Raw genomic sequence first — 56,189 nt, 5'->3', positions numbered from 1 at the left:
TTTTTTTGTTTTTCGTCCACCTCAGCGCACAGTTGCGCGCCGGAAGGTTGGACAGACGACAATACCATGTCGCAACATGCACAATATTGGCCGCAAAAGGGAAGTGAACACTTTGAACAAAGGCGGAATTTTTCGCCTTGTATTAAGCCGCAAGTCCCCACTCGCTGCGTTGTACTGATCGCGCGCGTTTTTGCTTAACACAAATATCTGGCGCAGGTCTTTGATTGACGAGTCAATCACAAACCCGAATCCCCTGTTTTGTCGAGTATTTCTTTTCCCGATGTTCGATTTTTCTGCGTTTTTTGATTTCAGACGCACCAAATGTCCAAAAACTCACTCTCTTTGAGACCTTGCAACGAAGCGATCAACAAGCAACTTTATCGGTGGAGGACATGATTTATGCATCATTTCGATGAAATTTTTGTAATGGCTGCCAATCGCCATGGTGGCCCGGATGCGTTGAATGAAAAGTTGAGCAAACCCAAAAGCCTGGTCGAGCTTTCTGAGATGCCGGAAGATCGCTGGCTGTCGATTATCACCAAGACCATCTTTCAGGCGGGGTTCAACTGGAAGGTCATCGAAAACAAGTGGGACGGGTTTGAAATCGCATTTGACGGTTTCGATGTCGGACGCTGCGCCTTCATGGACGATGAGAAATTCGACGCCTTGCTGCAGGATACTCGCATTGTGCGCAACGGGACCAAGATCGCGACCGTTCGTGACAATGCCGCATTTTTGCTGGAGCTTCGTGATGAAGGCGGTGCGGGTCAGGTTCTTGGGGGTTGGCCATCTGACGACTTTGCCGGGCTGCTGGCGATGCTGGGCAAGAGAGGGTCGCGTCTGGGCGGGGCTTCGGCCCAATACGCCATGCGATTTGCTGGGCGCGACAGCTTTATCCTCTCACAAGATGTGACCGCGCGGCTGATTGCCGAAGGCGTGATCGACAAATCCCCCACCTCGAAAAAGGCAATGGCTGCGGTGCAAGCGGCCTTCAACACATGGATGGATCAATCAGGCCGGTCGCTGACGGAAATCAGCAGGGTTTTGGCGATGAGCCTGTGAAAACGGGTTGCAGCGCGGGCGCTTCGCATTAGGCTTTGATTATGGCCTTTCGTATTTTGATGACGCTACTAATTTTGCTTGCTGCCTGTGGTCGCCCTTTGACGGATCAGGAACGCGCATTTGCAAGTGCCGTTCAAGGCGACACGCTGGATCTGGATCGCGTGCGCCTTGTTGAAGGTGCGCCGGTAACGCCGATCACGTTTTACCGCAAGGACCGGCCGCGCCTGGCCTGTCGGGAACGTATCCTGCCACCAACCGAAGAAGGTGTCGTCACCGCAAAACCCGCCGCTGTTGCGTTGTTCAATAAGGTCTATTTTAACAAGGACTGGTACCTTGAGGACTATATGTCCGACTTCCCGGAACAAATGGACCTGATTGCCGGGATGTTGCTTGCACACGAGCTGACACACGTCTGGCAATGGCAGAACCGCCAGTCCACTGGTTACCACCCCCTGCGAGCCGCCGCCGAACATGGCGGAAGCAAGGACCCCTACTTGTTCGACCTGCAGACATCGCCTGATTTTCTATCCTATGGATTCGAACAACAGGGGGCGATCGTCGAGGAGTACGTCTGCTGCCGGGCGTTGGACCCTACCGCGCCGCGGACCCAGCGCCTGCATGACATGTTGGGGACGCATTTCGACTTGTCCCCGCTGCCCGGCGCACAACGCGAGCGTGCCGTTGTCATTCCGTGGAGCGGAGCGAAGGTCGAAGGGATTTGCCGCGAGGGTTAAGCCTTATTGCAGCGTCTCCAGATAAGCCACCAGATCCACAATCGGCTGACTGGTCAGGATCGGCTGACCGTCTGGGGTTTTCATCGTGGTATCCTGCCCGTCGAAATAGGGACCGTAAACCGGCATCGGGCTGCCATGACTGACCAAGGGATCACGCCCGTCGATACGCGCCACAACACGGGCTGTTGGGAATACTCCATCCCCGGATGCCAGCTGGGTCAGATCAGTCGGCTGTATCACCAACACACCAGCCATTGGCCCATGCCCGGTCGCATCGATCCCATGACAAGTCGCACAATAATGCTGATAGAGTTCGGCACCGGTTTCAACGTTCTGCGCCATGGTCTGAGACGCCAACGCAGCTACACTCGCACAAACGGCCCCGAACATCGGTTTGATCATCGCATCCTCCTGTCACGATTGACATTTGCAGGCTTGCCCGCCGGGCGGCTTGGCGCAATGATCCAGATCAACGAAGCGGGAGGATACGGGCAATGACACAATACGCAGCCATTATGCTGGCGGCCGGGATCGGCGTTCCGATTCTGGCGGCTTTGAATGCCGCACTGGGCAAGCTGATCGGGTCCCCGACAACCGCCGGCGTAGTCCTGTTTGCCATCGCGTTCGTGGCGTCAGCCCTGGTCATGCTGCTGTTTCCAGGAATAGAAGCGCTATCCAAGGTGGCCCAAGCCCCGAAACACTTGTTGCTGGCCGGTGTTTTGATTGCGTTTTATGTTCTGTCGATCACGCATGTCGCCCCCCATTTCGGAGTCGGCAACGCCGTGTTCTTTGTTCTGCTGGGACAGCTAATCAGCACGGCGGCCATCGATCATTTTGGCCTGTTTGGTGCTCAGGTCACGCCGCTGACATGGATACGGGCCGGGGGCATAGCCGTGATGGCGGCCGGTGTCGCCATCACTCAACTGGCTTAAGAACACCCGCCTCCAGTCGCAGTTTACGGTCCATTCGCGCGGCCAGATCCATGTTATGCGTGGCAATCAACGCTGAAAGCCCTTCATCCCGGACCAGCGACATCAAAGCACCAAATACCTGATCCGAGGTTTCGGGATCCAAGTTTCCAGTCGGCTCATCCGCCAGCAAAACGCGCGGCTTGTTTGCCAAGGCCCGACAAAACGCAACACGTTGCTGCTCGCCCCCCGATAAGGCGGCGGGGCGGTGATCGGCCCGTGCCGCCACTCCAACGCGGTCCAGCAAGGCCATCGCCCTGTCCTGTGCAGCCTTTTCGGATACACCGTTAGCCAGTTGCGGCAGGGTGATGTTTTCCAGCGCGGTAAACTCGGGCAACAAATGATGGAACTGGTACACGAAACCAACGTCCTTTCGTCTAAGCGCTGTACGGGTTCGATCCCCCCTGCCAGCTACATTCTGGCCCGCGATCTCGACCGATCCTTCATCTGGTTTGTCCAGTAGTCCGGCAATGTGCAACAGTGTCGATTTGCCTGCCCCGGATGGCGCGACCATCGCCACGGCTTCGCCAGCACGCAGTTCCAGATCGACACCGCGCAACACCTGAACCTCGCCCGGAGTGCCCTTGAGGTAGGTTTTGGTCAGACCGTTCAGCCGCATTGTCAGGTCATTCATAGCGCAGCGCCTCAACCGGGTTCAGCCGCGCCGCGCGGCGGGCCGGGAAATAGGTGACGATGAATGACAGCCCCAACGACAGCCCAATCGCCTTGAGCACATCGGAAAGGTGCAACTCGGCGGGTAAGGAGTAGATGCCGCGAATGGACGGATCCCAGACGCCGCCGCCCATGACGTAGTTCACGAATGAGAATATCGGGTCGATATAGATGGCAAACAGGCAGCCGAGGATCACGCCCATAACGGTGCCGATGATGCCTGTGAACGCACCGCAGATGAAAAAGACCCTCAGGATCGACCCTTCGCTCAGGCCAATGGTGCGCAGGATACCGATATCGCGCCCCTTGTTTTTCACCAGCATGATCAGGCCCGACACGATATTCATTGCCGCAATCAAGACGAGGATCGACAGGATGATAAACATCACGTTGTCCTCGACCTCAAGCGCACGCAGAAATCCGCCCGAAGCATCCTGCCACGTCCAGATCTGGCTGCGCCCGCCTGCGGCCTCGAGGATGGGGATCAAAACCGGGGTCATTTCCTCGGGCCGTTCGACCATCACTTCGATCTCGTCGGCCACGCCGTCGCGGTTGAAAAAGCTCTGAGCTTGCGTGAACGGCATATAAACGCGGGTGCGGTCGATGTCATACCGCCCGGCCGAGAACACATAGACCACCTGATAAGCGTTCACGCGTGGAGACGTCCCGAAGGCGGTTTTCACCCCATTGGGTGAGGTCAGTTTGACCGTGTCACCAACCGTCGCTCCGATGCTGCGCGCCACACCGGACCCAATGGCAATCACATCCTCACCGACTTGAAACTGGGTCAGATCACCGACGGCCTGTTCGCTTTGCGCGACGCCGGGCAGATCGCGCAGATCGTCGGGGCGGATACCAAAGACCTCGACCCCGCTGCTGCGATCGCGATTGGTAATCAGGACCTGCCCTTTGACCAGCGGGGCCGCGCGTTCCACGCCCGGAACCTGCGCGATCCGGCTGGTCATCTCTTCATATTCCGCGATTGTGCGGTCAACGCGCCCCTGCGCATCAAACTCTCCGGCGGAGTACACAGTCACATGGGCGTTTGCGCCCAGAATAGTGCCGACGAATTCGGACCGAAATCCAGAACGGACGGCCAGGGTGGCAATCAGGGCAAAGACGGCCAGCGTGATCCCGATCAGGGAAATCCACGTCATGACGCTCACGCCACCTTCGGCGCGGCGCGCCCGCAGGTAACGCCACGCGATTTTCCACTCAAATGGGGCAAAGGGCGGGGGTGTTCTGGCCATGCCTGCTCCGGTTATTTTGTTGTCGCGACCCTTTCGGCATTTCACCGGATGGTCAAGCCGGTTGTCAGCCGGTCAGCGTTGCCGCGCGGTTTAGCACCTCTTCGGCGCGCGGTCGGGTACAAATACCCCTGTCTTCCAACTCGGAAAACACACGATCCCGCAGATCGCCGGGCAACAGCGACAAGGCGCGGTTATGCAGACCCAACGTCAATGCAGCGGGATCATCCAGCATCGCCAACTGCGATGCCATTTCCTCGGGCGAATAGGTCGGCCAGAGCCCGATATTGCATTGCGCGTGGTCCTCGAACCACTGTGCATAGCCATCCGGCGATTTGAGGCAGAACGCATTCAGCAACATGAACTCGGACGGTCGCCTGCGCGATCCGAACAGCGCCTGAACCGAACCGTAGCGATCATTGATCTCGTCCAACAGCGCCAAGGCCAAGGATCGGCGCATCGCGAAAGGGGTCGCAAATGTCGTGGTCCTTAACCCTTTAAGGTCGGTACCTGACGCGCCCAGCGCATCAAGACTCTCGACCAGCCAATTGCGGTGGTAATCGCTTTGGACGTCGATGAAAGCGATACGCGCCGCACCATTGTCAGCAAAGAACTCAGTCGGGTCAAAGCTGCGCAGAAAGACGTTCTTGGTGTCAAGGATAACCATGTTCTCGGACGCCGCAACGCGCGCGGCACCCAGCTTCAGAACTTGCTGACTGCGATACCCGTTGGACCCGCGCCACCCCTGCCTGCGAATGCCTGGAATACGAAACCGGTTTTCGATCAGGATCCGATCCGACAAGGATCGCCGCGCGTACTGGCCGGACTGCAACAACAGGTCATCGCCGCCCAGGACCTGAACCTTGGATCGCAGTGGGCCGTATGAAGCCAATAGGGGTTCAATTTTTGCCCTGAGCGTATCTTCATCGCAGTCATTCATGATCACGTGAATCGACGAAACTATGTCCGGATCGACAAAACGGGCAAAAGACAGCGCCTGAAGTTCCAGCAGGGGGAAGTCCTTGGAATACACGACGGTCGCGAAACTCAGCACAGCGCGGGCCCTTTCATCGTTTTGCCCGGTTTATCAGCAATTTCGGCGCGGTCAAATTCGCTCTCAAAGCCCCGAAATTGCGAATCAGCAACCCCACCGGTCAAACGGACACTCGAACTTAAGGAGATCATCCGCCATTAAAATATACCGCCGGTTGTGACGCTCTTCACAGACAGCCCGGTATTGTTTCAGGTATGAAGTTAATGTGAGCATGGCGAGGCAAACTGACCTCAAAATGCAACATTTTTAGCGCAATTTTATTTCGCGTTTTGCTTATTTTTGGAAACTTTGTCACCCTGACTATGGGGGAATTCATTTTACAGAGCGGGGGTCGCTCATGAGTATTCGAATTGAAACTGAACAACCGGACGCATTTTCGGTCCGACAAACATCAACAGAACTGGATTGTGAATCCGCAGTTCTTCTGCGCGCAACCATCCTTCCGGTCTTTGCCAGCGCGGCAAGCTGGGCTGGTCTGACCGACATCCTGAACGACAAGGGATATTGTCTGGCGTTCCGGGATGGACGGATGTGCATCACCGATCAAACCACCGGAGACCGGGTTTGCGGTCTGCGTTTCCTGGGCCTTGAATTCAGGGATCTGGTGCGACAGCTGGGCCGTCCGATCGTCGTGGCACGGGGCCATGAGGCCAACGGAGATGTTCTGACTGCCCGACCGACGGTCTGACGCGCCTAAAAGCTGCGCCAGAACTGAACGGATCGGCGTGTGGTCTTCCACAGACTGTGGCGCGCGGCGGCTTTGATGGCATCCGACGTGCCGGGCTTTAACATTCGCTCAAGGATCAGTGCCGCGGGCATGTGACCACGTTGGTAATACCGAACGAAATCGGATTGTGTCAGACTATCGGTCGACCTGTAACCGCCGTAGTAATTCATCCAGACACGGGCGTAGTCTTCCGCTGTTGCGACATCGTCGCTCGTAGCACCCCTGCCCCAGAACATAGATATCGGGTCGTCAATGCGCTCGCCCTGATACCCTTCGGTCAAAAGGCGCAGCATCAGATCGTAATCGGCCGCGACACTAAATTGAGTGTCATGCCCGCCCAGCGCCAAAAACACATCCCGCTTCAGCAACACCGAGTTATGGCAGAACGGCATCCGCTGCAGAATCGCTGTCAGCGACATCCGTTTCTCTCGGCTTTCTGATCCATCCTCGAACCGGCGCAGGGTCGAGCCGAACAGAAAATCCGGCTGTGTCGCCTCAAGCCGATCAGCGACGACGTCCAAAATATCGTCGGACGCCAGCGAGTCATCCGAGTTCAGGAACAACAGATATTTTCCACGCGCTGCCTGCGCGCCCTTGTTCATCGCGTCATACAAACCGGTATCCGGTTCGCTGAACAGCCGGGTGCGCGGTGCGTCCGCAGTCAGGTCCTGTAGAAACTCGACTGTGCCATCACTCGATGCCCCATCCTGAATGACGTGCTCAGCCCTGTCGCAATTCTGACGGGCCATGCACTCGATCACCTCGCGAAAACTGTCCTTCCGCCCTTGCGACAGCAGGTCATAAGTCGCGGTGATGACCGAGATCAGCGGCGCGTCAGAGGTATCAGGCGATGCGCTCATAGATCTCGGCGATCTTGGTAACGGCGGCCTCGGGCGGCAACTCCTCGCTTTCGCCTGTGCGGCGGCAGGTCAGTTCAACCACACCGTTTTTTAGACCGCGCGGGCCAACGGTGATACGCCACGGCAGACCGATCAGGTCCATGGTGGCGAACTTGCCCCCTGCCCGTTCCTTACGGTCATCATACAATGGGTCGAGGCCCAGCGCAGTCAGCGCGCCGTAAATCTTGTTACAGGCGGCGTCGGCCTCGTCATCACCCTGTTTCAGGTTGACGATACCGCAATGGAACGGCGTCACGCCTTCGGGCCAGATGATGCCCTTGTCGTCATGGCTGGCTTCGATGATCGCGCCGATCAGGCGGCTGACGCCGATACCGTGGCTGCCCATGTGAACCGGAACCGGCTTTCCGTCGGGGCCTTGAACAGTTGCACCCATGGCTTCGGAATACTTGGTGCCGAAGTAGAAGATCTGGCCAACCTCGATCCCACGCGCCACGCGGCGACGCTCCTCGGGGACCTGATTGAACAGCGCCTCGTCATGGGTCTCATCGGTGCGGGCGTATTTCGAGGTGAACTCCTCAAGAATGGCCTGGCACTGCTCGGGGCTGTCGTAGTCGATCTGACGGTCACCAAAGGTCAGGTCGGTGACTGCGCTGTCATAGAACACCTCAGATTCACCGGTATCAGCCAGAACGAGGAACTCGTGCGTGTTGTCGCCACCGATGGGGCCGGAATCGGCGCGCATCGGGATGGCTTGCAGGCCCATGCGCTCATAGGTGCGCAGATAGGTGACCAGATGGCGATTGTAGGAGTGCAGCGAATCCTCTTTGGTCAGGTCGAAATTGTAGCCGTCCTTCATGTAGAATTCGCGTCCGCGCATCACACCAAAACGGGGGCGGATCTCATCGCGGAACTTCCATTGGATTTGGTACAAAGTCAGCGGCAGGTCTTTGTAGCTGCTCACATGACCGCGGAAGATGTCGGTGACCAGTTCCTCGGCTGTTGGGGTGAACAGCATATCTCGGTCATGCCGGTCCTTCATGCGCAGCATTTCCTGACCGTAGTCATCATACCGCCCGGATTCGCGCCACAGGTCAGCCGATTGGATGATGGGCATCTGGATCGCGATATGGCCAGCGCGCGCCTGCTCTTCGTGGATGATATTTTCCAGCTTGCGCAGCACTTTGAAACCCAGCGGCAGCCAGGAGTAAATTCCGGCTGAAGCTTGCTTGATCATCCCGGCGCGCAGCATCAGCCGGTGGCTGACGATCTGGGCCTCGGAGGGGTTTTCCTTGAGAACGGGCAGAAAGTAACGGCTGAGGCGCATTGGTGAACCTTTGAAGGTGAATTTGGACTTCAAAGTTGCTTATGCCAAAGCCCCGCCGGGGGCAATCATGCATTGGTTATTTTGCGACCTCGGGTCAGTCGGTTTTTTGATTGACCCGCCAGTCAGAGACTTCGATTGTGACGGAAATGTAATTCCAAGGGGCACCCATGCAGACCATTCAGGAACCCGCTCGTAAGATTCCCGTGGTACACCAAACGGACGTTCTTATTGTTGGATCAGGCCCAGCCGGACTGGCCGCCGCGCTGGCTGCGGCGCGCGCCGGTGTTGAGGTTTCGTTGGTCGACCGCTTTGGCTGTATGGGTGGCAATATCACCGCCGTGGGTGTTGAGGGCTTTGCCTGGTACCGCCACGAACAGACGGTCGAGGCTGGTGGCATCGGCATGGAGTTCGAGACCCGTGCTAAGGACATGGGCGCCGCGGTGCCCGAAAGCCAGTCGCTGAGCTATGAATTGGACAGCGAGGGTTTTAAGCTAGTGGCCGACAAGCTGGTTGAAGAGGCAGGCGTTCATCCAATGCTGCACCGGCAATTCGTCGCTCCGATCATGGAAGGTGACCGGATCACCGGCATCATCACTGAATCCAAAGCTGGGCGCGAAGCGATTCTGGCCAAGGTTGTGATCGACGCCACCGGCGACGCCGATGTAGCCCACCGCGCAGGCGCGCCAACCCACAAAACCGCCCGCGAAGACATGATGGCCGCCTCGGTCATGTTCCATCTGGCCGGTGTCGACAAGCGCGCGTTCATGGAAGGTGTCAAAGCCGATCCGCAGACCTACAAGGATTGGGGCGGCGGCGGCGAGTGGAACATCGAAACTTCGGGCAAAGAAGACGACATGTTCTCTCCCTTCGTGCACAAGCCGTTCCAGCAGGCCATCGATCAGGGCCTGATCCCGCCGCATCTGAACACCATCGCGGGCACATGGGGCGCAATGCACGACACGGGCGAGCTCACTTACATGAACCTCATCCATCTGGGCGAAATCGACGGGACCGACCCCGACAGTCTGACGAAGGGCGAGATTGAAGGCCGCCGCCAATCCATGCTGGCCATCGAAGCGCTGCGCCGGTTCATGCCAGGTTGTGAGAATGCTCGGTTGCGAAATTTCGGTATGACCATCGGCATCCGTGACACACGCAAGATCGACGCAGCCTATAACATGACCGAAGATGATGCCCGCCATCAGGGCCGGTTCGAAGATACGATCGGCATCTACCCCGAATTCATCGATGGCTATGGCATACTGATCCTGCCGACCACGGGGCGGTATATGCAGGTGCCCTATCGCTCGATGCTACCAAAGGGCATCAAAGGCTTGCTGGTCGCGGGCCGTTCGCACGGTGCGGACAAGGTGGCCCACGCCGCAACGCGCAACATGGCCTGTTGCGCGGTCATGGGACAGGGTGCAGGAATTGCCGCGGCCCTGTCGCTGAAAGGCAACCAGGACCTACACGCGATGAACCTTGCCCCTGTTCACGCGGAACTGGACCGGCAAGGCGTGAGGATTCACTGATGCAATCAATCCCGACGATCGACATCTCTCCACTGAAAGACACGGCCCATCCGGACCATGACGCAACCGTTCAGCGGATATTGGACGCCTGCACCGACATCGGCTTTCTCTCCATCACAGGCACTGGGGTTTCACCTGACACCGTTAATCAGGTCCGCGCCAAGACGCGCGCGATCTTTGACATCGATGAACAGAGCAAGTGGGATCAGGCGATCACCCGCGACAACTATCGCGGATATATCCCCATGGGTTTCTTCACGCCCAATGATGGCTCGGGCAAAGCGGACAAATACGAAGGTTACAAGCTGCATTTCGAAGTTTCCGAGGACGACCCGGTTCGCGATGACTGTGCACTTTATGGCCCGAACCTCTGGCCAACTGAAGTACAGGGCGCGCGCGAAGTGATATTGGAGTATTGGTCGCAACTGGACCACGTGGCCGAACTGCTGCTGGGCGCGCTTGAAATTGGGCTGAGTCTGAAGCCCAACGTCCTGAAAGCGGCCTTTGCCACCCCCATGACAAACATGACGCTGTTGCACTATCCGCCGCAGGCAGCGGATGAGGAAGGCTTTGGCATTCATCCCCACAAGGACACGGATGCCCTGACGATTATCGCCCCCGACCCCGTTGGCGGGCTAGAAGTGCAGACCCGCGGTGGCGGATGGATCACCCCGGATTGCCCACCCGGCGGGTTTATCGTGAATATCGGCGACATGCTTGAGCTTTGGTCCGGCGGACAGCTTAAATCCACTCCGCATCGGGTGGTCAATAAATCTGGCAAAGAACGCTATTCCTTCCCATATTTCGCAGTTCCGCGTCATGACGTGATCGTTGAACCGCTACTGCCGCCCCTGCCCGGCTTTGATCGACCATCTGTTCATTGCGGACATTGGTCCGCCGAAATCTGGCGCACCAACTGGCCCGATGAAAATGCCACCGTCGATACACCCGAGCTTGGGACGCTCAGCTCATAATCCTTGGAAATTTCCATGGCATGAACCGCTTGCATCACGTGGCCGCTTACGCCAAGAACACCAGTAAGAGCCAAGAACAAGGGGACGAGCATGGCCTTGCCGGTAAAGGATCAACTCAGATACTGGGGCGTCGCGGCTGTCATTTTTGTGCTTTGCCTATGGGCACTTGGCGACGTTTTACTACCGTTTGTAATTGGCGGTGCGATCGCCTATTTCCTTGATCCGCTCGCAGATCGTTTGGAAAATCTGGGCCTGTCGCGCATGGCGGCCACGGCGATCATCACAGTTGTCGGCATTCTGGGCTTTGCTCTGGCGATCCTGATGGTTGTTCCCGCGCTGATTACCCAGTTGATCGAACTGGTCGAAGTTATGCCAAGCCTGTTCCAACAACTGCGCAGCTTTATCGAACAACAGTTCCCGTCGCTTCTTGACCGCGAATCCAATTCGCACCAATTCCTCGTCTCACTGGGTGAAACGCTGAAATCCAAAACAGGCGATGTCTTGCAATCCGTCGCTGCCTCATTGGGTTCGGCGATAAACGTCGTGGTTCTGTTGGTTATTGTTCCGGTTGTGGCTGTCTACATGCTGCTGGACTGGGATCGCATGATCGCCCGGATCGGGGATCTGCTGCCTCGCGATCACGCCCCCACGATCAAACGCCTGGCCGGTGAAATTGACGCGGTTCTGGCCTCATTCGTTCGCGGCATGGGCACGGTCTGCCTGATCCTTGGCACATATTACGCCGTGGCGCTGATGGCGGTCGGCCTGCAGTTCGGGCTGATCGTCGGTTTCATTGCGGGTCTGGTCACGTTTATTCCCTACCTCGGCGCCCTGATCGGCGGCACGCTGGCAATTGGTTTGGCGCTGTTCCAGTTCTGGGGGGATTGGGCGCAGATCGGTCTGGTTGCCGGGATCTTTGCGCTGGGTCAGGTAACCGAAGGCAATTTCCTGACGCCAAAGCTGGTAGGTAGCTCAGTGGGTTTGCACCCAGTATGGTTGCTGCTGGCGCTGTCAGTATTCGGCGCCTTGTTCGGCTTTGTCGGAATGCTGATCGCTGTGCCTGTTGCTGCCGCACTGGGCGTGCTGGCGCGGTACGCAACATCGGTCTATCTGGGCAGCCGTCTATATACCGGCCTCGAAAGCGCGGATCAGGAAGACCTCTAAGATGGCCCTTCAGCTAAGCTTTGATCTTCCGGCCAAAACCGCGCTGGGGCGTGAGGATTTTTTCGTCTCTCCCGCGAATGCACTTGCGGTTGCAATGATCTCGGCCACGTCCTGGCCGGGCAACAAACTGGTCCTGAGCGGCCCTGCGGGTGCAGGCAAAACCCATCTGGCACATGTCTGGGCGGCGGAAACCGGTGGTCGGATCATTCAGGCCGCGGATGTGCGTCACGAGGATGTGCCGGATCTGGCACGCGCAGCTGTCGCGGTCGAAGACGCCCCGACGATCGCGGACGACTTAGAACAACAAAAAACGCTGTTTCACCTGCACAATCTTGTGTTGGCCGAAGGCAACGCCCTTCTCATGACTGGACGGCTGGCCCCTAATTTCTGGCAACTTCCGCTGCCCGATCTCCAAAGCCGAATCGAGGGCGCGCATCACGTAGCGCTTGACCCGCCGGATGACGCATTGCTGGGCGCGGTACTGGCCAAGCTGTTCGTGGATCGGCAGTTGAACCCCAGCCCCGAAGTCATCGCCTATCTGGTCAAACATATGGACCGGCGCTTTGAAACTGCCGCCAGTGTGGTGGCGCAACTGGACCAGCTTGCCCTATCGGAAAAGCGCGACATTACCCGCGCCTTGGCGGTGCGTGTTTTGAGCGCAGATTTGGATGATATCCAATCTGGGAATTGACCCACGCCGGGTCATCTCGCATTCTGCACGCGGAATATCTGGAAGAGACATGGATCAGACTGTCGTTACCGAAATCCCTGACTGGGGTCCGTTCGGAAAGCCCCTCTTTGATGGCCCCCAAGCCCGAGCTCTGTCACGCGTGGGCGTGGTTGACGTCGGATCGAACTCTGTCCGGATGGTGATCTTTGACGGTGCCGCGCGCTCACCGGCCTATTTCTACAATGAAAAAGTGATGTGCGAGCTGGGCGCGGGCCTGTCAGACACAGGGCGGCTTAATCCAACGGGTCGCCAGCGCGCTCTGGCCGCTTTAGGCCGGTTTGCCCAACTCTCCGATGACCTTGGCCTGCCTGGCCTGCATGTCGTCGCCACCGCAGCCGTGCGCGAGGCCGAGGATGGCCCCGAGTTTTGCGCCGAGGTCAAAGCCGAAACCGGCCTGACCGTATCGGTCATCAACGGCGATGAGGAAGCTCGCCTTTCCGCGCAGGGTGTCCTGCTTGGGTGGCCCGGCGCATATGGCCTGATCTGTGACATCGGCGGGTCCTCAATGGAATTGGCCGAGATTGGAGACGGCGGTGTCGGTCGGCGTCTGACCTCGGCGCTGGGGCCGCTGAAACTGCGGGACATCAAAGGTGGGCGGCGTGCGCGCAAGGCGCACATCAAGGTCACGATGGAGGATCTGCGCGACCAGATGGGGCCGCAACGCGATCGCCTGTTCCTTGTGGGTGGCAGCTGGCGGGCCTTTGCACGTCTGGACATGCTGCGCCGTGGTTACCCCCTGAACGTGCTACATGAGTATCGCATGACCACCAAGCAGGTACGCGAAACTATTAAATTCATCGAAAAAGGTGACCCGGAAAAGCTGCGCAGCAAGGCCGGTGTGTCGGGATCGCGGATGGCGCTGATCCCCTATGCAATGGATGTGCTGGCACGCTTGATCCGCACGTTCAAACCCAAGGATATCGCCATTTCCAGCTATGGCATCCGCGAGGGTCTGCTTTACGAACAGATGCCGCAGAACCTGCGGGACCGCGATCCGTTGATCGAAGCCTGCCGCTTTTCCGAAGCCAAAGACGCCCGCCTGCCCGGTTTTGGAAAGCACCTTCTCGATTTCGTCATGCCGCTGTTCAAGTCAGCCCCCGCAGCACGCATTCGCCTGGTCAAGGCGGCCTGTCTTTTGCACGATGTCAGCTGGCGCGCGCATCCCGACTATCGGGCAGAGGTCTGCTTTGACAACGTCACACGTGCCAATCTGGGCGGCTTGAAGCACTCGGAGCGAGTTTATATCGGGCTGGCTCTGCAACACCGGTATCGCAACAAACGCGAGGGCAACCGGTTCACCGCACTGTACGAACTCCTAGACGAGAAAGACCAGAAACAGGCCGAGATTTTGGGAAAGGCCATGCGGTTTGGTGCTATGCTGTGGATGCAGAACGATGCGCCGATGGCGACTTTGAAATTTTACCCCAAGAAGCAACAACTGGACCTGTTCTTGCCAACTGCAGCACGCCCCCTGTTCAACGAAGTGGCCGAGGCACGGCTAAAGTCACTCGGCAACGCTTTGAAATCCGAGACTCGCGTCATCATCCGGGGCTAGATATCAAATCTCGGTTTCGCCCTCGGGCGGGCCTTCAGGGATCTCTGGCTGTATCTCTGGGTCCTGCGGCGGCTTTTTGCGGATAATTATATCGCCGTTAGGCAGGATCTCGGGTGCTTCATAGGCGCTCCAATCCTCAATCTCATCTGCCATCTCGGCCAAGGCGGGCCCCATTTCCGCAATAAATGACTGCATTGCAGGGCCAAACTGTTCGGCCAGGCCCAGCAGTTCATCCAATGCAGGCTCCATCTCCTGGCGCAAGCCTTCAAAGAACAGCTCTGCCCCCTGCTCTATCAGGGATTTGTTCCCCTCTTCCTCGGCAAAAGCCGGAAGGGCCATAGTGACGGTCAACGCGCAGATTGGAATGAAACGTTTCATATCGAAAATATAGGGCAACTGAAACGCGGTTGAAAGATCACAGCTCGATATCCAGAGTGACAGGGAAATGGTCAGACGCGGTTAGCAACGCTGCATGTAGATCCTGCGCATCACGGCAAGCCGGATCGCGAAACGGATGCCATATGCGCCAGTCCGGGCGACGATCCTTTAACCCATCGCTGATCATAATATAGTCCAGCAACGCCTCAAGATACCCGCGATCTTGGGGCCGATAAAAGCGCGCGGTCGACGGGCGTTCACCCGGTTCTGACCCAAAGGCCGTATCCGCGTGGGGGTCGAACAACCCCGATTGCAGCAGGATTTCAACCGATGAGCGACCAAACAAGTTTTCGAATTCGTCCAGCCCCGGACCATCGTTCAGATCGCCCATTAAGATCAACTGTTCATCAGCCGCCAGATGCGCCTTGATCCGCCTGCTCAGCCAGATCGCCTGAGCCAGCTGTTTCCGACGATTGGCGATCGAGATGCGGATCGCCGCATCGCGGGTTTCCGCCCCATGAGGCGCCTTTGACTTCAGATGCGCGCCAATAAGACGGAACCGTTCGCCTGCCTTGGTTTCAACTGCCAATTCCATAGGCGGCTTGGAAAACTGCACCTGATCCTCGGTTGCGTCGATATCGAGGTCGATGTGAAACACCTGATCGAAACGCGGAGCCCGTTGCCCTCCGTCTTTTGGATCATGTCGCACCGTCAGAACGCGCGGGTCGTACAACAAGGCCAGTTCTTGGTGCGTATCGTTGGCAAATCCCATCACGGCTTCGCTGGCGCGCAGATCGAATGTCTCGGCAAAGTTTTGTAGCGCGCGGACCGTGTTCTGAGATTTCCCTGTGTTTGGTGCTTCGACAACCAGCACAGCATCCGCATCGATCGCCGTCAGAACCTTGGCGATAGCCTCGATCTGCTGCGCTTTCGTGACATCATGGCGACCTGACCAACTGTCATCAGCGACCAGTTCGTCATGACGATCAAACAGATTGGCGAACCACTCGATGTTATAAGTCGCGAGGCGCATGCCTCAGGCCTGCGCGCCGTTGATTTCGTCCCAGGCGCGGTTTATGTCGATCATCTTCTTTTCAGCCAAACGTACGGCCTCTTCTGGGACACCACGTGCCAACATCGCATCGGGATGTGTTTCGCGCACAAGTTGCCGCCAGACCTTACGAATATCGGGTAACGGCATGTCCCGTGGCACCCCAAGAACCGTGTAGGGATCATTGGGCGCATCAGGCACAAAACGGGCACGCAAGGCCATGAACTGCGCATCGGTCTGGCCGAAAATATGACTGACCTCTTCCAGAAACTCGTTTTCGTTGGGGTGATAGAACCCGTCCGCCATGGCGATGTGGAACAACCCCTCCATCAAATCGCACAGCGTGTTGCTGTCTTCGGAAAACATGCGCGCGATCTTACGGGCGTAATCCTGATAACCCGCAACATCCGTGCGGGCCATGTTGAACACGCGCGCCGCGCCTTCCTCGTCATCGCGGGCAATCTGGAACACGTCGCGAAACGCCGTAACTTCATCTCGCGTCACTTGCCCGTCAGCCTTGGCCATTTTCGCGCCCAATGCGATCACGGCGATGGTGAAGGCCACCGACCGTTCAGGCGGCGAGCGCAGCTTTTCAAAGACTGCGGTAAGGCTTTCACCCTGGGCAAGCGCGCTTAGCGCATCGGATATACGGATCCAGATCGACATGAGCGCACCCTAGCGTCCCAAATCGGGACTGTCAGGTGCAACCAAACCGTCTGTGGCAAGAATTTTCTGCATCAGCACAAGGTCCAGACGTTTCCCCCACTTGAACCCAACCTCGGGCATGCGTCCGACTTCGACAAAGCCCACAGCCGCGTGAAAAGAAACTGCCCCCGGATTTGCCGAAGAAATCCCCGCCACCAGCGCATAAGTTCCCTCTGCCCGGGCGGCGGCCTCAAGCGCCCGCATCAAAGCGCCCCCCGTACCTTGTCCGCGCGCGTCAATGGCCAGTTGGATGGTCAGCTCGCGGCACTGCGCGTATCCCGGACCGGATCGAAACGGACCATAGGTGGCAAACCCAAGAATCTGATCGTCCTGTTCCGCCACAAGATAGGCCGGACCACGCGCTTCGATGTCACGTGCAATGCTGTCCACGCTGCGTTCGTCGGTTGTGAAGGTTACCAACGTGTCGCGGATGATTGTATTGGTGATCGCAGCTATCTCTTTGGCATCCGCAGCTTTGGCTTGTCTGATTTTCATTCCAAAACGCGTTTCCCATGCGGTGTTTCGAACTCTGCCTGCAATGCGGCCGGGCCTGTGTCGAATACCACAGCGTCCATTTTGCCTAGCAGCTTGGCTAGCTCCAGCGCGTCCGGGTGAAAAACCACCAATCGACGCAAACGGCAGCCGCTATCCTGCAGCATATTTGCCGGATGCAAATCTCCGTGCCACTGAATAAGCGCCGGGAACAGATTGTCGAAGGGCAGACGCCCGTTTGGCGGAACCGCCATTTGCCAGCGTAACGCCCCGCGGGCCAGGTCGATCGGGTGGCCCACCCCATCCGGAAACACGGTCAACGAGGCTGAAATGTCCGGGACCCGGCATATCCAGTTGGTAAGGCGCGGCGCGCCCTTGAACCGGTCCAGATCGAACCATCTGGTTCTTTGCGGATTCGGTGCCTGTGGGTCAATCGCGATGGCCTCAAGATACAAGCCGTCTCGCAACCCCAACAAGCGGTTATATGTGCCGAATCTTTCATGCTTGCCGCCGTCCTGCAGCGGTACTCCCAATGCCTGTTCGACATGGGCAGACGCTTCTTCGAGCGTTTCACCCGCAACGGCCAGATGATCCAGTAACACGCGGTGCCTCCTATGAAAAACGACCAGACCCTTTCGGATCTGGTCGCATGTTTTCCCTAAAGGCGGTGGATCACAAGATTTTTCGACGAAAATCTTTGAAAGCCTCAGCCTTTCGCTTCACCGATCAGGCGCAGGATGTCCTGAGCGGCTTCTGGGATATTGGTGCCCGGGCCAAAGATCGCTTTGACGCCGTGATCATAGAGGAATTGATAATCCTGCTGCGGGATCACCCCGCCGCAGATAACAAGAATATCCTCGGCACCGGCTTTCTTCAGCTCTTCGACCAGTTGCGGTGCCAATGTTTTATGACCCGCTGCCTGCGACGAGATACCGATGACATGCACGTCGTTGTCCACTGCATCCTGGGCAGCCTCGGCGGGCGTCTGGAACAGCGGGCCAACGTCCACATCAAAGCCGATATCTGCAAAGGCCGTTGCGATCACCTTGGCACCGCGGTCATGCCCGTCCTGCCCCATCTTGACCACAAGCAGGCGTGGACGGCGGCCTTCGGCCTCGGCAAATTCTTCGATGGATTTCTGGATCGCTGCAAAGCCTTCATCGCCTTCGTAGGCCGCGCCATAGACACCGGCCAGCGTTTTCACTTCGGCGCGGTGGCGACCGAATTCTTTCTCCATTGCCATGCTGATCTCTCCTACGGATGCACGGGCGCGGGCGGCCTCAACGGCAGCAGCCAGCAGGTTTCCACCCTCGCGGGCGGTCTTGGTCAGAGCATCCAGTGCCGTTTGACAGGCGGCTTCGTCACGGGTTGCACGGATACGTTCCAATCGCGCGACCTGAGCTTCGCGCACGGCCACATTGTCGACGTCCAGAATGTCGATCGGGTCTTCCTGTTCCTTGCGGTACTTGTTGACGCCGACGATCACCTCGTCACCCCGGTCAATCATGGCCTGACGGCGGGCGGCGCTTTCCTCGATCCGCAGCTTGGGCATACCGCTGGCAACGGCCTTGGTCATGCCGCCCATTTCCTCGACCTCTTCCATCAAGGCCCAGGCTTTTTCGATCAACTCGTTGGTCAGGCTTTCGATGTAATACGAACCGGCCAGCGGATCGACCACATCGGTCACACCGGTTTCCTCTTGCAGAACCAGCTGCGTGTTCCGCGCGATACGGGCCGAGAAATCAGTGGGCAGCGCAATCGCCTCGTCCAGCGCGTTTGTGTGCAGAGACTGGGTACCGCCTAGAACCGCGCTCATCGCCTCATAGGCGGTGCGGATCACGTTGTTATACGGGTCCTGTTCCTGCAGCGACACGCCCGAAGTCTGGCAATGAGTTCGTAGCATTTTGGAGCGTTCGGATTTCGCGCCAAAATCCGTCATCACCCGGTGCCACAGCGTACGCGCGGCGCGCAGTTTGGCGATCTCCATGAAGAAGTTCATGCCGATGGCAAAGAAGAACGACAGACGCCCAGCAAACTTGTCCACGTCCATTCCGGCCTGAGTTGCAGCCCGCACATACTCACGACCATCAGCCAGCGTATAGGCCAGCTCTTGCACAAGGTTCGCCCCGGCCTCTTGCATGTGGTAGCCAGAGATCGAGATCGAATTGAATTTCGGCATCTCATTCGATGTGAATTCAATGATGTCCGAGATGATCTTCATGGAGGGTTCTGGCGGGTAGATATAGGTGTTGCGCACCATGAACTCTTTCAGAATGTCGTTCTGAATGGTGCCGGACAGAACAGATTTGTCGTGCCCCTGCTCTTCACCCGCAACGATGAAGCTTGCCAGAATAGGGATCACAGCGCCGTTCATCGTCATCGAGACCGAGACCTTGTCCAACGGAATGCCGTCAAACAGGATCTTCATGTCCTCAACACTGTCGATGGCCACACCGGCCTTGCCCACGTCACCAACCACGCGCGGGTGGTCACTGTCATAGCCGCGGTGTGTCGCCAAATCGAAGGCAACCGACACACCCTGCTGACCGGCGGCCAGATTGCGGCGATAGAACGCGTTCGATTCTTCGGCGGTCGAGAAACCCGCATATTGGCGGATCGTCCAAGGGCGGCCCGCATACATGGTCGCCTTCACACCGCGCGTGAACGGCCCGAACCCCGGCAACGATCCCATATGCGGCAGCTCAGCGGTGTCTTCCTGCGTGTAAAGAGGTTTGACGTCAATACCTTCCAAAGTCTCTTTGGTCAGGTCGTCCAACGGGCGTCCGCGCAGCTCTTTCTCGGCCAGCGCCTGCCAGTCTTTCGTATCAGTCATTGCGTATTCCTTTTCTCAATTCGGGTCGCGAACAGGCATTGCCTGCGCGTTTTAACGTTCGGTGCCGCGCGTCGCGGCAGGTGTAAACGCGTTATTTTGAAGCCTGCGTGCATTTCGCCAGTCGCATTCACCGGCGCAGAGGCTATATTCAAACGAACAGGAGGCCCTATGACACGAACGCTTGCCCTTGTTTTCTCGGCACTATTCCCGCTGGTCGCCATGGCGGCAGATGGGTCTGCGCCCGCCGATGAAGATTTTGTCCGCCCCGCTGGTGATAGCGAGCTGAGCGAATACTTATGGGTCAACCGGCCCATCGTCGTCTTTGCTGATACGCCTGCCGATCCGCGTTTCCGGCAGCAAATCGACATGCTTTTGGAAGGCGAAGAGGCCATGCGCGACCGGGATGTAGTCGTGCTGACCGATACCGATCCGTCCGCCCGATCTCCGATCCGGTCACAATTGCGCCCGCGCGGCTTCCAGATGGTGTTCGTCGACAAGGACGGCGTGGTCAAACTGCGCAAACCTTCGCCGTGGAGCACACGTGAAATCGGCCGTTCCATCGATAAAACGCCCCTGCGCGAACGCGAAATCCGCGAACGACGCGAGGGCGGCTGAGCGCTTTCGCCACGCCCAAAGCTCCCGGCGCGAACCGCCGGGAAACCACGGAGATATGGTGAAAACGCGATCATGATCACTCGAACTCGATGATCACGTCGTCCACGGCCAGGTTGTCGCCGGGGCCTGCGTTGACTTTGGACACGACACCTTTCTTCTCGGCGCGCAGGATGTTTTCCATCTTCATCGCCTCAACAGTGCACAGCGCCTGACCTTCCTGCACTTCCTGCCCTACTTCGACATCGATCTTCACGATCAGGCCGGGCATCGGGCACAGCAGCATTTTCGAAGTATCCGGCGGCAGCTTTTCGGGCATCATACGCGCCAGCTCGGCCTGACGCGTCGTGCGGACATGGACCTTGAGGTCTGCGCCCCGGTTGCGAATACGGAACCCGCCCGAGATTTTTCCGACTTTCAGAACCAGCGGGCTGCCATCGACGTCCAGCACCGCCAAGTGATCGCCCGGCGTCCAGTCCGAAGTGACCCGCACGGTGGTACCGTCTGAAAACGTCACGGATGACCCATCGCGATCCGCATCAATCTCAACTGCATATTCCTGCCCTTGCAGTGTGACGACCCAATCAGAGCCGACCTTGCGTTCGTGATTGTCCATCCGGCCAGAAACGCGGGTGCGGCGAATCTCGGCCACGCGGTGCATGGCTGCGCAGGAAGCCGCGATGCGGCGCAAGTCGGCCTCGGACAGTTCAACGCCTTCGAAACCGTCGGGATATTCCTCGGCGATAAAGGCCGTGGTCATGTCCCCGCTGACGAATTTCGGATGGTCCATCACAGCCGACAGGAATGGCAGGTTGTGGCCGATGCCTTCGACCTCAAAGCTGTCCAGCGCTACGCGCATCGCCTCAATCGCCGCCTCGCGGGTCGGGGCCCAGGTGCACAGTTTGGCGATCATCGGGTCATAGTACATGCTGATCTCGCCGCCTTCATAGACGCCGGTGTCGTTGCGCACGGCGGCTTCACCTTCGGGCGCTTCACCTTGCCATTTATCGTTCACCAACAGCGGACCAGAGGCAATCTCTTGCGGCGGACGATAGCGGGTCAGACGACCAATCGACGGTAGGAAGCCGCGATACGGATCTTCGGCATACAGGCGGTTTTCGATGGCCCAGCCGGTCAGGGTCACGTCGTCCTGTGTGATCGACAGCTTTTCACCCGCCGCCACTCGGATCATCTGCTCAACCAGATCGACACCGGTGATCAGTTCGGTGACCGGGTGTTCCACCTGAAGACGCGTGTTCATTTCCAGGAAATAGAAGTTCTTTTCGCCATCGACGATGAATTCAACCGTACCGGCGCTGGCATAGTCCACGGCCTTGGCCAGTGCCACGGCCTGTTCGCCCATCGCCTTACGGGTCGCCTCGTCCAGGAACGGCGACGGTGCCTCTTCGACCACTTTCTGGTTCCGACGCTGGATCGAGCATTCACGTTCGCCCAGATAAATGCCGTTGCCATGGCTGTCGCAAAGGACCTGAATTTCGATGTGACGCGGCTGGGTCACGAATTTTTCAATAAAGATACGGTCATCACCGAACGAGTTTGCCGCCTCGTTCTTAGACGACTGGAAGCCTTCGCGCGCCTCTTCATCATTCCAAGCGATCCGCATACCTTTGCCGCCGCCGCCGGCGCTGGCCTTGATCATGACAGGATAGCCGATTTCGTTGGAAATCTTGACGGCCTCATCGGCGTCCTCGATCAGACCCATGTAACCGGGAACGGTAGAAACACCCGCTTCTTGTGCGATCTTCTTCGAGGTGATCTTGTCGCCCATGCTTTCGATTGCCCGAACCGGCGGGCCAACAAAAGCGACGCCTTCGGCCTCAAGCGCCTCGGCGAATTTCGAGTTTTCCGACAGGAAGCCATAACCAGGATGCACCGCCTGCGCCCCGCTTTGACGGATGGCATCCATGACCTTGTCGATCACGATATAGGACTGGTTCGCAGGTGGCGGGCCGATATGCACCGATTCATCCGCCATCGACACATGCAAGGCGTTCTTGTCTGCGTCCGAATAAATGGCAACGGTGCCGATACCCATCTTGCGTGCTGTCTTGATGACCCGGCAGGCGATCTCGCCCCGGTTGGCGATCAGGATCTTGTTAAACATGGAACGTCCTTTGTCTTGATGTTCTGAGAACGCAAAACGCCGCCGTAGGGAACGTTCCCCACGACGGCGTGATGCGCGATGACGGTCGGGGCGACACGCGCCCCGGAAAACCCGGTATTACCTACAGTTGTTTTGTGTCTTGCAGTACAGGACATTGCCTGCCGCGCCGACAACCGCGCCGAACAGCGGATCGGCGCTGACAACAGCTGCACCGACCGCACCTGCACCGCCGCCAAGCAGCGCCTGTTCGCCCGTCGTGTCGCCACAGGCGGCAAGACCTGTACAGGTCGCCATTGCAAGAACGAGTTTCGAGATTCGCATGATATCTGCCCCTTTTGGATTCTTGATGCGTTCCAGGGCAGATGTCCGGTTTCGGCCTTGTTATTCAATAACAGGCAGTCCTGAACGGAGATTTGCGCAAATTTGTGCCGCTTTACGCCTGGATATTGCGCAAAGAAAAACGCGGGCAGGGCTTTGTGCACATCACAAGCCTGCCCGCGGAAGGAAGGGGTACGGAATAGTAGGTGCTTGTGCGACGCAGGCAAAGTAGAGCCGCACGGCTTAATCAGGTTGCTTGGCACAATCAAATGCGTAAACAACGTATTGTTTCCGGTCAGGATTCCGGCTGGAAATCGCCCATTGGGCGAATATGCGCGCAGATTCGTGCCGAGATCAGGTGCGGTTTTAAGTGAGAAACGCGAGGCCAATGCCGTCACGTTGCTGTTACTTTTCCTCAGCAATTGGTCTGTTTCTGCGCCTGCAACATCACGGGTTGCGGAAAAGGGCCTCAGAAATTCTCTTCTCAAACGCAAAGGGTTAACCGATCTGTTCACCATAGGGTGAAAACGGCTCGGAAATTTTGCACGTTTCCTTGAGAAACTAGGCGCTTTCCATCCCGTTCTCGTGATTTCCTTCAAGTTCCCTTGCGTGGAACGGTACCCGTGCACACTCGCACACAAGGAAACATCCACATGATTGCAAAGAGAAAAACGGCGTTGCTGCTTGCCGTATCCGCGCTTGGCATATCCGGCGCGGCTGCTTTCGCCCAAGACGCCCAGACGCAAACGGAACTTGATGCCCTGCGTGCCCGCGTCGAGGCCCTCGAGGCCGCAAAACCCGGCGCTGGCACTGGCGATCTTCGAATCGGAAACACCACGCTTGATGTTTATGGGTACGTTAAGGCTGATTTCTTCTACGACACCGACTTTGAACTGGGCGACCTTGCCGATGCGACCCGAATTGGCGAGCCAGCAAACGCCACCAGCGGCACCTTTGGGGCCACCGTGCGCCAATCGCGCATCGGGCTTCGGACCAATACGCCGTCTGCCATCGGCGATATTGCGGGCCAGCTGGAACTGGACCTGTTTTCCGGCGGGACGGATGGGCCTGCTGAACTGCGCCTGCGCCACGCCAATATCCGCATTGGCGACAACTGGTTGATCGGTCAATACTGGACCAACTTCCAGCCGCTCGACACCTACCCGACAACCGTCGAATTCAACGGCCCCGTTGGCATTCCTTTCGCTCGCGTTCCTCAAGTGCGCTATACGAACACGCTGGGCTCTGACACAACCTTTGCGGTGGCGATCGAGGAGAACGTTGGCGGCTCGGATTCGAATGATCCCGTCCTGACCGGCTCCATCGAATACAACAACGGCACCTACCTGGCCCGCGCCTCGGCTTTGTACGGTAAGGCACAATCCGGCGCGGTCGAAGTGGATCAGACCGGCTATACCCTCTCGGCTGGCATCCGGCCCTGGCAAGGCGGTCTGTTTCAGGTCAACTATGTCGACGGCGAGGCTTTGGGCCCCTACCTGATCGCTGCCGGTGACGCCATCGTCAATGGACAGGCCAACGACGTGGATGGATTTACCGTGGAATTCCGCCAGGAACTGAGTCCCAAATGGAATGTCGGCATCGCCTACGGGCAAGAAAACTATGATCTGCCGACCTCGACCGGGACCCTGTCCTTTACCGAAGTTGAAACGATCCACGTGAACGCCTTCTACAAGGCGACCGACAATCTGACCCTTAGCGCCGAATTTTTCTACGGCGAACGAAACGACGCACCGACCGGGCGCACATTTGACAGCAATCGCATTCAACTGGCAGCCCAGTTGAACTTCTGACCGCACATTCCGGCCCTGCCCCGATGTGGGCAGGGTTCCGGGCTCTGACGGCACCACGAAGGTATGTGCGACAGCGGTTTGCACGATCAGCGCACCCCGTCGAAAATTTCGGGGAAGGAAATCCGGCCCACATTCGGATCAATTACCAAAAGCGCATCATAACTAGCCGGATCAAACGGATCTTCGGCCGGAATGACCTCGCGTTCGAAAAGCCAGCAAAGACGACCGGCATCCAAATTGCCCCGCTCAAACGGTTGGTCGCCAAAATGCGCCCACAGGGCTTCCATAAAGGCTGCATCCGCGCGCTTATCCGCGGGTTTACGATCTCGAAACCGCTCGCGGCGGGTCAGGGGCGTCACGCCTTTGGGATTGGCCCGACGAATGATGAACTGAAAGTCAGTACCCGGCAGGCGCCCGGGAAATCCGCGATGTTTCAGCATGGTTCCACCTCAGTTGCACAAGGGGTCATGGGGATCAGATATTCACATCCGTCACAGGATGATGTCATGGTGCGCACCTCCAAAGCCGCGTAGCTGTTCAGAAATGCCCTGACGAGATGAATAGAGAGATTCATGGTCAAAGCCCCTCCCAGATACACCGGGATTGTTCCAGCCGGTAGGCTTCAAAGAACTGCGTGGCATCATGGGATGTACGGCCAAATTCGATGGGTCGGTCAGACAGGGAAATGACCACCCGGGCGGCGTCCAGTTCGTATTTGGCCACATAGGTAACCGCCAGCGTCTGGCACAGATGTTCCATATCGACCGAGGCGACATCGTACCCGATCCGGCCAATATCCGAACCGATCTTGGGCGCAATAAAGCGAAACCGCACCCAAAGTTCACCGGGGTTGTTGTCCAGCAGAACGTCGCTCAGATGCACTGGCTGTCCGGACGGAACCGGCAACAGGTTTTCGGTATCAGCCAGAACGGGGACCGCAAAAATAGACAGTACAACAGCTAAGGCGCGATCCCGGACCCGCCTCAGGCGAGCTCCTCTCTCCGGGATCGCGCGCGCCTGGCTTTCGGCCCGCGCTGTTCTATGTCTGATTGGGCAACTCATTAGCAGTTGTGGCCTCAAAGTCAATTTTGCACCCAAGTAATCTGCCCTGACCGGTTGTCCGAGACGCCGCCCAAACCGTTCCGGCCGGGCAGATTTCTTGGCATATTCCCTTAAAGGGGAATGTTATCGTGCTTTTTCCACGGGTTCTTCAGCTGCTTGTTCCGCAAGCTGGCAAAGGCCCGCGAAACGCGACGGCGGGTCGATTGCGGCATGATCACCTCATCGATAAAGCCCCGCTCGGCCGCGACAAACGGGTTCGCAAACCTGTCCTCGTAGTCCTGCGTGTGCTGTACAATTTTCTCGGCATCGCCCAGATCGGCACGGTGAATGATCTCGGTCGCGCCCTTTGCGCCCATCACCGCGATTTCGGCTGTAGGCCACGCATAGTTGAAGTCACCGCGCAGGTGCTTGGACGCCATAACATCATAGGCACCACCATAAGCCTTACGGGTGATGACGGTAACTTTTGGCACCGTGGCTTCACCGTAGGCAAACAACAGCTTGGCGCCGTGCTTGATCACTCCGCCATATTCCTGCGACGTCCCCGGAAGGAATCCAGGCACATCTACCAGCGTCAGGATCGGAATTTCGAAGCAATCGCAGAACCGCACAAACCGCGCGGCCTTGCGCGAGCTGTCGATGTCCAGACAACCCGCCAGAATCATCGGCTGATTGGCTACAACGCCCACTGTCTGCCCTTCAAGCCGGATGAACCCGGTAATGATGTTTTTGGCAAAATCCTCCTGAATTTCGTAGAAATCGCCCTCATCCGCCACTTTGGTGATGAGTTCCTTCATGTCGTACGGCGTATTAGGGTTGTCGGGGATCAATGTATCCAGCGAGGTTTCCAGACGGTCGGGTTCGTCAAAGAACGGGCGCACTGGCGGTTTTTCGCGGTTGTTGAGCGGCAGGAAATCAACCAAACGGCGCACCTCGGCCAGTGCTTCAACGTCGTTCTCAAACGCTCCGTCAGCAACTGAGGATTTCTTGGTATGGGTCGACGCCCCACCAAGTTCCTCGGCGGTAACGACTTCGTTTGTGACCGTCTTGACCACGTCGGGGCCGGTCACAAACATGTACGAAGTGTCTTTGACCATGAAGATAAAGTCGGTCATCGCCGGGCTGTAGACTGCGCCGCCAGCACAGGGTCCCATGATCACGCTGATCTGCGGAACCACGCCTGACGCCATGATGTTGCGCTGGAAGACCTCGGCGTAACCAGCCAGCGACGCCACGCCTTCCTGAATTCGCGCCCCGCCCGAGTCGTTGATGCCGATCACCGGTGCACCGTTCTGAACGGCCATATCCATGATCTTGCAGATCTTCTGAGCATGGGTTTCCGACAGTGAGCCGCCAAAGACTGTAAAGTCCTGGCTGAACACATAAACCATGCGACCATTGATCGTACCCCAGCCAGTAACGACACCGTCACCCGCTGGCCTTTGCTTCTCCATCCCGAAATCGGTACACCGATGGCTGACAAACATGTCGAATTCTTCAAAGCTGCCTTCATCCAGCAACAGTTCGACCCGTTCGCGCGCAGTCAGTTTGCCGCGCGAGTGCTGTGCGTCGATGCGCTTTTGTCCACCACCCAGCCGCGCGTTGTCGCGACGGTCTTCAAGTTCGGAAAGGATGTCTTTCATAACGATGATCCCCTGTAAAATCTGGCCGGACACTATACGCTGATGCCGCGAGACCAAAGTATCTTTCGGCAAATTTGCAAATCTTTTCCAATCACCTTCGTGAATATTGTAAACTTGCTAATTTTCACTCGCAAAACGCATGATGGATGGCATTCCCATCCGTGGTGACTATACACGTGAACCATGCAGTTTAGTTCTTCGTCGGCGCATCGCTCGCCTCCTAAAATTACCACTCTGGTTTTGCTGTCCGGATTGTCCGCGCTCAGCCTCAATCTGTTTTTGCCGAGCCTGCCCAATATGGCACTGCACTTTCAGGCCGACTACAAGGTCATGCAACTGTCGATTGCCCTGTACCTGCTGGTCAATGCGGTGCTTCAGATCCTGATCGGACCAATTGCCGACAAGGCGGGGCGCCGTCCCGTTCTACTTTGGGGGTTGGTCCTTTTTTTGGCGGCGACGTTGGGCTGCATCTATGCACCCAACGTCCAGGTCTTTCTTGTTTTCAGAATGTGTCAGGCAATCATCGTGGTCGGCATGGTTCTTAGCCGTGCGGCGGTTCGGGACCTATATGATCAGGACCAGGCGGCGTCGATGATCGGTTACGTAACGATGGGCATGGCCATTGTCCCCATGATCGGACCCGCGATCGGAGGCCTGTTGGAGGAGAGCTTTGGCTGGAAAGCCAACTTCTGGCTGCCCTTCGTTCTTGGCGTAATGACGCTGGTGCTAACTTACTTAGATTTTGGCGAAACCTCAGCCAAGAGCGGCAAAACACTGGTTCAACAATTCCGGGAATACCCCGAACTGCTGGGTTCCCCGCGATTTTGGGGCTATTCGCTATCATCCGCGCTGTCGTCTGGCGCCTTCTTTGCCTATCTGGGCGGCGCTCCTTTTATCGGCACCGAACTATTCGACCTCAGTGCCGCCGAGGTCGGCATCTACTTTGGCGCCCCAGCCGTAGGATACTTTTTTGGCAATTTCTTCAGCGGTCGCTATTCCGTTCACTTCGGCGTCAATCGAATGGTACTTTGGGGCTGCTGGCTGAACGCAGCAGGCGTTGCAATGTCCGCCATCTTGTTTCTGGCCGGCTTCGGAACAGCGCTCAGCTTTTTTGGATTCATGACCTTCGTCGGCATTGGAAACGGCATGACGATTCCCAACGCGACATCCGGCGCGCTTTCGGTGCGACCGCATCTGGCCGCCACAGCATCCGGACTGAGTGGAGCGATCATGCTGGGCGGCGGCGCGGGCCTCAGCGCCCTTGCAGGAGCTTTGCTAACGCACGAAACCGGTGCAATGCCCTTGCTCTGGCTAATGCTGACAACCTCGGTCCTGGCGGTCTGCGCAATTTTGTCTGTCATTCGACGCGAACGGCAACTAGGCCTTTGACACGGCTTGCCTATGACGGTTTGCAAAGTTAGCTTACCGATTTAGGAAAGTTGCAAAGGCTCAACATGGCGACTCAGAAACTTTATGCAGGTGCAAAGCTGCGTGAAATGCGTACGCGCTTGTCACTTACCCAAAAGGAATTTGCCGCTAAACTGGGTGTTTCCCTGCCCTATCTGAACCAGATGGAGAACAACAACCGTCCGATTTCGACTACGGTCGTTCTGGCGCTGGCGCAAGAATTCGGAATGGATGTCACCGAGTTGAGCACCGGCGACAGTGAGCGTCTGGTCTCGGACATGCGCGAAGCATTGGCCGATCCGGTCTTTGACGACGCTGTTCCACCGCTCGCCGATCTCCGCCTCACGGCTTCAAACGCACCTGCTCTGGCACGGGCCTTCATTGCCCTGCACCGCACCTATCGTCAGACGCATGAACGCCTGGCCTCCCTTGACGAAGCATTGGGGCGCGAAGACGCACAAATCCAGGCTAGCCCATGGGAGGAAGTGCGGGACTTCTTCCACTATTGCGACAACTACATCGACGCGGTGGACCGCGCGGCTGAACGATTTGCCGGGCGCGCCGGGGATGCAGGCGGCATACGTGCGGCAGCCCTGGACAGCCTCGCCGAGCGCGGCATTCGGGTACAATTCCCGGACATCGATGAAACCCGAAAGTACGACGCAGAGAACAAAACACTGCGGCTTTCGTCCAGAACCGCACCACAAACTCAGGTGTTTCAGTTGTTGTTGCAGGTTGCACTGATCAGCCAGGATAAACTTCTTGAAGCAACGCTGGATTTTGCCAAATTTCACAGCGACGAAGCCCGTGCCATTGCCAAGATCGGGCTGGCAAACTATTTCGCCGGCGCATCGTTGATGCCTTATGCCAAATTTCTGGCCACAGCTCAGGAATATCGTCACGATCTTGAACTGCTTAGCAACCGGTTTGGCGCGTCAATCGAACAAGTGGCGCACAGGCTTTCGACCCTGCAACGCCCTGGCGCCAAAGGCATTCCGTTTTTTTTCGTGCGCGTCGATCAGGCTGGTACGATCACCAAAAGACACTCGGCCACGCGCCTACAATTTGCCCGGTTCGGCGGCGCCTGCCCCCTATGGAACGTGCACCGCGCTTTCGAAACACCCGGCCATTTCCTGCGACAACTGGCAGAAACACCCGATGGTGTTCAGTATATATCTTTGGCTCGGGACGTGTCGAAATCGGGCGGCTCATACGGCGCACCTGTGCGCCGTTACGCGATTGCACTAGGTTGCGAGGTGCGCCACGCCGAGGCGCTGGTTTATGCCGACAATCTGGATTTTAACAACGCCAGCGCTTACGAGCCAATTGGCATATCCTGCCGTATCTGCGAGCGGCCGAATTGTCATCAGCGATCGGTCCCGCCATTGGAAAGACGTCTGACAATCGACGCCCATACCCGCGGCACCTTGCCCTATGAAGTCACCTGATCTTCACCTGACCTAAAATATCCCGCGGAAGGCGTGCCGCGACGGGGGCAGAGCCCCCGCTGTTTTTCAGGGCTTGGACAAGATCGCCCAGATCTCGTCTTTCAGAACCGCACGTCTTTTACGCAGATCTGTCTCAGCGATATCATCCATCGGTTCGACATTGGTTTCGGCACGATGAACCTCGCGGTTGATCTCATGATACTCGTCCGCCAGCCGTGAAAAATGAGCGTCTGTTTGCTTAAGCTGGCTCATCAGCTCAACCTTGTCCGGAAACTCTTCGGCCAGTTCGTGCGGGGTATGGGACATTCCTGTTCGCTCCTCAAAATATGTTGTTGCGATTCAAGTCTATTCGTCCGGTCCCCGTCAATCTTTGACGCGGATCAAATCATGCTTTCGATCATCGCTGCGCAACCGCCCATTGGGGATTAATCCAAGGTTGGTCATTGGCTGCTGGCAGGGCATCCTTACCCAGCAGATGATCGGACATCTTCTCACCCACCATGATAGACGGCGCGTTTAGATTGCCATTGGTAATCTGTGGGAAGATTGAACTGTCGGCAACGCGCAGACCGTCCACGCCAATAACGCGTCCCTCGGGATCGACCACAGCGTTTTTGTCATCTGCCCGACCCATCCGGCAGGTTCCACAAGGGTGATACGCGCTTTCGGCATGTTCCGCGATAAAGGCATTGAGCGCTTCGTCAGACTGCACGTCCGCACCCGGCTGGATTTCTTTTCCCGAATAAGGTTTGAACGCATCCTGCCCGAAAATCTCACGCGTCAGGCGAATACAGGTGCGGAAATCCGCCCAATCCTCTTCATGGCTCATGTAGTTGAAGCGGATCACCGGCGCGTCTTCGACCTTGGCCGACCGCAGCGTCACCGCCCCGCGCGACGGCGAGCGCATCGGCCCGACATGCGCCTGGAAACCATGACCTTCGGCTGCGGCCTGGCCATCATAGCGAACGGCAATTGGCAGGAAGTGATATTGAATATCCGGATATTCTACGCCCGGCTTGGAGCGAATAAACGCCGCACTTTCGAATTGGTTGGATGCACCCAGACCGGTCTTTGTGAACAGCCACTGCGCCCCGATCAGACCTTTGCTGATCAGGTTCCAATGTTTGTACAGCGTGATCGGCTGCAAGGACGCTTGCTGAATGTAAAGCTCCAGATGGTCCTGAAGGTTCGCACCCACACCCGGGCGATCTGCGACAACGTCTATCCCGTGTTCAGCCAAATGCGCCGCCGGACCGATGCCAGACAGCATCAGCAGCTTGGGAGAGTTGATGGAGGACGCGGCAAGAACCACCTCGCGCCGGGCGCGGATGACCTCTGTCTTGCCACCTCTGATCAATTCGACCCCGATTGCGCGGCCGTTTTCCATGACCACCTTTGAGGCCAGTCCGCGCACGATATCGCAGTTATCGCGCTTGAGCGCAGGTTTCAGATACGCATTCGCCGCCGACCAACGCCGTCCTTTCCAGACGGTTTGCTCCATCGGGCCGAAGCCTTCCTGCTTTTCACCGTTATAGTCGCCGGTAACTTCGTATCCCGCCTGCTGTCCCGCATCGACGAAAGCCTGAAACAGCGGGTTCTCGCGCGGTCCGCGCGAAACATGCAGCGGTCCATCGGTGCCACGCCATGTCGGATCGCCGCCATGGCCACCATCATGCCAGGTCTCCATGCGTTTGTAATAGGGCAGCACATCCGCATAGGACCAGCCATCGGCACCCATCTCGGCCCAAGTGTCAAAATCACGCGCGTGGCCACGAACGTAGACCATGCCATTGATCGAAGACGATCCACCAATAACCTTGCCGCGCGGACAAGCCAGTTCGCGGTTATTCAGGTGCGACTCGGGCTCGGACTTGTAACCCCAATCGTACATCGGCATGTTCATCGGATAGCTCAATGCCGCTGGCATCTGGATGAACGGACCAGCATCAGTCCCGCCGTGTTCGATCACCAATACCGAGGCCCCGGCCTCGCTCAGGCGATACGCCATTGCGCAGCCTGCCGATCCTGCGCCAACGATGACGAAATCTGCTTCCATTTTCTGGTCTCCATATCCAGCCGAACCAAATTTCTGATCGTCCGGCAGGCGTATTTTCGAAAAGGTGAAGAGGTTACTCGCCGCGCGGGAAGCGGGCGTTTTCCTCTACGACATTCAGATCCATGTGATTGCGCATGTAGCGCTCAGATGCCTTCTGCAGTGGCTGGTAGTCCCACGGGTAATACCCACCCTGCCGCAACGCCTCATAGACAACCCAGCGGCGCGCTTGACTGGCACGGACGTCGGCATCGAACTGGTCCAGATCCCAGCGTGCCTCGGATTTCGCGCGCAAAGTTTCCAGCGTGCCTGCGTGTTCTGGGTGTTCCGCAAGGTTTTCCAATTCATGCGGATCATTTTCCAGATCGTACAGTTGATCGGGGTCCAGCGCGCAGCGATTGTATTTCCACTTACCATAGCGCAGCGAAACCAGCGGCGCATATGAGGCTTCGGCCGCATATTCCATCTTCACCGGGGCAGTTCGTTCGGTGCCATTGGCCAAAGGCACAAGGTCTTCGCCATCGGTCCACGGCGCGATCTCGGCCATATCTACGCCCGCCAGTGCGCCAAGGGTTGGCGTGACGTCGATTGTCGAAACCGGCGTGTCGATACGGCCTGCCGGTATATCCGGCGCGGCAATCATCAACGGCACGCGTGCCGACCCTTCGTAGAAGTTCATTTTAAACCACAGGCCCCGTTCACCCAGCATGTCGCCGTGATCCGAGACAAACATGATTATCGCCTCTTGCCGGGTTGTTTCCAGCACCTCGAGGATTTCACCGATCTTGTCGTCCAGATATGAGATATTGGAAAAGTACGCGCGGCGCGACTTGCGAATGTCTTCTTCTGTGATGTCGAAGCTGCGCCAATCATTGGCATCAAAGATACGCTTTGAGTGCGGGTCCTGATTGTCATAGCCAATGTCTGCAACCTCGGGCTGCAGGTGTTCGCAGTCTTCGTACAGATCCCAATACTTGCGGCGCGCCACGTAAGGGTCATGCGGGTGGGTAAAGCTGACGGTCACACACCACGGGCGGTCGTCCTTGCCGCGAGCCAGATCGTACAGCTTGGCTTTAGCGTTGTATGCGACCTCGTCGTCATACTCCATCTGGTTGGAAATCTCGGCCACGCCTGCGCCCGTCACCGAGCCCATATTGTGGTACCACCAGTCAATCCGTTCACCGGGCTTGCGGTAATCCGGCGTCCAGCCAAAATCAGCCGGGTAGATATCGGTTGTCAGGCGGTCCTCAAACCCGTGCATCTGATCTGGGCCGACAAAGTGCATCTTACCGGACAGGCAGGTGTAATAGCCCGCGCGCCGCAGATGGTGCGCATAGGTCGGGATGTCGCTGCGGAATTCTGCGGCGTTGTCATAAACACCCGTGCGCGAAGGCAGCTGACCGGACATAAAGCTGGCCCGCCCCGGCGCGCACAGAGGCGACGCGGTATAGGCGTTGGCAAACCGGGTCGACCGTTCAGCAAGCTTCTTCAGGTTCGGAGCGTGAAGCCAGTCAGCGGGACCGTCTGGAAAGAGGGTCCCGTTCAGCTGATCCACCATCAGGATCAGAATGTTCGGTTTTGTCATTTTTCAGCCTCGAGCAGAGTGTTGAGGACACGCATCGCTTGATTGACCGCCAGCTGCGGTTCTTCCGGCGCGCTGAGTGCGGCGCGGATATATAGCCCGTCGATAAGGGCGATCATGTTTTCGGCCGCTTCGGCCGGATCGTTCAGCAACGGGCGCAGGGCGTGGGTCAGGTTCGACCGGATACGCGCCTGATAGATTTGCCACAGGCGCAAGGCGTCATCATTGGTTTGGGCCAACACGTAAAATGTCATCCACGCAGCGATGACATCCGGTGTGAAACATGATGGTGCAAAACAGGCCCGGATAATGGCCTGCGCGCGTTCCTGCGGGACAGCATTCTTCAGCTCCTGCCTAGCCTCGTCGGCAAAGTCCGACAGGATGCGGCGCATGGCAGCCAGAAAGATCTGATCTTTGCCACCGAAATAATGATGCGCCAGCGCGCTGGACATACCTGCCCGTTTGGCGATCTGGCTGACAGTCACATCAAGGGATTTCTTCGACCCGAGTTCGGCAATTGTTGCCTTGACGATCGCGTCACGGCGGATTGGCTCCATTCCGAGTTTCGGCATCGCTATCCCCTCACTAAGTATAGTGAGAAAACGCTAAGGGCTTTTTATTGACTCGTCAATCAATAACGTTTCACGCGACCACCAATGGTCAGAGTTTGGGTGCGATGCTGGGGGTCGTCAAGCTGCTGCGGTTCAAAACCGCTTCGCGCCAGGCAATGAAACTGACCGCTAGCAGAATCACCGTTCCACCCGCGACTACCCAGATATCGATGCTTTCATTGAAAACCAGCGCGCCCAACAAGGTGGCCCAGATCAACTGCAGGAACGTAACCGGCTGTGTGACCGCGACCGGGGCCGCCTTAAGTGCGATCGTCATGAAATAGTGGCCCGCCGTGGCAAAACTGGCCACCAGAAACAGCACGCCGAGGTCGCGCAAGCTGGGCGTGGTCCAAACCGCAATTGCAAAAGGGATCAAAGCTATGGTCACCCAGATCGACATATGCGCCACAACAACTGACGGCGGCAGATCACGCACAAGCACTTTGGCGATCAGATAGGATCCGCCCAAGGTCAGGGCCGTGCCCAGCATGGTGATATGACCCAGTGAAATCTCACGAAAACCCGGCCTTAAGATGATCAGAACGCCAACCAGTGCCACGACAATCGCGGCGATCCGACGGATGGCCAGCTTCTCGCCCAGAAACAACGCGGCCCCCAACGTGACATAGACCGGCGTCATGTAGTTCATCGCCGTGACCTCAGCCAGCGGGATCTGTGTCATCGAGAAGAACCACAGCATCACTGCAAATGCGTGGACGACACCGCGTGTCCCCAGCAACACGATGTGGCTGCGTGTAAGGTGGGTTTTCAACACCAGGCGCAACGCCGGCAACAGAAAGATCAAGCCGAAGGCAAACCGCAGGAACGCAGCCTGCGTAGGGTCCATCGTGGGGCCCAGCGACTTTACCAATGCGGTCATGACCACAAACGACAAGCCTGCCGAAAACATCCAGAGCATGCCAGCCACGGGGCGGTGTTGGGCGGTTAAAGTTGACATGTTAACGGTTGAACACCGAATACTTGGCAGAGGCAACCCGTCACATCAATACAAGCTTTGCGGCAATTGCCAGCATGACCACGCCGATTATTAAATCCAGCACCTGCCACGCCCGTGGTCTTGTGAAAATCGGGGACAGCATCCCTGCCCCGTAGCCCAGCGAAAAGAAGAACACAAAGCTGGACGTCATTGCCCCAAGCGCAAAGGCCAGCCGATCCTCATACTGCGCGGAGATTGACCCAATCAGCACAACTGTATCCAGATAGACATGCGGATTCAGCCATGTGAACGCAATAACGGTCAGCAGAACAGATTTCAGGCTGACCCGCTTACCCTCGCCGATCTCCATCACCGCTCCGCCGCGCCAGGCCGAACTCAGGCTGCGCAAACCGTACCATATCAGGAAGATCGCCCCGCAATATCGCATGACAGTCTCGAACCAGGGCAACGCGTGCGCCAATGTTCCGAAACCCGCAACGCCGGCGGCTATGAGAATGGCATCAGAAACCGCGCAAGTCAGGCACAGTGGGAATACGTGCTCGCGCCGCAATCCCTGACGCAGAACAAAGGCGTTTTGCGCGCCAATGGCGAGGATCAGGCTGAAACCAAGCACAAAGCCTGCGATCAAGGATGTGGACATGAAACCTCCGATAGTCTGAGGCGTTGACTACTTGCTTACCGAACATCTATCAAATTAAAGAAACTGACCTGAGTTAAGTCTGTCTAATGCTACTGGATCCAAACCACCTGACTGCGCTGTCTGCCATCCTGCGTCATGGCAGTTTTGACGCGGCCGCCTCAGAACTTGCGGTTACGCCTTCCGCGGTTTCACAGCGGATCAAGGCGCTGGAAGACCTTGTCGGCGCAACCCTGATCAATCGCGGAACGCCCTGCACGGGTACTCCGATGGGTTTGCGTATTGCTCAACACGCCGAGGACATCGGGTTACTTGAGACGCATCTGGCCCGCGAACTGACGCTTGATCAAACCAACGGCCCCGCGCGCGTGCGCGTCGCCGTGCCAGCCGACGTTCTGGCGACGTGGTTCATCAATGTCATGTCTCAGGTTGACGGCCTGCTGTTCGATCTGGTCGTTGACGATCAGGATCATTCGGCGGAATGGCTGAGGCGCGGAGAGGTCAGCGCCGCCATAACGGTCGGAGGTGATACAGTCCCAGGCAGCGACGCCGTCGCCCTTGGCGCCCTGCGGTACATCCCCACGGCCAGCCCCGATTTCATACGCAAATGGTTCGCGGACGGTGTAAATGTCGAGACGTTGTCCCGCGCCACCTGTTTGACATTCAACCGCAAGGATGGGCTGCAAAAAGCCTGGATTACCCGGCAGACAGGTCAACGGCTATCACCCCCTTCGCATTTCCTGCCGTCCTCTCAAGGGTTTGTAGAAGCGGCCATTGCGGGGATTGGTTGGGGAATGAATCCGGAAAGTCTTGCGCGCCCAGCGCTGGAAGATGGCCGGTTATGCCCTTTGGTACCGGGCGCGCGGCTTGACGTAGGGCTGACCTGGCAGGTGGGTCGTGTGCTATCCACGGCGTTGGCCCCGCTGACTAACGCAGTCAAACGCGCCGCCAATGGTGCCCTGCTTCCTGCTGACACGGCAGACTAGGACTGAACCGCTTTTTTCTCGCTGGGTACAACCACACGGTAACAGGCGACCGCCGCGAAAACGCTTGTGGCGACGATGAAGGCGATTGCCCAGGCGACCTCGTGCAAATGCGCAACGCCTGCCAACGCGGCCGAGAGCAATACGCCAGAGATCCGGCAAATGCTCTTGATCGCTGCGGCACCTTTGACCCTCTGATCTTTTGGGGCAACGTCCAGGAAGTACAACTTGCGGGCACTGCTGATCCCTGTCACCGCAACAGTGACAACGAACAAGGCAATGGCGTGTAAGTGAACGTCATGGTCCATGCCCAGAAAGTGCACGGACAAAAGCGCACCGCCCGTCAGTGCCACCATTAGGTTCCCGGTGACCATCACGGCGCGATGCGATTTCATGTTCACCAATTGCCACAGTGGGGCAGATACAAGATACCCCGACGCCGACGACACGATCATCGCCGTCAGCCCTCTGGCCGAGTCGTGGTGCGCTTCGGCTGCGATCAGCGCAAAGAACGGTACGGACAGGGATACGACAACAAGCGGCATGCGCATGATCATGTAACGGCGGAACCAGCGCTGATCAAACATTGCGGCGATATCGGTGAAGTTATCGAGGAACTTTCGCTTCTTGACCCGTTGCGCGCCCTGTTCCTGGGTGGGACCGACGGTTTCGGACATCATTAGAATCGACAGGCCGGACAGGACAAAGAATGTTACCGAAACGGCGATGACTGCGGAATGGCGCGAAAACGGTGGGTTTTCTTTGGTGATCTCGTGAACCAGCAACGCCAATCCGATTGCGCCCAACCCACCCACCCCCAGCTGCAGATAATGCATGATCATCCGCGATTTGGAGCGCACCTGATTGCCCAGCAGATCGGTATACATCAGCGACTGAATTTCTTCGATCAAACCGATCATGAAAAATGCCGCGACAAAAGCCACACCTATGACCGGAACGACACCTGTTGAGGCCACCAACAAAGCCAAAATCAGGCAGGCACCGATTGCGACCTCAGTCATCGCGATTGCACGTTTCTTGCGGTCACGCGCTGCGATGGGATACGCGAGGAAAACATCCGAGATCATGCTGCCAACCATCCGCACCGACACCAGCGCGCCGGCTATGAACATCGGAAGCTCAAGCGACACGGCCAGAAATGGCAAGACCACGGATGGGCTGCCTAGGGTCCACGCCACCTGAGACAGAATGCTTTGCCCAGCCAGGACCGGAACGTTTCTTTTCGATGTGTCCAGTGACTTGTCAGTCATTTGCGCGCTTGGGTTCCTCGGCTCGCAAAAGGGCGTGCCACTTGGGTTTGACCAATCCATGGTACTCAGTTCCACGCAACCGGCCAAGAACCCCCTGTGTCAAAAATGAAAAACCCGGCCAAAGACCGGGTTTTCTTTCTTCTTTTTTGACTTGGATCAGAGCTGAGCCATGACCTCGTCCGTGGCTTCGAAATTCGTCGTCACACGCTGAACGTCATCGTCGTCTTCCAGCGCATCGACCAGTTTCATCAGTTTTTGCATGTCTTCCAGACCCAGCTCGGTTGTGGTCGTGGGCTTCCAGACCAACTTGGTGGAATCGGTTTCCCCCAGCGCAGCTTCAAGGGCGCTCGACACTTCGTTCAGGTCGGTATCGGCACACCAGATGATATGCCCTTCTTCCGAGCTTTCGACATCTTCGGCACCGGCTTCGATTGCGGCTTCGAACACGGTGTCCGTGTCGCCAACGGAACCCGGGTAAACCACTTCGCCCTTGCGTTCGAACATGAAGCCAACTGAACCGGTTTCGCCCAGGTTGCCGCCGTTCTTGGAAAAGGTCGAGCGCACAGTCGAAGCGGTGCGATTGCGGTTGTCGGTCATCGTCTCGACGATCACCGCCACACCGTTCGGGCCATAGCCCTCATACCGGATCTCTTCGTATTCATCGCCTTCGCCCGCCGTCGATTTCTTGATCGCGCGGTCGATGACATCTTTTGGAACCGACTGTGACTTGGCTTCTTTCACGGCCAAACGCAGCCGTGGGTTTTTTTCAGGATCCGGGTCGCCCATCTTGGCAGCGACGGTGATCTCTTTCGACAGTTTGGAAAACAGTTTGGACCGCGCGGCGTCCTGACGCCCCTTGCGGTGCTGGATGTTGGCCCATTTGGAATGGCCTGCCATATTGCGTCCTCGTCATCGTGATTGCGTATTCGGCGCTCATATAGACGTTTGCGGGGCCAAGGATCAAGAGAGCGGCTTGCGACAGGCGCCGCGAAGGGTATGGTGACCGCATGACGACAGACCAGATTATTCTTTTTTCCCTTTTCGCCACTGTGTTTGGAATGCTGCTTTGGGGGAAGTTCCGATACGACCTTGTGGCCTTCACCGCGCTATTGATCGGAGTTACGCTGGGTGTTGTGCCGGTCGATGACGCCTTTGCCGGGTTCGGACACCCCGCTACGATCATCGTCGCTTTGGTATTGGTTGTCTCGGCCGGGTTGGTGCGTTCGGGCGCTGTTTTCCTGATCACCCGCACGCTGGTCGATGCCTCGCGCGGGCTTGGCGCGCACATCGCGCTGATGGGCGGGATTGGCGCTGTTCTGTCGGCTTTTATGAACAATGTGGCCGCGCTGGCGCTGCTGATGCCGGTCGATATCCAGACCGCGCGCAAGGCGGGGCGGCCGGTCGGACTGACGCTGATGCCGCTGAGCTTTGCCACTATTCTGGGTGGCATGGCCACGTTGATTGGAACGCCGCCTAACATCATCATCGCATCGATCCGGGCTGAGACTTTGGGTGAACCATTTCGCATGTTCGATTTCGCCCCCGTCGGTGGATTGGCAGCGATTGCCGGGCTGGCATTTGTCGCGCTGGTCGGATGGCGGTTGATTCCCAATCGCGGAACACAGGAAGAGGCCTCGGAAACCCTTGCTGAATACATCGCGGAACTGACGGTCCCGCCAGAATCGCCGCAAATTGGGAAGCGTGTCAGCGAGCTTTATGAGGCCGCCGAGAAATCCGACGTGGCCATCATCGGCCTTATTCGAGATGGCAAACGGCGCTATGGCCGGTCGGCCCATGCTACAATCAAACCGGGCGACGCATTGGTGTTAGAGGCCCGCCCCGAGGCGCTAGACGAATTTCGCACCGCGCTGAACCTCGATTTCTCGGATACCCGCCGTCAGGAACTACTAAAAGCCGAAGGCGATGGTCTTGAAGTGATTGAGGTTGTTGTGCCGCTAAACGCACGCGTCACCGGTCGTACCGCGCAAGGCCTGGGATTGGCCTGGCGTCAAAGCACCGTTTTGATGGGGATTTCACGTCAGGGCCGTCGCATTACCGAACAGGTCCGCAAAACTCAGATTGAGGCGGGCGATATTCTGTTGCTGCTTTGCCCGCGTGACCGCAGTGCCGATGTAACGGAATGGCTGGGCTGCTTGCCGCTGGCCGAACGCGGCTTGAATGTTACCGCCAACGAAAAGGCGTGGCTGGCCATTGGTCTGTTTGCCGCCGCCGTGCTGGCGGCCAGTGTCGGGTTGATCTACCTGCCTATCGCCCTGGGGCTGGTCGTCGTCGCTTATGTGCTGACCAAGATCATGCCGATTGCAGATATCTACAATCATATCGAGTGGCCCGTTGTCGTTCTGCTAGGTTCAATGATCCCGCTAGGCAGCGCATTGGAGACGTCAGGCGGTACAGAACTGATTGCGAATGCGTTGATTCAATTGACCGACGGGCTGCCGGCATGGGCCATTCTGACCGTTTTGATGGTGGTTACCATGACCCTGTCAGACGTGCTGAACAACACGGCCACGGCCATTGTTGCGGCTCCGGTCGGTATCCAGATGGCCCGAACGCTTGAGGTTTCACCCGACCCATTTCTGATGACGGTTGCCGTTGCTGCCTCAGCCGCGTTCCTGACGCCGATCGGGCATAAGAACAATACGCTGGTGCTGGGGCCCGGAGGGTATCAGTTTGGTGATTATTGGCGCATGGGGTTGCCGCTGGAAATCCTGATCATTGCGGTTTCCATCCCCGCCATCCTTGTGTTCTGGCCTTTGTGACGGATAAGAGCCATTCATGACACGATTTCTGATCCTGCAACTGCGCCCTGAAACCGATGCTTCGGATGCCGAATATGCCTCGATCCTGGACAAAACCGGGCTGAAACCCGAGCAAATCCATCGCATTCGTCTGGATTGCGAGGAATTGCCTGCGGATCTGGATGTCACGGACTATGCCGGGGTGATCGTCGGCGGTGGACCGGGATGCGTCAGTGACGATCCAGCAACCAAATCGGAAACCGAGGCGCGTACCGAGGCGGCCATCATGGGATTGATGCCGCAGATCATCGCGCAGGATCATCCCTTTATGGGCTGCTGCTATGGGCTGGGCATTCTGGCCGCCCATCTTGGCGGTGACGTCAGCAAAGAGAAATACGGTGAACCTGTCGGACCTTCGACTTGCCACCTGACTGCAGACGGAGCGCAAGACCCGCTAACGGCAGGGCTGACCGGAACATTCGACGCCTTCGTGGGCCACAAAGAGGCCGTGCAGGCGCTGCCGAACGGGTGCATCCATCTGTTGGCCTCGGACCCCTGCCCGTTTCAGATGATCCGCTGGGGGCAGAATGTTTATGCCACGCAATTCCACCCCGAGGCGGACGCGCGCGATTTTGAGCAGCGCATCAATATCTACAAGAACCACGGCTATTTTCCGCCCGAAGACGCCCAGCGCCTGATCGACATTTGTCACGCAGCGGACGTCACGCAACCGGCCGAAATCCTCCGCAGATTTGCCGAACGCTATGGGTGACCCGACGGCGTTATTGCCTGATCCGCAACCGCTCGCTTAGGCTGGCCCGAACGGCTTTGGGAGGAGTTGTTCTTGGATCTTCTAATAAATGTCGGCCTGCCGCTGTCGCTGGCCATTATCATGCTGTCTCTGGGCGTTGGGCTCGAAGTCGCTGATTTCCGCCGCGTGCTCAGCCGGCGCTATCCTTTCGCCATCGGCGCGTTGTGCCAGGTTGTGTTGCTGCCGGTCGCGGCATTTGTCACGGTCACACTTTTTGCGTTGCCACCCGAGATCGCTGTCGGCTTCATGATCCTCAGTTTTTGCCCCGGCGGTGTGACCAGCAACATCCTGTCGAAACTGGCCAAAGGTGATGTCGCCCTTTCGGTCAGTTTGACGGCCGTCATCAGCCTGCTTTCGATGGTCACCGTGCCCTTTCTTGCCGCGTGGTCAGTGAACTATTTCATGGGCGATGCGGCACCCGAGGTTTCCATCACGGGGTTGGCCATTGCGATGTTCCTGATCACTACGTTGCCCGTGGCGCTTGGCGTCACACTGCGCGGCTTTGCAACTGACTTTGCAAAGCTGCTTGAGCCTGTGCTGTCCAAGATTGCAACTGTCCTCTTCATGCTGATCGTTCTGGCGGCGCTGGCTGGTAACTGGCAGCTTTTTGTCGATAACCTGGGAGTTATGGGCGCGGGTTTGATCTCATTGAACATCGCATTGTTGCTGATCGGTTTGGGGCTGGCGCGCGCAGCAAACCTGACGTGGGACGAAAGCAAGACGGTCTCCATCGAAACCGGAATACAAAACTCGACACTTGGGATTACACTGGCTGCATTGATCACGGCGACGGAAAGCGGGTTCAGCCCGTTGGCTCTGCCGTCGGCTGTGTACGGAATAACGATGTATGTTGTGGCCTTGCCCTTCATCCTTTGGTTCCGCAGCCGCTGAAAGGAAAAGACATGGCGAATAACTCTGCCGATGCCATCGTCGTGGGGGCTGGGCTGGCCGGGTTGGCCGCCGCAGCTGAACTGGGCGACCGGGGCAAAAAGGTGATCGTGGTCGATCAGGAACCCGCGCATTTCCTGGGCGGTCAGGCGTTCTGGAGCCTTGGTGGGCTCTTTATGGTCGACACGCCGGAACAGCGGCGCATGGGGATCAAAGACAGCTATGATCTGGCACTGCGCGACTGGATGGGCAGCGCGCAGTTCGATCGTGACGAGGACGCATGGCCCAGGAAATGGGCCGAGGCCTATGTCGAATTTGCCGCCGGCGAAATGCGCCCTTGGCTGCATGACATGGGCCTGCGCTGGTTTCCGATAGTCGGCTGGGCCGAACGCGGTGGATCATATGCGGATGGTCACGGCAATTCTGTGCCCCGCTTTCATATCACCTGGGGCACCGGCCCAGGTGTTCTGGAACATTTCAAACGCCGAGTGCGTGACCATGTCAGCAATGGGTTGATCGAGCTGAAATTCCGCCATCAAGTCAGCCACATCATCATGCAGAACGGCGCGGCCAAGGGAGTGTCGGGCGAGGTTCTGGCCGACGACACCGCACCCCACGGCGCCAAGACCAACCGCGATGAAGTCGGCGAGTTCGAATTTTACGCCCCGGCCGTTATCGTCACGTCCGGCGGCATCGGAGGCAACTTTGAAATGGTGCGCAAAAGCTGGCCACGCGACCGTCTGGGCGAGCCGCCAAAAGACATGGTCGCTGGCGTGCCATTCCACGTCGATGGACGCATGATCGGTATCAGCGAAAAGGCTGGCGGTCATGTCATCAACGGCGACCGGATGTGGCATTATACCGAGGGCGTTCGTAACTGGAATCCGATCTGGCCATCGCACGGCATTCGCATTCTGCCCGGCCCAAGCTCGATGTGGTTCGACGCTGAAGGCAACCGGTTGAAACCGCCGTGCCTGCCGGGTTTTGATACATTGGGGACGCTGAAGGAAATCCTGAAAACCGGCCATGAATACAGCTGGTTCGTCCTGACCCAGAAGGTAATCAAAAAAGAGTTCGCTCTGTCCGGGTCTGAACAGAACCCCGACATGACGGACGGTGGATGGAAAGAGGTTCTATTCCAACGCATTCTGACAGGCTCCAAGGCCACTGCTCCGGTCGAGGCGTTCAAGGAGCACGGCGAAGACTTCATCGTCGCCAATACCCTGACCGAGCTTGTTAACGGCATGAACCATCTGGGCGGAGGGCTGATCGATGAGGCGCATCTACGCGCCCAGATCGAGGCGCGGGATTCCCAGATCGACAACCCGTTCACCAAGGATGCGCAGATGGCCGCCATTCTGGCCGCGCGCAACTACCGTGGTGACAAACTGATCCGAACCGCCAAGCCGCACAAGTTCCTTGATCCGGCCAATGGCCCGCTGATCGCGGTGAAACTGCACGTGCTGACGCGCAAAACGCTGGGTGGGCTTCAGACCAATCTGGACAGTCAGATGGTGGGCGCAGACGGCAAGGTCATTCCCGGCCTATTCGCAGCCGGAGAGGTCGCGGGTTTTGGCGGCGGTGGCTATCACGGCTACAACGCGCTCGAAGGTTCATTCCTGGGCGGCTGCATTTTCTCCGGCCGCAATGCAGGACGGTCAAGGGCCGTCGCGTGACGGCCCCTTAAACCCTACTGTTCACGGGCAAACTGAACGACGGATTGCCCAGCACTGTCCAGCAACACCAGCGTATCGCCTTTGAACGCATATGCTGTCACCCCTTGTAGGGCTTTGAAAAATTGCCGCTCAACTTCATCCAGTGGGGGCGGACAGGCCATCAGGGTGGCGGCCATGTTGTCGGGGAATTCAATATTGTTGCCCGCAATCTCGGCTTGGCCGGAAAACCGGTTACATCCACCGCTGCCTGAGAACGCGCCATCATTGGCGAATGAAAGCGCGGGGCGCCTTTCGGTCTCAAGTGCTGCGCCATTCAGGCCGGTTGCAGTCCAGTTGGTGTTCTCCAGCACGGCTGCCCCGGGCGGTTGTACTTTGACCAGCATCAGATCGGTCGTGTTCCCGGCCCCATTCGTCAGAACAGGGTAGGCAGTATCGGTTGTGAACAACAGCTTGTCGCCCTGAAAGATCGAACCACGTACTACGTAGCGCATCCCCTCTTGAATAAGGGCGTCGTCATAGCTCAGCTCGAATTGTGCTGGCACTCCGGTCAGCGCATATCGTTTTGCCGACAGGGTCACAGACGGTGCGTCCGCGCGCGAGACGTCTTGCAATTGCACGTAAAGCGTCGCATCCGGTGGTACGGCGATACGCTCACGATATGCTGCAGTGCCTTCGATCGTTCCGCCGATGGCCGCGCCGCTCAGCAGGACTGATGTGGCCGCAACCGTAAGCGCAGTATATCCGGTCTTGAGCATTGGCGTGCTCCTTTTCGCAAAATCACTTATTCAAAACATTGTATGAGGTTTTGATTTTACAAGGACTTCGCCGGAAAACCAGCGGTTCCGTGCCGAACTCAAAGCGGCCAGATCAGAGGGATCAACAGCGAAGCCAGCAAACCCACAGTCAGATTCAGCGGCACGCCAACCTTCAGAAAATCTGTGAACCTGTACCCACCGGGGCCGTAAACCATCATGTTGGTCTGATATCCGATCGGCGTCGCAAATGAAGCCGAGGCTGCCACCATGACCGCCACCACCAGAGGACGCGGATCAACGCCCACGGCCTGCGCCAAACCGATGGCAATCGGCGTCACCACAACTGCCACGGCGTTATTCGACACTAGCTCTGTCAGCACAGAGGTCAGCAAATAGACCGCCCAGATGATCAGGAATGGTGGCAGGGCACCAAGACCCGGCGCCACGGCTTCGACAATTAAGGAAACTGCACCGGATTTATCCAAGGCCGCGCCTATGGCCAGCATTGAGAAGATGAGGGCCAGCAATCTTCCTTCGACAAAGGAAAACGCCTCATCCGCGTCGATGCAGCGTGTAATCAAAACTACCGCAACAGCCAGGATCGACAGCAGCAGGATGGGCGCAACGCCCAGCGCGGCCAGCACAACGATCCCGGTCAGCGCCCCGATGGCAATCGGCGCGTGGCTGCGGCGGAATGCGCGGGCAGAAGGTTGGGTCACATCGACCATATCCATATCAGCAGCCAGTTTCCGGATATCTGCAGGTGAACCCTCCAGCAGCAGCGTGTCACCGACCCGCACAACCAGATCATCCAATTGCCGCCCGATATTCTGGTTTCTCCGATGCACCGCCAGCACATAGACGCCATAACGGCGGCGTAAACGCATCGCGCCCAACGTCCGCCCCACCATGCGGCAACCCGGAGTGATCAGCACCTCGACCGTTTTCGTCTCAACCGCCGAGACCTGATCAACACGCTTGAGTTCCTTGTTGGTTTGCAGGCTCAGCAGTTCCGTCATCTCAGTCCGAAGAACGACACGGTCGCCAACTTTCAAAGCGACGCCCTTGAGGTTGCGCCGCAACGACTCGTCGCCGCGCACGACGTCGATCAGGCGCACGCCAGGACGTTTGAACAGCTGCACGCCCGTCACCTCACGCCCGATCAGGTTGCTGTCGGGGGGAATGACAGCCTCGGTAAAGAACTTCATCTTCGACCGATCGCTAAGCATTGTCGCCATGCTGTCCCGTTCCGGCAGCAGGCGCGGCGCGACAAACCGCAGGTAGAACATGCCGTAAATGACCAGCGCGATGCCCAGGGGCGTGACCTCGAAGATCGTAAACGGGGCCATCCCCTGGGACCGCGCGACACCATCAACCAACAGGTTGGTCGAGGTGCCGATCAAGGTCAGCGTGCCACCCAGAATGGCCGCATAACTAAGCGGGATCAGCAGTTTCGAGGCCGACACGTTCAGCGTCCGCGCGATCTGAACGAATACGGGGATCATAACGACCACTACGGGCGTGTTTGAAACCACCGCCGAGGCAAAGACAACAAAGGCCATCAGCGTTGCGATTGCGACCTTGGGACTTACCTGTGCCTGTTTTTGCGCGGTCGATGTGAATGCGTCCAGTGCTCCGGTACGCACCAATGCTCCCATGATGATGAACATCGCGGCAATCGTCCAAGGGGCCGGATTTGACAGAACGGCAAGTGCGCTTTGATAGGGCAGAATGCCCGTCACCAGCATCAAGGCCACGCCACCAATTGCGACCACTTCAGTCGGATAGGATTCGCGCAGGAACATGATGAACATGCCTGCAACGACCAACAGCGCCAGTATCGCGCTTCCCATTTCTGTCAGTTGAAGGAATTGCATTCTTGGTTTTCTGTCCGAACCCTGGCTTGGTTTACGCGCCCGTCAGGCAGTTTCACGCATTGCGCGCGACAGAGCAAGCCTGACGTGCCCTTACAGTGGGCCAGCTTGCTGTAGCCGCCCGCCAACGCGCACCATTTGAACAGATTTCGCCTGACCGTCCCGGTCGTCGGTTTCAACGAACACGCCACTTAGCGTGGCCTCGCCATTAGCCGGAGTGAACCGGGCCTTGGGCATGCCAGTGATAAACCGGCGCATCGGTTCCAGTTTGTCCATGCCGATGACCGAGTCATAATCGCCGCACATGCCCGCATCCGTCAGATATGCCGTGCCACCCGGCAGGATTTGCGCGTCCGCGGTTGGCACATGCGTATGCGTGCCCACAACAAGGCTGGCGCGTTTGTCGCAATAGTGGCCCATGGCCATCTTTTCGGAAGTCGCTTCACAATGCATATCGACGATGATCGCCTGCGCTTGCCCGCCACGCGGGTGCGACTTCAGGATTGGTTCAATAGCAGAGAACGGATCATCAAAGGGGCGTTTCATGAAGACTTGCCCCAACACCTGAACAACCAGAACCTTGCGCCCGCCCGGCGCGGTGTACAACCGGTGGCCCCTGCCCGGCGCGCCCTTGGCAAAGTTCACCGGGCGCACGATACGGGGTTCACTTTCGATGAATTGCAACATGTCTTTCTGGTCGAACGCGTGATCGCCCAGTGTCAGGCAATCGGCCCCGGCATCCAGCAGCAGCTTGGCGTGATCCCCGGTCAGACCCATCCCGTTTGATGCGTTCTCGCCATTGACCACGACAAAATCCAACCGCCATTCGTCGCGCAGACGCGGCAAATGTTGCTGAATGGCCGCGCGTCCGGCGCGGCCCATCACGTCACCCAGAAAAAGTATCCTCATTCGAACTGTCCTAAGTGTGGTATCTCTCAAGCACAAGTGGTTAAGCTGGCAGAATAAACCGCCAAAGCACATTATGCAGGAGATTTCCCATGCGCCTTGCCCTTCTGACCGCCGCCAGTTTGACCGCGCTTTCAGCTTGCGACCAACCTGCTTCAAACGACTCGTCCACCCAGCTGGCGAACCCGGCAGCAACCTTTTGCGTTGAAAGCGGCAATCGTTACGAAATCCGAGATGGCGAAGGCGGCCAGATCGGTATCTGCATCCTGCCCGATGGCACAGAAGTGGACGCGTGGGAGTACTTTCGCGAAAACAGCCCGACCTAAGGCGGTCAGGCCGAGAACGTCAGTACTCGGCTTTCAGTGATGACCATATCCAACGGCTGATCCGTGGGTTCCAACGGTAGCCCCTCGGCTTCTTGTGCGTCAAAGGCAAAGCCGATGGCCAGTGTGGGGCGCTTGGCGCGCAATCCCTCCAGCGTGCGGTCATAAAAGCCACCGCCATATCCCAGTCTTCCGCCTTGCGCGTCAAAAGCAACCAGCGGCACAACCAGTATTTCGGGGTCAAAATAGTCGTCAATCTCGGGAACCTTAGCGCCGAACGGGCCATCCTTTAGCCCGCCCTCGGGCGTCCAGCGCGAAAACCGCAACGCCTGCCCGGCGGCCTGAATGACCGGCACACCGACCGGGCCATAAGCCGCGGCCTCGGCCATAGCAGGCAAAGGATCAATTTCGGTGCGGATCGGCATGTACCCCGACATCGGGACGCCGCGATGCCCCGCAAGCACTTCGGACAAACGTCCGGCGGCACCCGGCAAACGCGCATCGAATGCAGCCTTCCGGCGCGCAAATGCCGCCTTACGGGCGACGGCCTTAATTTCAGTCAGATCGGTCACAGAAGCACCACGCTGGCAAGCCCAAGAAAGATGAAGAACCCCATGACATCCGTTGTGGTGGTCACGAAAGTCCCTGACGCCAGCGCCGGGTCAATGCCCAGACGATCCAGCACAACCGGTACTACCGTACCTGCGAAGCCTGCGATCGCCATATTCACGACCAAGGCCGAGCCGATCACGACACCCAGCAAGGGTGAATCGAACCACATCATGCCGACAGTCCCCAAAACGGTCGCGAAGCACAGACCATTGAGTACTCCCACAAGCAATTCTCGCCGGATAACGCGCGCCACGTTCGATCCGGTCAGGTCGCGCGTTGCAAGCGCCCGCACCGCAACCGTCAGTGACTGCGTCCCGGCATTACCCCCCATCGAGGCAACGATTGGCATCAGGATTGCCAGTGCCACTAACTGATTGATCGCCGCTTCGAACTGCGAGATGACCAGTGACGCGCATATTGCGGTACACAGATTGACGGCCAGCCAAGGCAGGCGCCGCCTACTGGTCGCGGCGACACTGTCGGACAACGAGCTTTCGTCGCTGACGCCGGCAAGGCGTAACATGTCCTCTTCGTATTCTTCGTCCAGAACAACCATGGCGTCATCAATGGTAATCACGCCGACCAAACGCCCATCGGCATCAACCACCGGGGCGGAAATCAGGTGGTACTGGTTAAAGGCGTAGGCCACATCCTCTTCGTCCTGATCGACGGGGATGGTGTGAAATTCCTCTTCGGCGATGTCGTGCAACGGCACTTCGCGCCGGGTTGCCATCAGCTTGCCCAGCGTGACCTGTGCCACCGGTTTGAGCCGCGGATCAACCAGAACAACGTGATAGAACTGTTCCGGCAAGTCATCATTGGCGCGCATGAAATCGATGGTCTGCCCCACGGTCCAATGCTCGGGCGACATGACCACCTCGCGCTGCATGAGGCGACCGGCTGAGTTCTCCGGATAGGACAGCGCCTGTTCAGCGGCGATCCGCTCTGAATCTTCCAGCGCGTCCAGGATGGCTTCTTGCTGCGGTTCTTCAAGGTCTTCCAGCAGGTCGACGACGTCATCGCTCTCCATTTCCCGCACGGCGTCGGCCAAAACGTCGGGGCGCAGGACACTGATAACCTCTTCGCGGACGGACTCATCCAGTTCGGATAAGATATCGCCGTCAAATTCTTTGTCGTAAAGACGGATCAAACGCCCACGGTCATAGGGATTAATCTGTTCAAGGAGGTCGGCAATGTCCGCAGGGTGCAGCGGCTCCATCAGCTCGATCAGCTTGTCGCGATCTTCCACATCAACCGCATACAGGATCGCGGCAACCATCCGGCGATCCAGCGCATAGGCGTCATCGTCGCTTGCGGAATCGATTACGGGTTCATCATAGCCTGTCGTCATGTCTGCCCCCGGTTGGTTCGCGCATTGACCCCTAATTAGAAGAAGCAGCTACCGGAAAACAATGACAATGCGCCGATTTACCGACAAGTTTCGCCCCACTATGCTGTTTCGCAGTCCCATACAGGCGGAGATGAACGGAAATGGCGCAAAAAACGCTGCTGAAAGGGCGTGTCCTGAGCTTCAACGGATCACCATTCGAAGGTGAGCCGACAGAGGCTGTGACAATCAGCGAAGCGGTCCTGATCGAAGACGGCCGCATATCTGCAGTCGGCGAGGCCGACAGCTTGATATCCGCGAACCGCGATGCCGAAGTTGTAAACCACGGTCAACACGTGATCATGGCTGGCTTTGTGGATGCGCATGTCCATTACCCACAGACCGCGATGATCGCCAGCTGGGGCAAGCGCCTGATCGACTGGCTGAACACATATACTTTCCCCGAGGAAATGAAGTTCGGGAATCCCGACTATGCAGCCGAGATCGCCAATCGTTATCTCGACCTGACGGCCTCGCACGGCACCACAACGATGTGCAGTTTCTGCACCATCCACCCCGAAAGTGTCGATGCGTTCTTCACGGCTGCCCAACAACGCGGGCAACGTGTTGTGGCGGGGAAAACCTGCATGGACCGCAATGCGCCCGAAGGGCTGCGGGATACTCCGCAGACGGCCTATGACCAATCGCAGGCGCTGCTTGAGAAGTGGCAAGGTGTCGACCGGATATCCTACGCCATCACACCGCGGTTCTCCCCCACATCCACGCCCGAGCAGCTTGAGGCAATGGGCGCTCTGTGGGCCGAACACCCGCATTGCCTGATGCAAACGCACCTGAGCGAGCAGACAGACGAAATCTCATGGGTTCGTGAGCTTTTCCCTGATGCGAGGGACTATCTGGATACCTACGAAAAGTTCGGGCTGCTGGGGTCGCATGGCGTTTACGGCCATGTCATCCACCTGGAATCGCGTGAACGCGATCGGCTGCGCGAGGTTGACGCCTCACTGATCCATTGCCCAACCTCGAACACCTTTATCGGATCCGGCTTGTTCGACATGGACGGGCTGATGCGCGAAGGGCACCGGGTTGGTCTGGCAACAGATACCGGCGGTGGGTCGAGCTTTTCAATGCTCCACACGATGGCTTCGGCCTATGAAATCGGGCAACTGCGCGGCTCGCCCCTGCACGCGGCGCAACTGCTGTGGCTGGGAACGGTTGGCTCGGCGCGTACGCTGCGGATGGATGATTGCATCGGCAATGTCGCACCGGGGATGGAGGCTGATCTGGTCGTTCTCGACCTAGCCTCAACCCCTGCAATTGCCCAGCGTGAAGCCTGCGCCGATGATCTGTGGGAGGCGGTCTTTCCCACGATCATGATGGGCGACGACCGGGCGATTGGCGAGGTTTGGATCGCCGGTCGCCGCGTGTCTTCCTAAGCCTGCAAAGCGCGGGCCAATTGGGTCTGCCGTTCGATCACGCGCGGCAGGTCCAACGTCGTGACATGCCCGTCGCGCACGATCTGGCGGCCTTCGACAAACAGGTGTTTCACCTTCATTGGTCCGGCCAGCAGCAGTGCGGCCGGGTCCCAACTGCCCGCGCTTTCGATCCCGCGCGTGTCCCATATGGCAATGTCGGCGCGCTTACCGGGCTCAAGCCGACCGCAATCGGGGCGGTTCAGCACATCTGCACCGCCACGCGTGGCAATCTCCAACGCTTCGCGTGACGACATTGCATCTGCGCCATTGGCAACGCGCTGCAGCAGCATGGCCTGTCGGGCCTCGAGGATCAGACTGCCGTTATCATTGCTGGCCGAACCGTCTGCGCCCAGACCCACCGGAACCCCGTGGTCACGCATGGCCCGCACTGGGGCGATACCCGATCCCAATCGACAATTGGAGCAAGGACAATGGGCTACACCCGTTTGGGTTCTGGCAAACAGATCAATCTCGGCCCTGTCCAGCTTGACGCAATGCGCGTGCCAGACGTCTGATCCGGTCCACCCCAAGTCTTCGGCATATTGACCTGGGCGGCACCCGAACTGCGCCTGCGAATAGGCAATATCTTCATCATTTTCCGCCAGATGGGTGTGCAGCATCACGCCCTTGTCGCGCGCAAGGATTGCTGTGTCGCGCATCAGGTCCCTGCTGACGGAAAAGGGAGAGCAGGGCGCTAACCCAACCCGGCACATCGCCCCTTCGGATGGGTCGTGAAACGCGTCGACCACACGGATCATGTCGTCAAGGATTGCCGATTCGACTTCGACCAAGGTATCTGGCGGCAATCCTCCGTCGCTCTCACCGATACTCATCGCGCCACGGGTCGGATGGAACCGCAGGCCAATTTCAGCGGCAGAGGCAATCGTGTCGTCCAGACGCGTGCCATTGGGATACAGGTATAGGTGATCAGAGCTAAGCGTGCACCCTGACAGAGCCAATTCCGCCAGACCGATCTGAGCCGACACGAACATCTCTTCGGGACCGAATCTAGACCAGATCGGATAGAGTGTCTGCAACCAACCGAACAGCAACGCATCCTGCCCCCCTGGCACGGCCCGCGTCAGGGTTTGGTACAAATGGTGGTGGGTGTTCACGAGGCCGGGGGTCACAACACAACCCGCGGCATCGTGGAGCTCTCCGTCTGTTTGCAGGTTGTGGCCGATCTGCTTGATCTGACCACCAGAAATTAGAATGTCCGCGCCCGACAGTTCTTGTCGCGCGTCATCCATCGTCAGTATGGTATCTGCATTTTTGATAAGGATTTCAGTCAATTCGCCCTCCTGCATTAGCCCGTCTCATGCAAGGAGTGCAAAGGCTGGCGGAAAACGGGCACAAGAACCAGCCGCGTAGAACCTACCCGACCGGCCAAATCGCGGCAACCGGTTTCAGTAGTTGCGCAGGATTTCCAGTGCGACCGCGTGCAGTTCGGGATTCGCCGCCGCCAGAGCCCGCCCGCCATTATGGGCCGGACCGCCCCGCCAGTCAGTCACAACCCCACCAGCAGCCTCGATCACTGCAATGGGGGCCTGAATGTCATAGGCGTTCAAGCTGGATTCGATCACCAGATCAACCTGCCCCGCCGCCACCAGCGCATAGGCATAACAATCCATGCCATAACGGGTCAGCTTTGCTTGCCGGGCCACCGCTTCGAACCCTGCACGGTCCTCAGGTGTGCCAACCTCTGGGAAGGTCGTAAAAACAACCGCCTGATCCAAAGCGGATGTCGAGCGTGTTTTCAACGGTACCGTTCCGGATGGGCCGGTGACCTGCGCGATATCCGCCGAACCCACAAACCGTTCGCCGATATAGGGCTGGTCGATCACCCCCATGATCGGGCCTTCAGATGTGCTGAGAGCAATCAGAACCCCCCAAGTCGGCGTACCGCTGATGAACCCGCGGGTACCGTCAATGGGGTCCAGAACCCAGGTCCGGCCGCTTGAGCCTTCTTCGCGACCAAACTCTTCGCCAAAAATGCCATCTTCGGGCCGATGACGCGCCAGAACCGCGCGCATCGCCGTTTCGGCGTTTCGGTCAGCAATGGTTACGGGGTCAAACCCATCTTCCAGTTTGTTCGTGGTGTCCAGATTGGTTTGCCGAAAATACGGAAGAATGGCCGCACGCGCCGCGTCGGCCATTTCTTCGGCAACTTCCAGATCGCTTAGAGAGGTCTCTTGCATGCGTAACCCGTGAGGTGCGCACGGTTTGGAGTCAACCCGCTAATTTATGCTACGTCGCTGAGAACCCGAGCAAGCTCGAACAGGCGGCGGCGCTGGTTTTCGGGAATCGCGTAGTAGGACCGCACGAGGTCCAGCGCTTCCTTGTCCCCCATCAGATCGGCAGGAACCGACTTTTTGCCAGAGGTTTCCTTTTCGGCCTCTTCCAGACCTTCAAAGAAAAAGCTGACGGGAACGTCCAATGCTTCGGCAATGTCCCACAGGCGAGACGCGCTGATCCGGTTGGCCCCAGTTTCATACTTTTGAATTTGCTGAAACTTAATACCAACTTGTTCCGCCAGCTGCTGCTGGGTCATGCCAATCAGCCAGCGGCGATGCCGGACGCGCTTGCCCACATGGACATCGACGTGATGGGTCATTGGTATTCTCCTCTTTTACACACAACTACCTGGGGCGCGCGTTGCTTTTTATCGCAACACTAGCGAGTCGCACTTAACCACTCCCTAATTTGGAACATACCCCCAAAACAGCACCATAGCGCAATATTGCCGCATTTGGGTAATTTTTCAAGAAGGTTGAATCTGTTTCGGGCCACAAAGATTTAGGGTTGTGTGTTTTTTATACTGGGATAGTCCCCACGCCCACCATGTGCACTTGAAACGAACCGAATTGGCCGGGGAATAGATTGACAAACCCTGGCTGAAAAGAATCTATGCCCCAAAATTACGGAGCGCGATCATGCAGGCATTCACGATACAATCCCAGGGAAGCGCCGCCCAATTGGCTGATATTGACCTTCCCGAACCCGGCACCGGGCAAGTACGCATCGCGATCAAGGCCTGCGGATTGAATTTTGCCGACTTGCTGATGCAGAAGGGTACGTATCAGGACACGCCCGAGGCTCCGTTCACGCTGGGTATGGAAGTTGCGGGTGTTGTCGACAAGCTGGGTAACGGTGTTACGCGCTTGAATGTCGGGGACCGTGTTGCCGTTTATTCCGGTCAGGGCGGACTGGCGGAATATGGCGTTTTTGATGCGAGTCGCGCGATTCCCCTGCCCGATGCAATCAGCTTTGAAAGTGCCGCGGCCATTCAGATCGCTTACGGCACCAGCCACATCGCCCTTGATCATCGGGCGCATCTCCGGCCGGGCGAGACCCTTTTGGTGACCGGTGCCGCAGGTGGGGTTGGACTTACCGCCGTCGAAATTGGCAAGCTGATGGGTGCGACGGTAATTGCCCATGCGCGTGGGCAGGAAAAACTGGATGTGGCCCGCGCGGCTGGTGCGGATCACCTGATCGACGCCTCGGAAGACCTACGCGCACGCGTCAAGGATCTGGGCGGCGCGGATGTCGTCTATGACGCTGTCGGAGGGGATGTCTTCAAAGCCGCGTTCCGGGCAACCAACCCCGAAGGCCGTCTGTTGCCCATCGGGTTTGCGGGCGGCGACGTTCCCCAAATTCCGGCCAACCATCTGTTGGTAAAAAACCTGACTGTGATTGGGTTTTACATCGGCGGCTATCTGAGATTCCGACCGCAGATTGTACAGGACAGCTTTGACACGCTGTTCGGCTGGCTCGCCGAAGGGCGGATCAAGCCGCATATCAGCCACGTTCTTCCACTGGCCGAGGCCGACAAAGGCATGCAACTGCTGCGCGACCGCGTGGCCACCGGCAAAGTAGTTATTACCCCCTGACGGGCGCTTACCCCACCACAGCCTTGAGCGGGGCACTGCCCAGTATACGAAAATTCTGACGCACCAGCGCGGCCAGCGATTCGACGACAGCGCCGCGCCCGGTCTCGCCCCCATACAGATTGATCATGTGGGCCGGCAGTTCCGGCAAAGCCCCTCCGGTATCGATCTGTTCAAGATGTGCGGGTTCGGTCCCGTCCAGCATCGCGTGAACAGCCAGATCCGCGCTGACTGTCGCCTCGATCGTGCGGTCGTTTTCTGTTTCGACCGACAGTTCCCACGGGATACCTTCCGC

At 57.9% G+C, this 56,189-nt stretch carries 55 protein-coding genes (1 of these 55 only partly in view); 21 read left to right on the top strand and 34 right to left on the bottom strand.

Features of this window, described 5'->3' with window-relative positions; genetic code table 11:
• The first annotated feature begins 399 nt into the window (after positions 1 to 399).
• Both AC2FJF_RS07550 and AC2FJF_RS07545 read left to right on the top strand, forming a co-directional pair.
• On the top strand, positions 400 to 1,062 hold the full coding sequence (locus AC2FJF_RS07550; protein WP_496724330.1) for a DNA-3-methyladenine glycosylase I: 663 nt from the start codon (positions 400 to 402) through the stop codon (positions 1,060 to 1,062).
• 59 nt (positions 1,063 to 1,121) lie between these two features.
• Positions 1,122 to 1,796, top strand: coding sequence for a hypothetical protein (locus AC2FJF_RS07545; protein ID WP_432653395.1), 675 nt, complete (start codon positions 1,122 to 1,124; stop codon positions 1,794 to 1,796).
• A gap of 3 nt (positions 1,797 to 1,799) precedes the next feature.
• On the opposite strand, the gene AC2FJF_RS07540 is transcribed toward AC2FJF_RS07545, so the two are convergent.
• Positions 1,800 to 2,198, bottom strand: coding sequence for a c-type cytochrome (locus tag AC2FJF_RS07540; protein ID WP_496724328.1), 399 nt, complete (start codon positions 2,196 to 2,198; stop codon positions 1,800 to 1,802).
• Positions 2,199 to 2,290: 92 nt separating this feature from the next.
• Here AC2FJF_RS07540 and AC2FJF_RS07535 point away from each other — a divergent pair, with 92 nt between their 5' ends.
• Positions 2,291 to 2,728: a DMT family transporter gene (locus tag AC2FJF_RS07535; protein ID WP_496724326.1), complete on the top strand. Its 438-nt coding sequence runs from the start codon at positions 2,291 to 2,293 to the stop codon at positions 2,726 to 2,728.
• Here the strand turns inward: AC2FJF_RS07535 and AC2FJF_RS07530 are convergent.
• From AC2FJF_RS07530 to AC2FJF_RS07520, 3 genes are all read right to left on the bottom strand, one after another.
• Entirely contained in the window at positions 2,712 to 3,398 is a 687-nt protein-coding gene (locus AC2FJF_RS07530) for an ABC transporter ATP-binding protein (RefSeq protein ID WP_496724324.1), read from the bottom strand. The two genes, AC2FJF_RS07535 and AC2FJF_RS07530, sit on opposite strands and share 17 nt — an antisense overlap.
• Positions 3,391 to 4,686 carry a lipoprotein-releasing ABC transporter permease subunit gene (locus AC2FJF_RS07525; RefSeq protein WP_496724322.1) on the bottom strand — a complete coding sequence of 432 codons (1,296 nt, stop codon included), beginning with the start codon at positions 4,684 to 4,686 and terminating at the stop codon, positions 3,391 to 3,393. The genes AC2FJF_RS07530 and AC2FJF_RS07525 overlap by 8 nt, the downstream gene beginning before the upstream one ends.
• Positions 4,687 to 4,750: 64 nt before the next feature.
• On the bottom strand, positions 4,751 to 5,737 hold the full coding sequence (locus AC2FJF_RS07520) for a DUF6492 family protein (RefSeq protein ID WP_496724320.1): 987 nt from the start codon (positions 5,735 to 5,737) through the stop codon (positions 4,751 to 4,753).
• A 337-nt stretch (positions 5,738 to 6,074) separates the two neighbouring features.
• Between AC2FJF_RS07520 and AC2FJF_RS07515 the strand changes: the two genes are divergently transcribed.
• Positions 6,075 to 6,425 (top strand): hypothetical protein, encoded by a 351-nt coding sequence (locus tag AC2FJF_RS07515; RefSeq protein ID WP_496724319.1) that lies wholly within the window; start codon positions 6,075 to 6,077, stop codon positions 6,423 to 6,425.
• A gap of 5 nt (positions 6,426 to 6,430) precedes the next feature.
• On the opposite strand, the gene AC2FJF_RS07510 is transcribed toward AC2FJF_RS07515, so the two are convergent.
• A complete protein-coding gene (locus tag AC2FJF_RS07510) occupies positions 6,431 to 7,324 on the bottom strand; it encodes a glycosyltransferase family 2 protein (RefSeq protein WP_496724317.1) in 894 nt (297 codons plus the stop codon).
• The gene (gene proS, locus AC2FJF_RS07505; RefSeq protein ID WP_496724315.1) at positions 7,308 to 8,648 is read right to left on the bottom strand and encodes a proline--tRNA ligase; all 1,341 of its coding nucleotides are present in this window, start codon (positions 8,646 to 8,648) and stop codon (positions 7,308 to 7,310) included. The genes AC2FJF_RS07510 and proS overlap by 17 nt, the downstream gene beginning before the upstream one ends.
• 167 nt (positions 8,649 to 8,815) lie before the next feature.
• Between proS and AC2FJF_RS07500 the strand changes: the two genes are divergently transcribed.
• The 5 genes from AC2FJF_RS07500 (at position 8,816) to AC2FJF_RS07480 (ending at position 14,603) form a co-directional block, all read left to right on the top strand.
• Positions 8,816 to 10,180 carry an FAD-dependent oxidoreductase gene (locus AC2FJF_RS07500; RefSeq protein WP_496724313.1) on the top strand — a complete coding sequence of 455 codons (1,365 nt, stop codon included), beginning with the start codon at positions 8,816 to 8,818 and terminating at the stop codon, positions 10,178 to 10,180.
• A complete protein-coding gene (locus AC2FJF_RS07495; RefSeq protein ID WP_496724311.1) occupies positions 10,180 to 11,154 on the top strand; it encodes an isopenicillin N synthase family dioxygenase in 975 nt (324 codons plus the stop codon). The genes AC2FJF_RS07500 and AC2FJF_RS07495 overlap by 1 nt, the downstream gene beginning before the upstream one ends.
• A 90-nt stretch (positions 11,155 to 11,244) precedes the next feature.
• Positions 11,245 to 12,318 (top strand): AI-2E family transporter, encoded by a 1,074-nt coding sequence (locus tag AC2FJF_RS07490; protein WP_496724309.1) that lies wholly within the window; start codon positions 11,245 to 11,247, stop codon positions 12,316 to 12,318.
• A 1-nt stretch (position 12,319) separates the two neighbouring features.
• Positions 12,320 to 13,009 (top strand): HdaA/DnaA family protein, encoded by a 690-nt coding sequence (locus tag AC2FJF_RS07485; RefSeq protein ID WP_496724307.1) that lies wholly within the window; start codon positions 12,320 to 12,322, stop codon positions 13,007 to 13,009.
• 49 nt (positions 13,010 to 13,058) lie between these two features.
• Entirely contained in the window at positions 13,059 to 14,603 is a 1,545-nt protein-coding gene (locus tag AC2FJF_RS07480; RefSeq protein ID WP_496724305.1) for a Ppx/GppA family phosphatase, read from the top strand.
• Positions 14,604 to 14,606: 3 nt separating this feature from the next.
• On the opposite strand, the gene AC2FJF_RS07475 is transcribed toward AC2FJF_RS07480, so the two are convergent.
• The 6 genes from AC2FJF_RS07475 to scpA form a co-directional block, all read right to left on the bottom strand.
• Positions 14,607 to 14,981, bottom strand: a complete 375-nt coding sequence (locus AC2FJF_RS07475; protein WP_496724303.1) for a hypothetical protein — start codon at positions 14,979 to 14,981, stop codon at positions 14,607 to 14,609.
• 37 nt (positions 14,982 to 15,018) lie between these two features.
• The gene (locus AC2FJF_RS07470; RefSeq protein WP_496724301.1) at positions 15,019 to 16,014 is read right to left on the bottom strand and encodes an endonuclease/exonuclease/phosphatase family protein; all 996 of its coding nucleotides are present in this window, start codon (positions 16,012 to 16,014) and stop codon (positions 15,019 to 15,021) included.
• Positions 16,015 to 16,017: 3 nt separating this feature from the next.
• Positions 16,018 to 16,698, bottom strand: coding sequence for a TerB family tellurite resistance protein (locus tag AC2FJF_RS07465; protein WP_496724299.1), 681 nt, complete (start codon positions 16,696 to 16,698; stop codon positions 16,018 to 16,020).
• A gap of 9 nt (positions 16,699 to 16,707) precedes the next feature.
• Positions 16,708 to 17,232, bottom strand: coding sequence for a GNAT family N-acetyltransferase (locus tag AC2FJF_RS07460; protein WP_496724297.1), 525 nt, complete (start codon positions 17,230 to 17,232; stop codon positions 16,708 to 16,710).
• Positions 17,229 to 17,831 (bottom strand): VOC family protein, encoded by a 603-nt coding sequence (locus tag AC2FJF_RS07455; RefSeq protein WP_496724295.1) that lies wholly within the window; start codon positions 17,829 to 17,831, stop codon positions 17,229 to 17,231. The genes AC2FJF_RS07460 and AC2FJF_RS07455 overlap by 4 nt, the downstream gene beginning before the upstream one ends.
• Positions 17,832 to 17,935: 104 nt before the next feature.
• Positions 17,936 to 20,062: a methylmalonyl-CoA mutase gene (gene scpA / locus AC2FJF_RS07450; protein ID WP_282119085.1), complete on the bottom strand. Its 2,127-nt coding sequence runs from the start codon at positions 20,060 to 20,062 to the stop codon at positions 17,936 to 17,938.
• Between the two features lie 168 nt (positions 20,063 to 20,230).
• On the opposite strand from scpA, the gene AC2FJF_RS07445 reads away from it, so the two are divergent.
• Positions 20,231 to 20,677, top strand: a complete 447-nt coding sequence (locus AC2FJF_RS07445; protein WP_058275658.1) for a DUF4174 domain-containing protein — start codon at positions 20,231 to 20,233, stop codon at positions 20,675 to 20,677.
• A 76-nt stretch (positions 20,678 to 20,753) separates the two neighbouring features.
• On the opposite strand, the gene AC2FJF_RS07440 is transcribed toward AC2FJF_RS07445, so the two are convergent.
• Entirely contained in the window at positions 20,754 to 22,799 is a 2,046-nt protein-coding gene (locus tag AC2FJF_RS07440; RefSeq protein ID WP_496724293.1) for an ATP-binding protein, read from the bottom strand.
• A 117-nt stretch (positions 22,800 to 22,916) separates the two neighbouring features.
• Complete coding sequence (locus tag AC2FJF_RS07435; protein ID WP_496724291.1) at positions 22,917 to 23,120, bottom strand: hypothetical protein; 204 nt, start codon at positions 23,118 to 23,120, stop codon at positions 22,917 to 22,919.
• 650 nt (positions 23,121 to 23,770) lie between these two features.
• On the opposite strand from AC2FJF_RS07435, the gene AC2FJF_RS07430 reads away from it, so the two are divergent.
• The gene (locus AC2FJF_RS07430; RefSeq protein WP_496724289.1) at positions 23,771 to 24,928 is read left to right on the top strand and encodes a DcaP family trimeric outer membrane transporter; all 1,158 of its coding nucleotides are present in this window, start codon (positions 23,771 to 23,773) and stop codon (positions 24,926 to 24,928) included.
• 86 nt (positions 24,929 to 25,014) lie between these two features.
• On the opposite strand, the gene AC2FJF_RS07425 is transcribed toward AC2FJF_RS07430, so the two are convergent.
• The 3 genes from AC2FJF_RS07425 to AC2FJF_RS07415 all read right to left on the bottom strand — a co-directional run bounded on the left by AC2FJF_RS07425 (position 25,015) and on the right by AC2FJF_RS07415 (position 27,633).
• Positions 25,015 to 25,368, bottom strand: coding sequence for a hypothetical protein (locus AC2FJF_RS07425; protein WP_058276835.1), 354 nt, complete (start codon positions 25,366 to 25,368; stop codon positions 25,015 to 25,017).
• 136 nt (positions 25,369 to 25,504) lie between these two features.
• A complete protein-coding gene (locus tag AC2FJF_RS07420; RefSeq protein WP_496724287.1) occupies positions 25,505 to 25,990 on the bottom strand; it encodes a DUF6497 family protein in 486 nt (161 codons plus the stop codon).
• 110 nt (positions 25,991 to 26,100) lie between these two features.
• Complete coding sequence (locus AC2FJF_RS07415; protein WP_496724285.1) at positions 26,101 to 27,633, bottom strand: acyl-CoA carboxylase subunit beta; 1,533 nt, start codon at positions 27,631 to 27,633, stop codon at positions 26,101 to 26,103.
• A 183-nt stretch (positions 27,634 to 27,816) separates the two neighbouring features.
• Between AC2FJF_RS07415 and AC2FJF_RS07410 the strand changes: the two genes are divergently transcribed.
• A complete protein-coding gene (locus AC2FJF_RS07410; protein ID WP_496724283.1) occupies positions 27,817 to 29,022 on the top strand; it encodes a multidrug effflux MFS transporter in 1,206 nt (401 codons plus the stop codon).
• A gap of 65 nt (positions 29,023 to 29,087) precedes the next feature.
• Positions 29,088 to 30,488, top strand: coding sequence for a helix-turn-helix domain-containing protein (locus AC2FJF_RS07405; RefSeq protein WP_496724281.1), 1,401 nt, complete (start codon positions 29,088 to 29,090; stop codon positions 30,486 to 30,488).
• Positions 30,489 to 30,554: 66 nt separating this feature from the next.
• Here the strand turns inward: AC2FJF_RS07405 and AC2FJF_RS07400 are convergent, their stop codons facing one another.
• The 6 genes from AC2FJF_RS07400 to AC2FJF_RS07375 form a co-directional block, all read right to left on the bottom strand.
• On the bottom strand, positions 30,555 to 30,794 hold the full coding sequence (locus tag AC2FJF_RS07400) for an HP1242/YdcH family protein (protein ID WP_496724279.1): 240 nt from the start codon (positions 30,792 to 30,794) through the stop codon (positions 30,555 to 30,557).
• A gap of 91 nt (positions 30,795 to 30,885) precedes the next feature.
• On the bottom strand, positions 30,886 to 32,544 hold the full coding sequence (gene betA / locus AC2FJF_RS07395; protein WP_496724277.1) for a choline dehydrogenase: 1,659 nt from the start codon (positions 32,542 to 32,544) through the stop codon (positions 30,886 to 30,888).
• A 73-nt stretch (positions 32,545 to 32,617) separates the two neighbouring features.
• On the bottom strand, positions 32,618 to 34,126 hold the full coding sequence (gene betC, locus AC2FJF_RS07390; RefSeq protein WP_496724275.1) for a choline-sulfatase: 1,509 nt from the start codon (positions 34,124 to 34,126) through the stop codon (positions 32,618 to 32,620).
• Positions 34,123 to 34,695 carry a choline-binding transcriptional repressor BetI gene (gene betI / locus AC2FJF_RS07385; protein ID WP_496724274.1) on the bottom strand — a complete coding sequence of 191 codons (573 nt, stop codon included), beginning with the start codon at positions 34,693 to 34,695 and terminating at the stop codon, positions 34,123 to 34,125. The genes betC and betI overlap by 4 nt, the downstream gene beginning before the upstream one ends.
• An 88-nt stretch (positions 34,696 to 34,783) precedes the next feature.
• Positions 34,784 to 35,692, bottom strand: coding sequence for a DMT family transporter (locus tag AC2FJF_RS07380; protein ID WP_496724272.1), 909 nt, complete (start codon positions 35,690 to 35,692; stop codon positions 34,784 to 34,786).
• Between the two features lie 40 nt (positions 35,693 to 35,732).
• Entirely contained in the window at positions 35,733 to 36,332 is a 600-nt protein-coding gene (locus tag AC2FJF_RS07375) for a LysE/ArgO family amino acid transporter (RefSeq protein WP_496724270.1), read from the bottom strand.
• A gap of 86 nt (positions 36,333 to 36,418) precedes the next feature.
• On the opposite strand from AC2FJF_RS07375, the gene AC2FJF_RS07370 reads away from it, so the two are divergent.
• Complete coding sequence (locus AC2FJF_RS07370; RefSeq protein ID WP_496724268.1) at positions 36,419 to 37,315, top strand: LysR family transcriptional regulator ArgP; 897 nt, start codon at positions 36,419 to 36,421, stop codon at positions 37,313 to 37,315.
• On the opposite strand, the gene AC2FJF_RS07365 is transcribed toward AC2FJF_RS07370, so the two are convergent.
• A complete protein-coding gene (locus AC2FJF_RS07365; protein WP_496724266.1) occupies positions 37,312 to 38,583 on the bottom strand; it encodes an MFS transporter in 1,272 nt (423 codons plus the stop codon). The two genes, AC2FJF_RS07370 and AC2FJF_RS07365, sit on opposite strands and share 4 nt — an antisense overlap.
• A gap of 156 nt (positions 38,584 to 38,739) precedes the next feature.
• Positions 38,740 to 39,480, bottom strand: a complete 741-nt coding sequence (locus AC2FJF_RS07360) for a YebC/PmpR family DNA-binding transcriptional regulator (protein ID WP_496724264.1) — start codon at positions 39,478 to 39,480, stop codon at positions 38,740 to 38,742.
• A 110-nt stretch (positions 39,481 to 39,590) separates the two neighbouring features.
• Between AC2FJF_RS07360 and AC2FJF_RS07355 the strand changes: the two genes are divergently transcribed.
• The 4 genes from AC2FJF_RS07355 (at position 39,591) to AC2FJF_RS07340 (ending at position 44,717) form a co-directional block, all read left to right on the top strand.
• On the top strand, positions 39,591 to 41,363 hold the full coding sequence (locus AC2FJF_RS07355; RefSeq protein ID WP_496724262.1) for an SLC13 family permease: 1,773 nt from the start codon (positions 39,591 to 39,593) through the stop codon (positions 41,361 to 41,363).
• Positions 41,364 to 41,379: 16 nt separating this feature from the next.
• On the top strand, positions 41,380 to 42,114 hold the full coding sequence (locus AC2FJF_RS07350; RefSeq protein ID WP_496724260.1) for a glutamine amidotransferase: 735 nt from the start codon (positions 41,380 to 41,382) through the stop codon (positions 42,112 to 42,114).
• 72 nt (positions 42,115 to 42,186) lie between these two features.
• Positions 42,187 to 43,044 (top strand): bile acid:sodium symporter family protein, encoded by an 858-nt coding sequence (locus AC2FJF_RS07345; RefSeq protein WP_496724258.1) that lies wholly within the window; start codon positions 42,187 to 42,189, stop codon positions 43,042 to 43,044.
• A gap of 11 nt (positions 43,045 to 43,055) precedes the next feature.
• Positions 43,056 to 44,717 (top strand): FAD-binding dehydrogenase, encoded by a 1,662-nt coding sequence (locus AC2FJF_RS07340; RefSeq protein ID WP_496724256.1) that lies wholly within the window; start codon positions 43,056 to 43,058, stop codon positions 44,715 to 44,717.
• Positions 44,718 to 44,731: 14 nt separating this feature from the next.
• On the opposite strand, the gene AC2FJF_RS07335 is transcribed toward AC2FJF_RS07340, so the two are convergent.
• The 3 genes from AC2FJF_RS07335 to AC2FJF_RS07325 form a co-directional block, all read right to left on the bottom strand.
• Positions 44,732 to 45,472, bottom strand: a complete 741-nt coding sequence (locus tag AC2FJF_RS07335) for a YbaY family lipoprotein (protein WP_496696020.1) — start codon at positions 45,470 to 45,472, stop codon at positions 44,732 to 44,734.
• Between the two features lie 98 nt (positions 45,473 to 45,570).
• Complete coding sequence (locus AC2FJF_RS07330; protein WP_496724255.1) at positions 45,571 to 47,349, bottom strand: SLC13 family permease; 1,779 nt, start codon at positions 47,347 to 47,349, stop codon at positions 45,571 to 45,573.
• Between the two features lie 90 nt (positions 47,350 to 47,439).
• Positions 47,440 to 48,255 (bottom strand): TIGR00282 family metallophosphoesterase, encoded by an 816-nt coding sequence (locus AC2FJF_RS07325; protein WP_496724253.1) that lies wholly within the window; start codon positions 48,253 to 48,255, stop codon positions 47,440 to 47,442.
• Positions 48,256 to 48,344: 89 nt separating this feature from the next.
• Here AC2FJF_RS07325 and AC2FJF_RS07320 point away from each other — a divergent pair, with 89 nt between their 5' ends.
• The gene (locus AC2FJF_RS07320) at positions 48,345 to 48,578 is read left to right on the top strand and encodes a putative hemolysin (protein WP_058275635.1); all 234 of its coding nucleotides are present in this window, start codon (positions 48,345 to 48,347) and stop codon (positions 48,576 to 48,578) included.
• A gap of 5 nt (positions 48,579 to 48,583) precedes the next feature.
• Here AC2FJF_RS07320 and AC2FJF_RS07315 read toward each other — a convergent pair whose 3' ends face one another.
• Both AC2FJF_RS07315 and mgtE read right to left on the bottom strand, forming a co-directional pair.
• Positions 48,584 to 49,147, bottom strand: coding sequence for a 5-formyltetrahydrofolate cyclo-ligase (locus AC2FJF_RS07315; RefSeq protein WP_496724251.1), 564 nt, complete (start codon positions 49,145 to 49,147; stop codon positions 48,584 to 48,586).
• Positions 49,144 to 50,538 carry a magnesium transporter gene (mgtE, locus tag AC2FJF_RS07310; RefSeq protein ID WP_282151683.1) on the bottom strand — a complete coding sequence of 465 codons (1,395 nt, stop codon included), beginning with the start codon at positions 50,536 to 50,538 and terminating at the stop codon, positions 49,144 to 49,146. Before mgtE ends, AC2FJF_RS07315 begins: the two co-directional genes overlap by 4 nt.
• 140 nt (positions 50,539 to 50,678) lie before the next feature.
• Between mgtE and guaD the strand changes: the two genes are divergently transcribed.
• Positions 50,679 to 51,968 (top strand): guanine deaminase, encoded by a 1,290-nt coding sequence (gene guaD / locus AC2FJF_RS07305; protein WP_496724249.1) that lies wholly within the window; start codon positions 50,679 to 50,681, stop codon positions 51,966 to 51,968.
• Here guaD and AC2FJF_RS07300 read toward each other — a convergent pair.
• From AC2FJF_RS07300 to AC2FJF_RS07290, 3 genes are all read right to left on the bottom strand, one after another.
• Positions 51,965 to 53,299 carry an 8-oxoguanine deaminase gene (locus tag AC2FJF_RS07300; RefSeq protein WP_496724247.1) on the bottom strand — a complete coding sequence of 445 codons (1,335 nt, stop codon included), beginning with the start codon at positions 53,297 to 53,299 and terminating at the stop codon, positions 51,965 to 51,967. The genes guaD and AC2FJF_RS07300 overlap by 4 nt on opposite strands.
• A 114-nt stretch (positions 53,300 to 53,413) precedes the next feature.
• Positions 53,414 to 54,205, bottom strand: a complete 792-nt coding sequence (gene hisN / locus AC2FJF_RS07295; protein ID WP_496724245.1) for a histidinol-phosphatase — start codon at positions 54,203 to 54,205, stop codon at positions 53,414 to 53,416.
• Positions 54,206 to 54,249: 44 nt separating this feature from the next.
• Positions 54,250 to 54,621 carry a helix-turn-helix domain-containing protein gene (locus tag AC2FJF_RS07290; protein ID WP_109313179.1) on the bottom strand — a complete coding sequence of 124 codons (372 nt, stop codon included), beginning with the start codon at positions 54,619 to 54,621 and terminating at the stop codon, positions 54,250 to 54,252.
• Between the two features lie 319 nt (positions 54,622 to 54,940).
• Between AC2FJF_RS07290 and AC2FJF_RS07285 the strand changes: the two genes are divergently transcribed.
• The gene (locus tag AC2FJF_RS07285; protein WP_496724243.1) at positions 54,941 to 55,897 is read left to right on the top strand and encodes an NADPH:quinone oxidoreductase family protein; all 957 of its coding nucleotides are present in this window, start codon (positions 54,941 to 54,943) and stop codon (positions 55,895 to 55,897) included.
• 7 nt (positions 55,898 to 55,904) lie between these two features.
• On the opposite strand, the gene AC2FJF_RS07280 is transcribed toward AC2FJF_RS07285, so the two are convergent.
• Positions 55,905 to 56,189, bottom strand: the end of a protein-coding gene (locus AC2FJF_RS07280; RefSeq protein ID WP_496724241.1) for a LysR family transcriptional regulator. 597 nt of this gene lie beyond the right edge of the window; the window shows 285 of its 882 coding nt (coding positions 598-882); the start codon falls outside the window, past its right edge; the stop codon is at positions 55,905 to 55,907.

The sequence above is a fragment of the Ruegeria sp. CDSB013 genome, assembly GCF_059611165.1.
Note: the sequence above shows the minus strand (reverse complement) of the source record. Positions and strands in the feature narration are given on the sequence as shown.

Excerpts from the sequence above, each read along its gene's own strand:
- AC2FJF_RS07500 (WP_496724313.1), top strand. The coding sequence starts at position 8,816 with ATGCAGACCATTCAGGAACCCGCTCGTAAGATTCCCGTGGTACACCAA.
- AC2FJF_RS07465 (WP_496724299.1), bottom strand. The coding sequence starts at position 16,698 with ATGTCGATCTGGATCCGTATATCCGATGCGCTAAGCGCGCTTGCCCAG.
- hisN (WP_496724245.1), bottom strand. The coding sequence starts at position 54,205 with ATGCAAGAGACCTCTCTAAGCGATCTGGAAGTTGCCGAAGAAATGGCC.
- mgtE (WP_282151683.1), bottom strand. The coding sequence starts at position 50,538 with ATGACGACAGGCTATGATGAACCCGTAATCGATTCCGCAAGCGACGAT.
- AC2FJF_RS07550 (WP_496724330.1), top strand. The coding sequence starts at position 400 with ATGCATCATTTCGATGAAATTTTTGTAATGGCTGCCAATCGCCATGGT.
- AC2FJF_RS07355 (WP_496724262.1), top strand. The coding sequence starts at position 39,591 with ATGACGACAGACCAGATTATTCTTTTTTCCCTTTTCGCCACTGTGTTT.
- AC2FJF_RS07370 (WP_496724268.1), top strand. The coding sequence starts at position 36,419 with ATGCTACTGGATCCAAACCACCTGACTGCGCTGTCTGCCATCCTGCGT.
- AC2FJF_RS07420 (WP_496724287.1), bottom strand. The coding sequence starts at position 25,990 with ATGAGTTGCCCAATCAGACATAGAACAGCGCGGGCCGAAAGCCAGGCG.
- AC2FJF_RS07335 (WP_496696020.1), bottom strand. The coding sequence starts at position 45,472 with ATGCTCAAGACCGGATATACTGCGCTTACGGTTGCGGCCACATCAGTC.
- AC2FJF_RS07440 (WP_496724293.1), bottom strand. The coding sequence starts at position 22,799 with ATGTTTAACAAGATCCTGATCGCCAACCGGGGCGAGATCGCCTGCCGG.
- AC2FJF_RS07325 (WP_496724253.1), bottom strand. The coding sequence starts at position 48,255 with ATGAGGATACTTTTTCTGGGTGACGTGATGGGCCGCGCCGGACGCGCG.
- guaD (WP_496724249.1), top strand. The coding sequence starts at position 50,679 with ATGGCGCAAAAAACGCTGCTGAAAGGGCGTGTCCTGAGCTTCAACGGA.
- AC2FJF_RS07330 (WP_496724255.1), bottom strand. The coding sequence starts at position 47,349 with ATGCAATTCCTTCAACTGACAGAAATGGGAAGCGCGATACTGGCGCTG.
- AC2FJF_RS07425 (WP_058276835.1), bottom strand. The coding sequence starts at position 25,368 with ATGCTGAAACATCGCGGATTTCCCGGGCGCCTGCCGGGTACTGACTTT.
- AC2FJF_RS07480 (WP_496724305.1), top strand. The coding sequence starts at position 13,059 with ATGGATCAGACTGTCGTTACCGAAATCCCTGACTGGGGTCCGTTCGGA.
- AC2FJF_RS07285 (WP_496724243.1), top strand. The coding sequence starts at position 54,941 with ATGCAGGCATTCACGATACAATCCCAGGGAAGCGCCGCCCAATTGGCT.
- betA (WP_496724277.1), bottom strand. The coding sequence starts at position 32,544 with ATGGAAGCAGATTTCGTCATCGTTGGCGCAGGATCGGCAGGCTGCGCA.
- AC2FJF_RS07540 (WP_496724328.1), bottom strand. The coding sequence starts at position 2,198 with ATGATCAAACCGATGTTCGGGGCCGTTTGTGCGAGTGTAGCTGCGTTG.
- AC2FJF_RS07375 (WP_496724270.1), bottom strand. The coding sequence starts at position 36,332 with ATGTCCACATCCTTGATCGCAGGCTTTGTGCTTGGTTTCAGCCTGATC.
- AC2FJF_RS07415 (WP_496724285.1), bottom strand. The coding sequence starts at position 27,633 with ATGAAAGACATCCTTTCCGAACTTGAAGACCGTCGCGACAACGCGCGG.
- AC2FJF_RS07320 (WP_058275635.1), top strand. The coding sequence starts at position 48,345 with ATGCGCCTTGCCCTTCTGACCGCCGCCAGTTTGACCGCGCTTTCAGCT.
- scpA (WP_282119085.1), bottom strand. The coding sequence starts at position 20,062 with ATGACTGATACGAAAGACTGGCAGGCGCTGGCCGAGAAAGAGCTGCGC.
- AC2FJF_RS07445 (WP_058275658.1), top strand. The coding sequence starts at position 20,231 with ATGACACGAACGCTTGCCCTTGTTTTCTCGGCACTATTCCCGCTGGTC.
- AC2FJF_RS07495 (WP_496724311.1), top strand. The coding sequence starts at position 10,180 with ATGCAATCAATCCCGACGATCGACATCTCTCCACTGAAAGACACGGCC.
- AC2FJF_RS07290 (WP_109313179.1), bottom strand. The coding sequence starts at position 54,621 with ATGACCCATCACGTCGATGTCCATGTGGGCAAGCGCGTCCGGCATCGC.
- AC2FJF_RS07515 (WP_496724319.1), top strand. The coding sequence starts at position 6,075 with ATGAGTATTCGAATTGAAACTGAACAACCGGACGCATTTTCGGTCCGA.
- AC2FJF_RS07360 (WP_496724264.1), bottom strand. The coding sequence starts at position 39,480 with ATGGCAGGCCATTCCAAATGGGCCAACATCCAGCACCGCAAGGGGCGT.
- AC2FJF_RS07350 (WP_496724260.1), top strand. The coding sequence starts at position 41,380 with ATGACACGATTTCTGATCCTGCAACTGCGCCCTGAAACCGATGCTTCG.
- AC2FJF_RS07435 (WP_496724291.1), bottom strand. The coding sequence starts at position 23,120 with ATGCGAATCTCGAAACTCGTTCTTGCAATGGCGACCTGTACAGGTCTT.
- AC2FJF_RS07525 (WP_496724322.1), bottom strand. The coding sequence starts at position 4,686 with ATGGCCAGAACACCCCCGCCCTTTGCCCCATTTGAGTGGAAAATCGCG.
- AC2FJF_RS07340 (WP_496724256.1), top strand. The coding sequence starts at position 43,056 with ATGGCGAATAACTCTGCCGATGCCATCGTCGTGGGGGCTGGGCTGGCC.
- AC2FJF_RS07380 (WP_496724272.1), bottom strand. The coding sequence starts at position 35,692 with ATGTCAACTTTAACCGCCCAACACCGCCCCGTGGCTGGCATGCTCTGG.
- AC2FJF_RS07475 (WP_496724303.1), bottom strand. The coding sequence starts at position 14,981 with ATGAAACGTTTCATTCCAATCTGCGCGTTGACCGTCACTATGGCCCTT.
- betI (WP_496724274.1), bottom strand. The coding sequence starts at position 34,695 with ATGCCGAAACTCGGAATGGAGCCAATCCGCCGTGACGCGATCGTCAAG.
- AC2FJF_RS07490 (WP_496724309.1), top strand. The coding sequence starts at position 11,245 with ATGGCCTTGCCGGTAAAGGATCAACTCAGATACTGGGGCGTCGCGGCT.
- AC2FJF_RS07530 (WP_496724324.1), bottom strand. The coding sequence starts at position 3,398 with ATGAATGACCTGACAATGCGGCTGAACGGTCTGACCAAAACCTACCTC.
- AC2FJF_RS07405 (WP_496724281.1), top strand. The coding sequence starts at position 29,088 with ATGGCGACTCAGAAACTTTATGCAGGTGCAAAGCTGCGTGAAATGCGT.
- AC2FJF_RS07470 (WP_496724301.1), bottom strand. The coding sequence starts at position 16,014 with ATGCGCCTCGCGACTTATAACATCGAGTGGTTCGCCAATCTGTTTGAT.
- AC2FJF_RS07485 (WP_496724307.1), top strand. The coding sequence starts at position 12,320 with ATGGCCCTTCAGCTAAGCTTTGATCTTCCGGCCAAAACCGCGCTGGGG.
- AC2FJF_RS07410 (WP_496724283.1), top strand. The coding sequence starts at position 27,817 with ATGCAGTTTAGTTCTTCGTCGGCGCATCGCTCGCCTCCTAAAATTACC.
- proS (WP_496724315.1), bottom strand. The coding sequence starts at position 8,648 with ATGCGCCTCAGCCGTTACTTTCTGCCCGTTCTCAAGGAAAACCCCTCC.
- AC2FJF_RS07430 (WP_496724289.1), top strand. The coding sequence starts at position 23,771 with ATGATTGCAAAGAGAAAAACGGCGTTGCTGCTTGCCGTATCCGCGCTT.
- AC2FJF_RS07365 (WP_496724266.1), bottom strand. The coding sequence starts at position 38,583 with ATGACTGACAAGTCACTGGACACATCGAAAAGAAACGTTCCGGTCCTG.
- betC (WP_496724275.1), bottom strand. The coding sequence starts at position 34,126 with ATGACAAAACCGAACATTCTGATCCTGATGGTGGATCAGCTGAACGGG.
- AC2FJF_RS07400 (WP_496724279.1), bottom strand. The coding sequence starts at position 30,794 with ATGTCCCATACCCCGCACGAACTGGCCGAAGAGTTTCCGGACAAGGTT.
- AC2FJF_RS07535 (WP_496724326.1), top strand. The coding sequence starts at position 2,291 with ATGACACAATACGCAGCCATTATGCTGGCGGCCGGGATCGGCGTTCCG.
- AC2FJF_RS07510 (WP_496724317.1), bottom strand. The coding sequence starts at position 7,324 with ATGAGCGCATCGCCTGATACCTCTGACGCGCCGCTGATCTCGGTCATC.
- AC2FJF_RS07460 (WP_496724297.1), bottom strand. The coding sequence starts at position 17,232 with ATGAAAATCAGACAAGCCAAAGCTGCGGATGCCAAAGAGATAGCTGCG.
- AC2FJF_RS07545 (WP_432653395.1), top strand. The coding sequence starts at position 1,122 with ATGACGCTACTAATTTTGCTTGCTGCCTGTGGTCGCCCTTTGACGGAT.